Origin of the sequence: Mucilaginibacter psychrotolerans (assembly GCF_004519315.1) — a bacterium.
Classification (GTDB): Bacteria; Bacteroidota; Bacteroidia; order Sphingobacteriales; family Sphingobacteriaceae; genus Mucilaginibacter; species Mucilaginibacter psychrotolerans.
Genome location: NZ_SOZE01000001.1, coordinates 401,073 through 442,019, shown reverse-complemented (window position 1 = coordinate 442,019; position 40,947 = coordinate 401,073). Strand labels below are relative to the sequence as shown.

40 protein-coding genes (1 of these 40 cut by a window edge) are annotated in these 40,947 nt (G+C 45.3%); 17 read left to right on the top strand and 23 right to left on the bottom strand.

Annotated features, from left to right (window positions below):
* Positions 1 to 1,097 precede the first annotated feature (1,097 nt).
* Together E2R66_RS02060 and E2R66_RS02055 are read right to left on the bottom strand one after the other, a co-directional pair.
* Complete coding sequence (locus tag E2R66_RS02060; RefSeq protein WP_133229346.1) at positions 1,098 to 2,081, bottom strand: aldo/keto reductase; 984 nt, start codon at positions 2,079 to 2,081, stop codon at positions 1,098 to 1,100.
* A 68-nt stretch (positions 2,082 to 2,149) separates the two neighbouring features.
* Entirely contained in the window at positions 2,150 to 2,569 is a 420-nt protein-coding gene (locus tag E2R66_RS02055; RefSeq protein ID WP_133229348.1) for a (R)-mandelonitrile lyase, read from the bottom strand.
* A gap of 293 nt (positions 2,570 to 2,862) precedes the next feature.
* Between E2R66_RS02055 and E2R66_RS02050 the strand changes: the two genes are divergently transcribed.
* Positions 2,863 to 4,068, top strand: coding sequence for an alkaline phosphatase family protein (locus E2R66_RS02050; protein WP_133229350.1), 1,206 nt, complete (start codon positions 2,863 to 2,865; stop codon positions 4,066 to 4,068).
* Positions 4,069 to 4,142: 74 nt separating this feature from the next.
* Here the strand turns inward: E2R66_RS02050 and E2R66_RS02045 are convergent, their stop codons facing one another.
* The 4 genes from E2R66_RS02045 to E2R66_RS02030 form a co-directional block, all read right to left on the bottom strand.
* Positions 4,143 to 6,764 carry an alpha-L-arabinofuranosidase C-terminal domain-containing protein gene (locus tag E2R66_RS02045; RefSeq protein WP_133229352.1) on the bottom strand — a complete coding sequence of 874 codons (2,622 nt, stop codon included), beginning with the start codon at positions 6,762 to 6,764 and terminating at the stop codon, positions 4,143 to 4,145.
* Between the two features lie 518 nt (positions 6,765 to 7,282).
* Entirely contained in the window at positions 7,283 to 7,819 is a 537-nt protein-coding gene (locus tag E2R66_RS02040) for an RNA polymerase sigma factor (protein WP_133229354.1), read from the bottom strand.
* A gap of 270 nt (positions 7,820 to 8,089) precedes the next feature.
* Positions 8,090 to 9,109 carry a UDP-N-acetylmuramate dehydrogenase gene (gene murB, locus E2R66_RS02035; RefSeq protein WP_133229356.1) on the bottom strand — a complete coding sequence of 340 codons (1,020 nt, stop codon included), beginning with the start codon at positions 9,107 to 9,109 and terminating at the stop codon, positions 8,090 to 8,092.
* A 77-nt stretch (positions 9,110 to 9,186) separates the two neighbouring features.
* Positions 9,187 to 10,860, bottom strand: coding sequence for a glycosyltransferase family 39 protein (locus E2R66_RS02030; RefSeq protein ID WP_133229358.1), 1,674 nt, complete (start codon positions 10,858 to 10,860; stop codon positions 9,187 to 9,189).
* 127 nt (positions 10,861 to 10,987) lie between these two features.
* Here E2R66_RS02030 and E2R66_RS02025 point away from each other — a divergent pair, with 127 nt between their 5' ends.
* Together E2R66_RS02025 and E2R66_RS02020 are read left to right on the top strand one after the other, a co-directional pair.
* Complete coding sequence (locus E2R66_RS02025) at positions 10,988 to 11,578, top strand: hypothetical protein (RefSeq protein ID WP_133229360.1); 591 nt, start codon at positions 10,988 to 10,990, stop codon at positions 11,576 to 11,578.
* Positions 11,575 to 12,339, top strand: coding sequence for a hypothetical protein (locus tag E2R66_RS02020; RefSeq protein WP_133229362.1), 765 nt, complete (start codon positions 11,575 to 11,577; stop codon positions 12,337 to 12,339). The genes E2R66_RS02025 and E2R66_RS02020 overlap by 4 nt, the downstream gene beginning before the upstream one ends.
* A gap of 88 nt (positions 12,340 to 12,427) precedes the next feature.
* Here the strand turns inward: E2R66_RS02020 and E2R66_RS02015 are convergent, their stop codons facing one another.
* Positions 12,428 to 12,910, bottom strand: a complete 483-nt coding sequence (locus E2R66_RS02015; RefSeq protein ID WP_133229364.1) for a hypothetical protein — start codon at positions 12,908 to 12,910, stop codon at positions 12,428 to 12,430.
* A gap of 11 nt (positions 12,911 to 12,921) precedes the next feature.
* Positions 12,922 to 13,902 carry a glycosyltransferase family 4 protein gene (locus E2R66_RS02010; RefSeq protein WP_133229366.1) on the bottom strand — a complete coding sequence of 327 codons (981 nt, stop codon included), beginning with the start codon at positions 13,900 to 13,902 and terminating at the stop codon, positions 12,922 to 12,924.
* A 113-nt stretch (positions 13,903 to 14,015) separates the two neighbouring features.
* On the opposite strand from E2R66_RS02010, the gene E2R66_RS02005 reads away from it, so the two are divergent.
* From E2R66_RS02005 to E2R66_RS01995, 3 genes are all read left to right on the top strand, one after another.
* Positions 14,016 to 15,329 carry a sugar MFS transporter gene (locus E2R66_RS02005; RefSeq protein WP_133229368.1) on the top strand — a complete coding sequence of 438 codons (1,314 nt, stop codon included), beginning with the start codon at positions 14,016 to 14,018 and terminating at the stop codon, positions 15,327 to 15,329.
* Between the two features lie 169 nt (positions 15,330 to 15,498).
* Entirely contained in the window at positions 15,499 to 15,732 is a 234-nt protein-coding gene (locus tag E2R66_RS02000; RefSeq protein WP_133229370.1) for a hypothetical protein, read from the top strand.
* A 361-nt stretch (positions 15,733 to 16,093) separates the two neighbouring features.
* Positions 16,094 to 17,005: a tetratricopeptide repeat protein gene (locus tag E2R66_RS01995; protein WP_133229372.1), complete on the top strand. Its 912-nt coding sequence runs from the start codon at positions 16,094 to 16,096 to the stop codon at positions 17,003 to 17,005.
* On the opposite strand, the gene E2R66_RS01990 is transcribed toward E2R66_RS01995, so the two are convergent.
* Together E2R66_RS01990 and lpdA are read right to left on the bottom strand one after the other, a co-directional pair.
* On the bottom strand, positions 17,002 to 17,460 hold the full coding sequence (locus E2R66_RS01990; protein WP_133229374.1) for a sterol desaturase family protein: 459 nt from the start codon (positions 17,458 to 17,460) through the stop codon (positions 17,002 to 17,004). The genes E2R66_RS01995 and E2R66_RS01990 overlap by 4 nt on opposite strands.
* Before the next feature lie 84 nt (positions 17,461 to 17,544).
* A complete protein-coding gene (lpdA, locus tag E2R66_RS01985) occupies positions 17,545 to 18,948 on the bottom strand; it encodes a dihydrolipoyl dehydrogenase (protein ID WP_133229768.1) in 1,404 nt (467 codons plus the stop codon).
* Between the two features lie 161 nt (positions 18,949 to 19,109).
* Here lpdA and crtD point away from each other — a divergent pair, with 161 nt between their 5' ends.
* Positions 19,110 to 20,579: a 1-hydroxycarotenoid 3,4-desaturase CrtD gene (gene crtD / locus E2R66_RS01980; protein WP_133229376.1), complete on the top strand. Its 1,470-nt coding sequence runs from the start codon at positions 19,110 to 19,112 to the stop codon at positions 20,577 to 20,579.
* A 208-nt stretch (positions 20,580 to 20,787) separates the two neighbouring features.
* Here crtD and hemH read toward each other — a convergent pair whose 3' ends face one another.
* From hemH to E2R66_RS01940, 8 genes are all read right to left on the bottom strand, one after another.
* Entirely contained in the window at positions 20,788 to 21,807 is a 1,020-nt protein-coding gene (gene hemH, locus E2R66_RS01975) for a ferrochelatase (protein ID WP_133229378.1), read from the bottom strand.
* A 202-nt stretch (positions 21,808 to 22,009) separates the two neighbouring features.
* Positions 22,010 to 22,690, bottom strand: a complete 681-nt coding sequence (locus tag E2R66_RS01970) for a fatty acid desaturase (RefSeq protein ID WP_240049209.1) — start codon at positions 22,688 to 22,690, stop codon at positions 22,010 to 22,012.
* Between the two features lie 29 nt (positions 22,691 to 22,719).
* Positions 22,720 to 23,571, bottom strand: a complete 852-nt coding sequence (locus E2R66_RS01965; protein WP_133229380.1) for a 4-hydroxy-3-methylbut-2-enyl diphosphate reductase — start codon at positions 23,569 to 23,571, stop codon at positions 22,720 to 22,722.
* 427 nt (positions 23,572 to 23,998) lie between these two features.
* A complete protein-coding gene (locus E2R66_RS01960; protein ID WP_133229382.1) occupies positions 23,999 to 24,658 on the bottom strand; it encodes a carotenoid biosynthesis protein in 660 nt (219 codons plus the stop codon).
* Positions 24,631 to 25,725 (bottom strand): glycosyltransferase, encoded by a 1,095-nt coding sequence (locus E2R66_RS01955; protein WP_133229384.1) that lies wholly within the window; start codon positions 25,723 to 25,725, stop codon positions 24,631 to 24,633. The genes E2R66_RS01960 and E2R66_RS01955 overlap by 28 nt, the downstream gene beginning before the upstream one ends.
* Positions 25,722 to 26,324 carry a 1-acyl-sn-glycerol-3-phosphate acyltransferase gene (locus E2R66_RS01950; RefSeq protein ID WP_158288318.1) on the bottom strand — a complete coding sequence of 201 codons (603 nt, stop codon included), beginning with the start codon at positions 26,322 to 26,324 and terminating at the stop codon, positions 25,722 to 25,724. Before E2R66_RS01950 ends, E2R66_RS01955 begins: the two co-directional genes overlap by 4 nt.
* Before the next feature lie 28 nt (positions 26,325 to 26,352).
* Complete coding sequence (locus E2R66_RS01945; RefSeq protein ID WP_133229388.1) at positions 26,353 to 26,979, bottom strand: 1-acyl-sn-glycerol-3-phosphate acyltransferase; 627 nt, start codon at positions 26,977 to 26,979, stop codon at positions 26,353 to 26,355.
* Positions 26,979 to 27,794 carry an alpha/beta fold hydrolase gene (locus E2R66_RS01940; RefSeq protein WP_133229390.1) on the bottom strand — a complete coding sequence of 272 codons (816 nt, stop codon included), beginning with the start codon at positions 27,792 to 27,794 and terminating at the stop codon, positions 26,979 to 26,981. Before E2R66_RS01940 ends, E2R66_RS01945 begins: the two co-directional genes overlap by 1 nt.
* Positions 27,795 to 28,059: 265 nt before the next feature.
* Here E2R66_RS01940 and E2R66_RS01935 point away from each other — a divergent pair, with 265 nt between their 5' ends.
* Entirely contained in the window at positions 28,060 to 28,596 is a 537-nt protein-coding gene (locus E2R66_RS01935; RefSeq protein WP_133229392.1) for a hypothetical protein, read from the top strand.
* 1 nt (position 28,597) lies between these two features.
* On the top strand, positions 28,598 to 29,107 hold the full coding sequence (locus E2R66_RS01930) for a hypothetical protein (protein ID WP_133229394.1): 510 nt from the start codon (positions 28,598 to 28,600) through the stop codon (positions 29,105 to 29,107).
* Here the strand turns inward: E2R66_RS01930 and E2R66_RS01925 are convergent.
* Complete coding sequence (locus tag E2R66_RS01925; protein WP_317130757.1) at positions 29,104 to 30,237, bottom strand: 3-deoxy-D-manno-octulosonic acid transferase; 1,134 nt, start codon at positions 30,235 to 30,237, stop codon at positions 29,104 to 29,106. The genes E2R66_RS01930 and E2R66_RS01925 overlap by 4 nt on opposite strands.
* Positions 30,238 to 30,457: 220 nt before the next feature.
* Between E2R66_RS01925 and E2R66_RS01920 the strand changes: the two genes are divergently transcribed.
* The 4 genes from E2R66_RS01920 to E2R66_RS01905 all read left to right on the top strand — a co-directional run bounded on the left by E2R66_RS01920 (position 30,458) and on the right by E2R66_RS01905 (position 34,406).
* The gene (locus tag E2R66_RS01920) at positions 30,458 to 31,450 is read left to right on the top strand and encodes a UDP-glucuronic acid decarboxylase family protein (protein WP_133229398.1); all 993 of its coding nucleotides are present in this window, start codon (positions 30,458 to 30,460) and stop codon (positions 31,448 to 31,450) included.
* Between the two features lie 66 nt (positions 31,451 to 31,516).
* Positions 31,517 to 32,536, top strand: coding sequence for a UDP-glucose 4-epimerase GalE (gene galE / locus E2R66_RS01915; RefSeq protein ID WP_133229400.1), 1,020 nt, complete (start codon positions 31,517 to 31,519; stop codon positions 32,534 to 32,536).
* 70 nt (positions 32,537 to 32,606) lie between these two features.
* Complete coding sequence (rfbB, locus tag E2R66_RS01910) at positions 32,607 to 33,659, top strand: dTDP-glucose 4,6-dehydratase (protein ID WP_133229402.1); 1,053 nt, start codon at positions 32,607 to 32,609, stop codon at positions 33,657 to 33,659.
* A 3-nt stretch (positions 33,660 to 33,662) separates the two neighbouring features.
* Positions 33,663 to 34,406 carry a tyrosine-protein phosphatase gene (locus E2R66_RS01905; RefSeq protein WP_133229404.1) on the top strand — a complete coding sequence of 248 codons (744 nt, stop codon included), beginning with the start codon at positions 33,663 to 33,665 and terminating at the stop codon, positions 34,404 to 34,406.
* A 169-nt stretch (positions 34,407 to 34,575) separates the two neighbouring features.
* Here the strand turns inward: E2R66_RS01905 and E2R66_RS01900 are convergent, their stop codons facing one another.
* Positions 34,576 to 35,814 carry an ABC transporter permease gene (locus E2R66_RS01900; RefSeq protein ID WP_133229406.1) on the bottom strand — a complete coding sequence of 413 codons (1,239 nt, stop codon included), beginning with the start codon at positions 35,812 to 35,814 and terminating at the stop codon, positions 34,576 to 34,578.
* 146 nt (positions 35,815 to 35,960) lie between these two features.
* Between E2R66_RS01900 and E2R66_RS01895 the strand changes: the two genes are divergently transcribed.
* A complete protein-coding gene (locus E2R66_RS01895; RefSeq protein WP_133229408.1) occupies positions 35,961 to 36,680 on the top strand; it encodes a TlpA family protein disulfide reductase in 720 nt (239 codons plus the stop codon).
* Between the two features lie 59 nt (positions 36,681 to 36,739).
* Positions 36,740 to 37,480 carry a TlpA family protein disulfide reductase gene (locus E2R66_RS01890; protein ID WP_133229410.1) on the top strand — a complete coding sequence of 247 codons (741 nt, stop codon included), beginning with the start codon at positions 36,740 to 36,742 and terminating at the stop codon, positions 37,478 to 37,480.
* Between the two features lie 3 nt (positions 37,481 to 37,483).
* Here the strand turns inward: E2R66_RS01890 and E2R66_RS01885 are convergent, their stop codons facing one another.
* The 3 genes from E2R66_RS01885 to E2R66_RS01875 all read right to left on the bottom strand — a co-directional run bounded on the left by E2R66_RS01885 (position 37,484) and on the right by E2R66_RS01875 (position 39,376).
* Complete coding sequence (locus E2R66_RS01885) at positions 37,484 to 37,861, bottom strand: ASCH domain-containing protein (RefSeq protein ID WP_133229412.1); 378 nt, start codon at positions 37,859 to 37,861, stop codon at positions 37,484 to 37,486.
* Entirely contained in the window at positions 37,839 to 38,885 is a 1,047-nt protein-coding gene (locus tag E2R66_RS01880) for a GNAT family N-acetyltransferase (RefSeq protein WP_133229414.1), read from the bottom strand. The genes E2R66_RS01885 and E2R66_RS01880 overlap by 23 nt, the downstream gene beginning before the upstream one ends.
* Before the next feature lie 137 nt (positions 38,886 to 39,022).
* Positions 39,023 to 39,376: a HesB/IscA family protein gene (locus E2R66_RS01875; protein WP_133229416.1), complete on the bottom strand. Its 354-nt coding sequence runs from the start codon at positions 39,374 to 39,376 to the stop codon at positions 39,023 to 39,025.
* A 94-nt stretch (positions 39,377 to 39,470) separates the two neighbouring features.
* Here E2R66_RS01875 and E2R66_RS01870 point away from each other — a divergent pair, with 94 nt between their 5' ends.
* Positions 39,471 to 40,001, top strand: coding sequence for a DUF7935 family protein (locus E2R66_RS01870; protein ID WP_133229772.1), 531 nt, complete (start codon positions 39,471 to 39,473; stop codon positions 39,999 to 40,001).
* 4 nt (positions 40,002 to 40,005) lie between these two features.
* Positions 40,006 to 40,947, top strand: partial view of an acyl-CoA mutase large subunit family protein gene (locus tag E2R66_RS01865; RefSeq protein ID WP_133229418.1) — the 5' portion only. The gene runs 609 nt beyond the window's last position; the window shows 942 of its 1,551 coding nt (coding positions 1-942); its start codon is at positions 40,006 to 40,008; its stop codon lies beyond the right edge, outside the window.

Below are 40,947 nucleotides of genomic sequence, written 5' to 3'. Positions count from 1 at the left end.
CCGCTAGCGTTCATCCTGAGCCAGGATCAAACTCTCCATTGTATAATGTGTTGTTATAATCCAAGCCCTATTAAACTCAATCAATAGAAACTTGTAAAAAAAAATATTCTCTTACATTATCCCTCTATCAATCTCAAGCTTCTTTTCCTCAGCTTTAACAACCCTCCGGTCGTTACGCTGCATAATTTCATTTTCTATCTCTTTTAAGAACTTATTCGGAATGTCTGTCGCAGACATCCTATATGCTTTACTCATCTTGCGATGATATTGCCTTCATTATTTTGTTTCGCCTCGATTCGCTCTCGGCTTCTTTTTCTACTTTCTTTTCAGATTTCGCTTCCCCGTTTTGGGACTGCAAAGGTAGAAAACTTTTTGTTACTTGCAAACTTTATTTTATAAAAGTTATGCTTTGTTTTTCGTTTTTCAACTCGCTGATTGTTACCAATTTGGCGGGCTGCAAAGGTACTTACTTTTCTTTAATTCGCAAACTTTATTTTTTAATTTTTCAAGCTTGCTTTTCAATGTACAACCGCAATTTTGTTACCTCTTTTGCGGGCTGCAAAGGTATTAACCTTTGTTGAATTTGCAAACTTTATTTTTTAATTTTTAGCTGCTTATTTTTTCAGAGAACAACCCGCTATTTCGTTTGCGGGCTGCAAAGGTACGTAGCTTTTTTGCTTTTGCAAATGCTTTACGTATAATTTGCTTAGTGTAGTTTTAACACGCTGTAGATGAGCCATAAAATTTCATCTTATTTGCCCGTAAAGGCCATATTGAGTAGTTATTACCGGGTGTTACTGCTGCATGCGTGCAAAAGGCGCCTATTTACGGGTAGCGTTATTACAACATCTATATGGCTAGTATAGCACGAATAGATTAATATGATTCCCCAAAAACGACATTGATTACCTATAACGGCCCAAGATGGCTAAAAAAAGCCCCCTCGCACTCGCTGCCTGGGGGCTTTAACCTAAACCTTATCACAATAGTAAGCGACGCTTACGAATGAAGCACAAAGGTGAAAAACTATCTGATACTATCCGCCTCAAAAGTGCAGAGCGGGCGTTTGTCCCAATTTTGTCCTACACTGCAAATGCCTATTTACCTACGGTGGCTTGCATTTGCTGGGGGTAACGCGCGCCCTCTATCGTAATCTTAGCCGCCGCAACTTCTATTTGACTAAGATCATCAGCCGTTAGTACCAATCCTGCTGCGCCGAGATTCTCCTCCAGCCTGTGCAATTTGGTTGTCCCCGGGATAGGTACTATCCATGGTTTTTTCGCCAACAGCCAGGCCAGCGCCACCTGTGCCGGGCTTGCGTTCTTTTGGGCGGCTATTTGGCCCAACAAATCTACCAGGGACTGGTTGGCTTTGCGCGCATCAGTACCAAACCGAGGTAGGTTGTTGCGGAAATCGTTTTTATCGAATATGGTATTTTCGTTGATAGCACCGGTAAGGAAGCCCCTGCCCAGCGGACTAAACGGTACAAAGCCGATACCTAATTCCTGCAAGGTGGGGAGGATTTCGTTCTCAGGTTCGCGCCACCAAAGCGAATACTCGCTTTGCAGCGCAGCTAATGGCTGCACGGCATGTGCCTTACGAATGGTTTGCGCACCAGCTTCTGACATGCCGAAGCATTTCACTTTGCCCTCGGCTATCAACTCCTTCACGGTGCCGGCAACCTCTTCTATTGGCACGTTGGGGTCTACGCGGTGCTGGTATAAAAGGTCTATACGGTCGGTTCGAAGTCGTTTAAGCGCACCCTCGGTAACGGCCCGGATGTTTTCGGGGCGGCTATCCAGGCCGTTGGCAGGAAAGCCATCCTTAAAACCGAACTTGGTAGCTATTACTACCTCATTGCGGAAGGGTTGCAGTGCCTCACCCAACAATTCTTCATTGGCGTAGGGGCCGTAAGCTTCGGCAGAATCAAAAAAAGTCACCCCGCGCTCAAAAGCAGCACGTAGTAGTTTTACAGCATCTTTAGTGCCGGTAGCCTGGCCGTACGCAAAGCTCAAGCCCATACAGCCGAGCCCTATCGCCGATACCTCCAGACCACCGGTACCTAGTTTCCTTTTCTCCATAATGTTAGTTTATTCTTAAGGTTTATCTATATATATTACTACGTCGCGTCAGTATGTTGCCGCCGACCTTATTTTATAAGACCGTAGTACTCTTCGTCGGTAACCCTATCCAGCCAATCCACTACCCCCTTTTGTGTATTGGTACTGACAGCAATGTGCGTAAACCAGCTATCGGGCGATGCGCCATGCCAATGCACCAAATCGGGTGTTATCGTAACCACATCGCCTTTGTGCAATACCTGAATAGTTTTGCCTTTTTCCTGATAATAGCCAATGCCTTCGGTACAAAGCAAAATTTGCCCGCAGGGATGGGTGTGCCAGTTATTGCGTGTACCCGGCTCAAATACTACATTGCCTATTACGCTGTTAAAAGTGGTATCGTTAGGTACCAAAACTTTTACCCAGGCCTGCCCTGTAAAATAATCAGCCGGGGCACTATCACCCTGCGGAAAAATGGAATCTGTTTGTTGATGATCTGCTGTGCTCATTATTTAATGTTCTTACTTTAAGTACAATGATAGATAAATATAAAGTTAGACAAACACGAGGGTAGTCGTTATCACTAATCAAACAAAAACTTACAACATTCAAACAGCTTTATACCTATCCGTGCTAAAAACCAATACTGGATATTCGTCATGTTCCTGATATCAAATACTGAGCTTATTTTTAAAGTTTCGCCGCTTGCGAGTTCGTTGTATTAAGGTAATGTTATCTTTTCAATTTTTTGAATACACACTGGTATGGCTACCTTATTTTTAACGCGCACTCAACCCATAACATGAAAAAAATCTTCCTCGCTTCCCTTTGCACGGCCATTGTCCTTTTGTGTTTCCATTCGGCAAGCGCGCAAACAGCAGCAAAACCCCAGCGGACCATCATCATTATGATGGACGGCTTCGGCAATGACTATTACCGAAATAGCGACATGCCCAACCTTAACCAACTGGAAAAAGCAGGCATTTACAACGTAGTAACATCCCTGATGCCTGCCGTAACCAACGTAAACAATATTGCCATTGCCACCGGCGACCAGCCCTCAAAGAATGGCATCACCGGCAACGTATTCTTTAATCCCAAAACCCAAAAGGAGGAATACATAGAAGACCCGGCGCTCATACTCACGCCTACCATTTTCCAGCGGGCAAAAAACATGGGGGTTAAATCGGCCCTGTTTTCCTGCAAAAAGAAAACGATAGACCTGATGGGCGGTTTTGCTGATATCAGCCTTTGCCCTGAATGCGATGGCGCGGGCAGCAGCATATGGGCAAAAGAATTTGGCACACCGCCGGATGTTTACTCCAAAGAGATCTCCTATTGGATTTTTAAATCGGCTATATACACTATCAAAAACAACTCTGATCTGGGCCTCATCTTCATCCATACCACCGATTACCCCATGCATATGTGGCCGCCCGAAAGTGCCGACGCCAAAGATTTCCTGCACCATGTAGACGAATATATTGGCGAACTGAGGAAAATTGCGCCTGATGCCGCCATCCTGATTACTGCCGACCATGGCTTGAACAGCAAAAGCCTGTGCTGGGATTTGGAAAAAGCCCTGCAGGCCCGCAACACCCCGGTGAAAATTGTGATATCGCCGGAAAAGGATAAATACGTAAAGCACCACCGAGGGATGGGTGGCGCGGCTTACGTTTACCTGAACGATAATAAAGATCTCGAAAATGTAAAGAAAACTATCCTCTCTTTAAAAGGTGTGGAAGCCGTATTGACACGTACGCAGGCAGCAAAGCGGTTCGGCCTGATGCCGGAGCGCATTGGCGACCTGATGGTGCTTGCCGATAAGACTACCGTATTCGGCTACCTGGAAAACACCGAATCGGAACAGCTGGATACACACTACCGCAGCCATGGCTCGGGATATGAAGCGCATGTACCCTTATTCGTTTACAACGCTAAGAGTGCCCCCAACGCAGCTTATTTCAAATACAATTACCTGCTGGCCGCCTGGCTGTACCGCAATTAGCACACCGGCCCATTTGTTTAGCCTGCCCTGCTGTTTCAATTTTCGCAAGGCAGGCCAAAGGTTAATAGCAATAGCTATTTTAACGGTTTTGCGGGTATCCTTATAACAGTAAAAGAATAGGCTGGCAGCGTTTGGGTTAATTGCTTCGGTGCTTTTATCTGCGTAGTGCCTGGTTTCAGGAATTTATCGGCCAGATTGCCTGTAAGCACGCTTTTAGTGGCCGTTGCCGATAAAGCCGGGAAACTGCTAAGGTCAATACCCGCGTTCACTTCAACGGGCAGCAGGTTGGCCATCTTGATGATGACATCGCCGGTTTGCTTATCTTTTACAACCGAGATACCGATGCGCTTTTTCACGGAAGTAGCGGTATCGCTCAGGGTAACTGCCGATGGCATATAAATATCGCCTGCATTTTTACCGAACATGGTTTGCACATAATAGCCCGTAGTAGGCTTAACTTCCGTATTGTTGAAGTAAATCATATCCGGGTTCCATTGTGTGTGGTTTTCTTTGGCCAACAAGGGTGCGTAAGATGCCATTTTTACCACATCGCCATTCCGTTCCAGCGAGGTTAGATAAAGTGCCTCGGCCAGCGCTGTTTCTAAATTGGTTTGGCCACCGGGCGCATGAGCCGCATATTCGCCCAGGTAAACTTTAGATTTTGTACGGTCGTAACTATCGTAACGGCTTTGGTTATTGATAAACCACCCCGGGCTCTCGTAATAATGCTCGTCAACAACGGGCACTTTGAGTTTGCCCGCTACGTCCCAGCCCTCCACAAAATCGGTACCCGAGTGGAAGGGACCAACCGTACCGATCACAGTTATCTCGGGGTGGCTTTTGGCCAGTGCATTAAATATCATCTTAAACCGGACCTCGAAAATATCCGAAATTAAATCCTCGTTACCGATGCCGACGTACTTAAGGTTGAATGGTTTGGGGTGCCCTGCCTGTGCCCGCTTTTTACCCCAGGTGGTAGTTACGGCGCCATTGGCGTATTCAACCAGGTCGTTGATATCCTGTATGTAGGCCTGCATATCTGCCATAGGGATGCCGCCTTGCTGGCCATCGCCACCGGTTGATGAGTTTTGGCAGGGCACGCCTGCGGCTATAACCGGCACAGGCGCGGCGCCAATATCCTCGCAAAACTGAAAATATTCGTGAAAGCCCAACCCTGCGCTTTGATGGTAGCCCCAAAGGTTGCGCTGCGGTATCCTGGTCTCCACCGGGCCGATGGTATTTTTCCAGCGGTAGATGTTATCGAGGCCATCGCCGTGGGCAACACAGCCGCCGGGGAAGCGCACGAAGCGTGGATGGATATCGGCTATGGCATCGGCCAGGTCGGTGCGCATGCCGTTTGGCCGGTTCTTGTAGGTATTCGCCGGGAACAGCGATACCATATCGAGTGCAAGCTTCCCTGACGAAAGCGGTTCGATATACAGCGCGGCATCCGTCACCGTTGCTGCTGGTACCAGTGTAGTACCCCACTTCTTCCACCCTGTTGATGTTAGCTTGATCACTGCTTCCGCCACTACGCCCTGCTTTGCGCTAACCAGTTTAACTTTTATTTTTCGGGGCGAAGCGCCATCGGCTTTGCCGAAGAAGGTGAAGTTATACTTGCCGTCCTTTTTCAGCGCAATGCCATCGTAACCGGTGTTGTACAGCACGCCGCCGGGTTTGTTCACGCTCAGCTGAGCGTAATGCTGGTTATAGGCGTTTATTGGCGCAACCGAGTCAATTTTTAAACTGATGCCATCGCCTTGCACTTTCCAGGCATAGGTGCTGTTCCAATTGGCATCGCGGCCGGATTTGTCCGCTGGTGCGTATTCGAAATCGCGGTTCTGTATCATTTCGGCATACAGCCCACCATCGGCAGCATAGTTAATATCCTCAAAAAATATCCCGATGAGCATATCGCTTATGGGTTTCGCGGTAGCAGGCAGCGGCTTTATCGAAATACTCAAGGGCTTAAGACCGGAATATGTTGCGCTATCCTTGCGCAAGGTTTCGCTATTTAACGCACCGGCCCGCTGGCGTTGTTTAAAGGTATTTACCAGCTTATCCAGTACCGGCCTGGCAACCAAAGCGATATTGCCTGTTTCGGCCCCTTCTGCAAGGTTAAGGGTTTGAGGCTGATTTACAGCTGCCGCATCCGGAACCTCCTGCGAAGCGGAATATGCTTTAAAATCTACAGTGTTGATCCGATAGTGCTTACCTTTTTTATCTGAGTAGTTTATATGGTAGGTATTTTGCGCTGCATCGTACGTAACCGATGTGTTCAGGAATGCATCACCTTTAGTAATTGCGGGATAGCTTTGCCTTTTCCAATTGATTAAATCTACAGATGCAGCGTGGGCGAAAGCACGTATATCGCTGCCGAGGCCCCATACGCAGTGCCACAACCCTGCCCTATCGCGGAAAAGGAAGGGGTTGAACATTTTTTTACCCCTGCCCCATGGGCCGTAGTCGCTTTTTACGAAACCGTAGTTAGTGCCTATGCTTTCCCACTTTGTTTTATCCACGCTCCAGGCTAGCTGCAAGCCTGCATCGTGATTATTTTTGGCCGACGCGTAAGCAAAAAGATATGCCGAATCGGGTTGCGCCGGCCGTTCGGTAGCCTTTGCGGTCACCGGCAAAACAGAAACGGCAAAAAGCACCAGGAAAATTGCATGATATTTTATTTTTTTAATATGCATTAGGTCAATATTTGGTAGTTCAATAATCGTCACGGGTTTCTTCCGGCTGCCCTACAGCACGGAAGCTAATTTATAATTGGTGCAAATAAATTGATATCAAATATGCGCATATTTTATTAATTGTAAAATAAACACTTAAAATATTGAAAAAAGGGCGACTCAACTCCTGGAACTTTCCGAGTCTTAAAGCACGCTCAGATTATTGCCCGTGCTAATTAACTCCATTATTTAACAAAATCCACTCTATGCGATTTACGGCCCCGGCATATATTTCCAACGATGCCTAGATTAAGTGTCAATAACACACTCATACTAATGTGAGTGAAAAGACCCGCATTACGGACGAGCTCGCTGAAACCGTTAGGACCCCTACATCAGATTCATGCAACGCAGGGTTTTGAAAATAACCGATACCACCCGGATAGTTTAAGTGGATAAACTAGTGCATAATTTCTATAAACGAAGAAACCCGCTATTTGAGCGGGCTTCTTTCTTTATATATGGTTGAGTTTATATGCTTAGTTTTCTGCGTAGATAGGTTTCGCAACACCGTTATCGTAAGCTTTCAGGTTTTTCTTAAGCAGTTTGCGAGCTACGTGTATGCGGGTTTTCACGGTACCAATAGGGATAGTGAGGTGGTCGGCAATCTCGTGGTATTTATGGCCTTCAAAATACATGGTGAAGGGAACATAATAATCGGCTGGCAGACGATCCAAAGCGCGTTTAATATCATCCATCACAAATTTGGCTTCGCCTTGATTTTTGGTTGAACTGAATACCAGATTCGGTGAAGAAATCTCATCGCTCTTGGTAACAAATGTGCTCATTTTAACAAAACGGCGGTAGTTGTTGATGAAGGTATTTTTCATGATGGTGTATAACCAACCTTTCAAATTCGTACCTTCTTTAAACTTATTGTAGTAAGTTATGGCTTTCAACATTGTATCCTGAACAAGGTCGTTAGCATCGTCTGCATCGTGTGTGAAGTGTAAGGCGTATGACCTTAATGAACTTGCTTGACGTAATACCAGGGTGTTAAACTCAATCTTTGTCATTCTGTTAATGTTTTGTACAGAACAGTATTCAAACATGATACCACTAATAAAAAGTGTAGCGAATTTTAGAATGCCGCAAAAACACCCACACAAATGGTAGCTACGTTCGTTTTAGCGTATAAAAAACACAAATAGCTAGAAATCAGTGTCATTAAATAGTCATTGGCTAAGAAAAGCAGCGCTGGGGAATCAAAAAAGAATTTAAAACAATTAGGTTTTTAAGCGCTTAGCGTAGAGCCGATTGCGAAAATATCTTTATAGTTAAAGATGTTACTTTACTATATTCACCTCACGGTGTAGGGTAACGCCAAATTTAGTGTACACACTGTCTATGATTTGCGACGAAAGGCCGTACACTTCTTCGCCCGTTGCCCCGCCATGGTTCACCAGCACCAATGCCTGGTTCTTCCAGGTGCCGGTATTACCAACAGTTTTACCTTTCCAGCCGCATTGCTCTATTAACCAGCCGGCGGCCAGTTTTACCAGTCCATCGCCTGCAGGGTAATGAACAACATCCGGGTGATTTTGTTGGATAGGGCCAAATTCTTCTGCAGTAATAACGGGGTTTTTAAAGAAACTACCTGCATTGCCGATGGTAGATGGGTCGGGCAGTTTGGATACCCGGATATGCGATACCACCTGCGATACGTCTTTCAGCGTAGGCTCGCTGATGCCGCGGGCAGCTAGCTCCTGCTCTATTGCGCCATATTTTAAATTAAAGTTGGGAACAAGCGATAAATGAAATTTAACCGATACAATGATATACTGCCCGGCAAGTTCACCTTTGAATACGCTTTCGCGGTAACCGAATCTGCAATCTTCCTTAGTAAACGTTTTAAGACTACCTGATGCAATCTCAAATGCCTGGCAGCTTTCGAAAACATCTTTCAATTCCACGCCGTATGCGCCGATATTCTGGATAGGCGATGCACCTACCGAGCCTGGGATGAGACTCAGGTTCTCCATGCCTGCGTAGCCGTGATCTACACAGTAGTTCACCAAATCGTTCCAAACCTCACCAGCGCCGGCCTCTACAAAAACATCATTGTGGCTGATGCGATGCTCAATGCCACGGATATTGAGGCGGATAACCAAGCCGTTGAAATCGGCTACCATCAGCATATTGCTACCGCCACCTAATATCAAACGAGGCATGCTGAGCCAAATTGGGTCGGCAAATAATTCTGTTAATTCATCGGCATGGCTTATTTCTGCAAAATAGCGGGCATTGGCATCTATGCCGAAAGTGTTGAAGTTTTTAAGGGATACGTTTTCCTGTATTTGCAGCATGATGGCGAATTTCGGAAAATTATCTAAGATTGGCTTTTTAGATTTGACAACTTTCGAAAAGTTGTCAAATCTTTTTATCAATCAATCCTAATCAAATAAAAATGACTCAGGGTGCTTCCCCGCGTGGCTTTATTGATAAAGGCTAACTTTAAATTCTCGCCAAAGTAATTATCGAATACTTTAACTACGTGTATACGCAGCGGGCTGCTTTTAAGCTTGTCCATAGCCTCATCATTGGCAAACACCAATTGGCCCTTGGCAATGCCCTTGTTAATGACATCTTCGGGCCGGAGGTAAACCACGGGCTGTTTCATATAAAAATCGAACCTATCGGCCATAGGGGCCAGAGATATTACCGGCCTGCCGGGAAAATTGACGTTTACATACTCCGCCGCTACCGTATCGCCTTTATAACTTACCAGCATTGGGTAAAACACCAGCACAAACCACGCATTGATGATTATCATCAGCACACAGCTTAATAGAAATACGGGCTGGTAGCTGCTACTACGCTGCCGGTAAATAAAGTATGCGCCAAGGATACCCACCAAAAGCAAAACAATCGCAATCCATAACTTTTCGGGTGCAAACAAAAAGCTGATAGCCGCAAATGCCGCCAGCAACAAGCCGCATATCACATACTGACTTATCTTGAAAAACCGCAATTCGGCACCGGCGATTAAAGGGTGGATAAACCCGGCGGTAATCACCGCGAAAAACGGAAACAGGATATTGGTATAAAATGGCAGTTGGAATTTAGAAATGGAGAAAATGAGCAGCATCACCACGGATGCGGTGAGGCAGAGGTATTCGGGCTGCGCAATCTTTTTAATGATGTCTCTTAGCTCTTTACCAAGCGCGTAAAAGAAAACGATAGCCCATGGTGCAAAGGCCCAAAGCAAAGTATGCAGAAAGAAAAAAGGGTCGCCATGCGAGTTTTTGATAAAGCCATCATTATTGAAACGACCGAACTGGCTACCCCACAAAAACCACCAAATGCCGGATACGCCTGTGCGGCCGAACACCGTTTTTTCGGGATGCAGATCGAACTGCCGGTAAACCGTATAAATCTCGGGGAGTATAAACACGCATACCAACAGTACCGAGAATAGCCAGCGCCATTGCAGCATTCCTTTGTAATCTTTCTTAAACACATAATCGCCGATGATGGCGCTGCCAATGGGGATAAGCAGGTAAATGCCTTTAGTCATTACCGCACACGCTGCAAACAGGCTGGCCAGTAGCAACTGCACAATGCTGAATTTCTCCTTCAGCCGATAAAAGTGATAAACGCTTCCTACCAACAGGCCCATTATATAAGGCTCGGCACGTACGTCGGTGTTCGACATGATAGCGTGCTGGGCCGTAAGCAATATCAGCACCGCCAGTAGCGCGGTTTGCTCATCGTAAAATTTGCGCGCCAATTTATAGGTATAAAACACCGACAAGAAATAAAACAGCAAGCCCGGCAGCTTATAAGCAACGGTATTTACGCCGAATATTTTAAAGCTGATGGCCACCACCCAAAACGGAAAGTGGGGCTTATCCAGCCAATCGCGCCCGTGGTAAATAAGGTCGGTAAAGTTGTTGCTGCGGGCCATGTTGCGGGCAAGCATGGCATATAGCGCGGGGTCATCGGTAAAAAAAGGGATGGCTATGCCGGCGATGTTTATCAATATGGCAGCGGCTACAACGTAATAATATACGCTATGATGTAATTGCCCGCCGGGAGAGGTGATTGCTTTTTCCACTAAACTTGTTTAGTTTCTACGAAACGCAGGGTTTAAGTTCCCTTTATGCAAATTTAACCTGCTGGTATTGGCAACCTGTTAAGCCATTATTATTATATTGCAACGTAAACCTTATCAAAAAATCACTATGACCCCACGTTCGTTTTGGATTATCCTGTTAAAGTTAGTTGGCGTTTGGGTACTCATTCACGCTATCGATGTAGTTGCGCAATTCTTCAACGTTCTTTATCATGCCTCGCCTTCGGGTATGAGGTTCGAAAACTGGGAAGTGGTGCTTATTTCGTTGATTCTCCTTTTAGTGTACATAGCACTGGTGCGGCTACTGGTGTTCAGGCCAGATATCATAATAGAGAAACTGAAGCTGGATAAGCGTTTTGAGGAGGAACAATTCAGCCTCAATATCCACCGCTCTACTGTTGTAGCAATCGCCATTATTATTGTAGGGTCGCTAATGATTATGGAAACGCTGCCTGTATTCTTCAGGGAGGTGTACTTTTATTACCGGTCGCAATCGTTTGACCAAATGGGGCCCCACATGGACCTGACAACAATGCTTTTCGATCTCGGTAAAATACTGATAGGCTATTTGCTTGTGGTAAATAACCGGATGGTTGTAAATTTTATCGAAAAGACAAGGAGGGAGCCGGCGCAACCCGAAGAAGACGAGCATCAGGCAACCGAAGAAACCGCTTCAAAAGAAGGAAACGAACAGCTATGAAAAAAATACTGATACCTGCCATATGCCTTTTATTGGCCGCCTGCGATTCGGGCTCGGGAGATAAGCCCCAAATAAACCTCGCTGATACTACCGTTGTACCCGGAAAACCATTGCCTGAACTTGTTTCTGCCGACCTCGTGAAGATTGACAGCTCGGCCTATGTGATGTACCCGCTGCTGCATAATCGCGATCAAAACGACGAGGATAGCGGTTCGTTCGTGAGTAGTGATGGCGGCAGGAGCCGTATGTTTTGGAATATCATCTTTTATAATACGGCCACAAAAAAATACCACTTGCTTGATGATAAGAGAAAAATGATCATCAACGCGTATAATATCGCCGATTCCAATTCCGAATACTATGGAGATGTGTCGGTACCCGACCAGTTTAACCCCAATACCATCCAGGAAGGAAACTTCATTTTTTATTCGATAATTACTGAGGATTATAATAAGGACCGAAAACTTGATAGCGACGACCCCACTTATTTATTTATGAGCGACAAAGAAGGCAACAATTTAAGGCAGATTTCGCCAAGCGGCACCAATGTAGTCAGTTGGGACCTAATCAAAAAATCGGCGGTTATACTCATGCAAACGCAACGGGACAGCACCCGTAACGGCGAGAAATTCGAAGCGCCCCGGGTACCCTACATTTACGATTTAAAAAAAGGTGGCATTCCAGAGCGGGTATTCGATGCGAAACTCAACGGAGAGTTAAACGCACTTCATCAAAAACAGTGGCCTGTTAAAAAGAAGTAATGATTCTCAAATGAGCAAATAGAGTTTCCTTTTACCTATTTACACGATATGGCAGTTATTAATACCGCCCCTCGGCTTGCTCTCTTTGCTATTTCAGCAGATCATTAAGCGGGTTAGCGAACGTGTAGTTGTCCCTATGCGCTAGTATGGTTGTATTCCCATTCCTCAATTGCAGGAATTGCTCCGTTACGTTAATCTCGTATTTCCCATTAAAAACGTTTTTGATAGAATCTGCATCCATTAATAAATTGCCATCTTCATCCATTTTCCAGGTTCCATTGATGGCGTAACTGTTAATTCCGGGTAGTTCGAGCCTCCCATCCGTTCTAAACCCGGTCATATCCATACAGGGCGCGTTGTCGTTAACATCCTGCATGTAAGCAACCACCTTCGTACTTGGTCCTATTAAAACGTTTTGATAATAAATGCGGTCGACACACCAGGTACCTTTTGAGAGGAGTTCTGAAGATGTTGGCCTGATCAAAAAATAAATGATGGAGGTTAACACGGTTATAAATATTACAACCACCAAAACAATGCGATACCCTAAGCTTATGTTAAAATTCCTCATACGCTGCCAAATTAATCATTCCAAGCCAAGTACTTCGGCTGGTTAGGCGCTAACAGCGTCGGAGCAACAGCATTCAATGTCCTTCCGTTCAACACCAGCTCATACAGCTTCAAATAATCCGCAGCCATTTTGGCGATGTTGAAGTTGTCGACAGCGTATTCGTGGCAAAGTTGCCTGCTATAACTATCTACATTCTTTAAGCCTTCTACCAAAACGGTTTTACTGTTTGATAACAGCCCCACCTCTTTCGGCACCAACTCCGGCAAGGAGCCGTATGGCGTACCGAACACCGGGCAGCCGAAGTAAAGGCTTTCGGTAATGGCTATACCGAAAGGTTCGTTCCATAGCACGGGGAACAGCAGGGCCTTGGAGCCGTTCATCACTTCAGATTTCTGGTCATTGTTGACCATCCCCTTAAAACGCACGTTCAAATTCGGTGTAAAACGCAGGCCCATCTTCAGGTTGAAGCGCGTGCCGCCCATTACCACCAGCTTGTTGCCGCTTTTGGTGGCCACATCAATAGCACCCTGCACGTTCTTAACCCGCCAGGCGGCTTTGGCTAAAAAGTGGGTATAGTTACGTTTGTTATTAAGGTTGGGTCGGCGGTAGTCGGCGGTATCCAGTCCGTTATAAACGTAAGTTGTTGAGCCATTGCGTGCCGCGTGGTTGGCTGATACGAATACCGAGTTGATATCCATAGCCCCCCTGCCCGAGTTATTGTGAACCGTACACAAGTAGGGCTTTTTAGTAAAACCCTGCACCTGGAACTGGAAATGCACCACATCGATATCATCGGGTATTTGCTGATTCAAATCCATCGCAGCATCGTATACCACCACACGTGCAAATGGGCAATTAGAGCCTGCACCTACCAAATAGGTAACCTTATGCCCCTGCCGTACCAGTTCCTTGCCGAGCCACCAAATTACCCGCTCGGTGCCGCCATAGGTGGTGGCCGGTATGGGCGTATCATTTACGATGAGGATGTTCATTACCGGCAAAGTTAGCTTTCGGCACAAAATAAAATGGCGAAATTATAAAACATCAGCTTTTTTAATTATTTTAGTAACTCCATTAACTTATTAACAAATTTTAAAATCCCCACATGGCAGCCATTACAAAATCCGCAACACCACCAATTAAAAAATCAGGACTAAACCCCATCATCATTATTGGCTCTTTATTTTTTATCCTGGGTTTTGTGGCCTGGCTAAATTCTGTACTTATCCCCTACTTAAAAATAGCCTGCCAGTTAACCAACCTCGAGTCGTACCTGGTGGCAAGTTCTTTTTACATCGCCTGCCTGCTCATGGCCAAGCCATCGGCATGGCTATTGAAGTTACTGGGCTTTAAAAATGGGATGGTGGCAGGCCTGGTACTGATGGGCGTTGGCGCTTTGATTTTTATTCCGGCTGCCTTAACCCGCGTTTACGCTGTGTTTTTGATAGGTCTTTTTGTTCAGGGTTGTGGCTCGGCGGTATTGCAATCGGCATCTAACCCTTATATCACCATCGTTGGCCCGCCCGAGAGTGCCGCCAAACGCATCAGTATTATGGGTATTTGCAACAAATTTGCCGGTGTACTGGCCCCATTGGCCCTTGGCGCAGTCATTTTAAATAACCTCGACGGTTTTGAAGCCAATCTTGCCAAGCTTAGCCCAACCGAAAAACTCATCCAGTTGAACGAACTGGCCTCGAGGGTAATCGTACCCTACCTCCTCATCGTAGTAATACTGGTGATATTGGCGGTACTCATCTACTTCTCAGGCCTGCCCGAAATAGATACCGACCACGAGGACGAAACCGTTGCAGCGGCCAACTCGGGCAAAACCAGTATCACGCAATTCCCGCACCTGGTGTTGGGCGTTATCGCTTTGTTCTTTTATGTAGGCGCGGAAGTTATCGCCGGCGATTCTATTATCGGTTATGGCACATCGCACCATATCGCGCTTTCTACCGCCAAGTATTTCGCCTCAGGTACTTTAGCGTGTATGGTGATCGGTTATGTGGTGGGCATATTGTTTATCCCCAAGTATCTTTCTCAGCAAAAAGCATTGGTTGCCTGCGCCATATTGGGTGTTGTACTAACCACCATTGCGCTGTTTACGCCAAAATATGTTTCTATCAGCTGCATCGCGCTTTTAGGTTTGGCTAACTCGCTGATGTGGCCCGCCATTTGGCCGCTCGCTTTATCGGGCCTGGGCAGGTTTACTAAACTAGCATCCTCACTGTTGGTAATGGGCATTGCAGGTGCGGCAGTTTTCCCGCCTATATACGGTGCGCTGGTAGACCATTTCAAGAAAACGCAGGGCATTGAGGCAGCGTCGCAATCTTCTTATTGGATATTGATCCCTATTTATTTGTTCATACTTTATTATGCCGCAGCGGGGTATAAGGCTGGAAAGAAGGTAGTAGCTTAAATATTTTGTCTGAACTCGAATTTATCGAATTAGGGGATTTTTTAGCATTTAGGAATATTCTATTCTGTTAAATTCAATAAATTCCTTAAAATTCGAGTTCAGACAATTAATCACCAAAATAATTCAAAATCAAACCACTCATTTTGAATAAATAAGTAGTTTTGAGGGAATGAAACCAAACCTAAACTACTGGCAAACTGCCTTATTGTATCTTCCATCTCTGGCTGCGTTTGTACTCATGCAAACCCACCACGCAGCCAACGGAAAGATGGTTAGCCTGCATACCGAAAACGTGCTGTTCAATTTCAATACTTGGTTGGTAATTACCTACCAGGCTTGGTTGTGCATAAAATTCAACAGCCGGGCGGCGGGCAAAATAACCTGGTTTAGTATTAATGTTTAAATACCCGCTATATTTTTCACAGCATATTTTCTATACGTACTTTATTTAACCTATTTTAGGCCTGCACCTGCTCATTTATCCATAGCGCCAGCGACACCTGTGCATCACTTTAATTTCTCCGGTTGGATTTTCATTTTGTTTCTATTGCATGCAGCCATTACCTTTTTTGCAATAAATACCCCTTACGTATCCGCCAGAATAAAAAAGGTAAAAGATATATCAGAACAGGATGAATTGAGAATAAATTTCCTGGACCCGATGCGGCGGCTTATCAGGGTGTCGTTAATTTTGATGATAAGCCTTTTTGTAATAACCTTTATTGCTGATATAGTTTCTTTAATTTAATGCCGCAAACTAACAAATGAAGCGTAAACCAATCTTATCAAAACTCCGCAGTATTTACACTAATAAGACTAACGCTTCTGCCAAACAGCTTTTACAACAAGCTATCGAGTTAGAAGACCAGGGTAATACCGATGAGGCTATCATTATTTATACTGAAGTTATAAAAGCAGCTCCCAATTGGGCAACGCCTTATTATAATTTAGGATTGATTTATAAATACAGGAACGAATGGCATCTGTCGTATACCAACAACGTTAAAGCTTTAGCTATCGATCCGGATGATGAAGCAGCGAGATGGAATTTAGGAATTGCAGCAACCGCATTACGCAACTGGAGAACAGCCCGCGAATCCTGGAATCGCTTTGGGCTAAAGCTCGAGGTAAATGATGATGAACCAAATCTTAATTTAAGCAGGGCACCGGTAAGGCTAAACCCAGATGAAGGCGGAGAAGTGGTTTGGTGCATGCGGATAGATCCGGCAAGGGCCGTTATAGAAAACATCCCATTTGCATCGTCTGGACACCGGTATGGCGATATAGTTCTTAACGATGGCGCTCCCGTTGGTTCGCGAGTAAGTGGGGGAAAAGAATACCCTGTATTTAACGAATTGCAATTGTTAATCAAATCGAACTATAACACTTATTCAACAACGGTTTATACCAACGAACAGCGGCATATAGATAAGCTTTTAGTTCTATGCGAAAACGAAAACGTACAAATTGAAGATTGGTCGACGGTTAGGCTGCTCTGCAGGCAATGCAGCGAAGGCAAGCCCCATGAGCATCATGACGAGGAGTTAAAAGAAGCCCATAAAAGTGAACACTATATTGGTTTTGCATCAGAGAATAAACAGGCGATATTAAATGCGCTAGAAAATTGGCGCGTAATATCGTTGTGCGAACATTCTGAATTGGTTTTGGAACTTTAATAATTCTCTCTTTGTGTTTTTCCAAACCACTTCTTCCCCACCACCAATAAGCCAAACTCTTCCGAAGGATTCTTCTCCGTGGTTTTATGGTGGATTTTATGCGCCCGGCGGATAGCCATTAGGTAACGATTGCTGCTTTTGAAAGCTTTGAAGCGGTTATGGATAAACCAATCGTGAAAGATGAAGTAGATGGTACCATAGGTACTGATGCCCGTACCAATCCAAAAACGGTAATCTAAAGTGAGATGCCCCAGCCACATCAGCCAAAGAGCCAATGCTGCAAAGCCAATGCTGAACAAATCGTTCAGTTCGAACCAGCCGTGGCGTTGCTGATGGTGCGTTTTATGTATAAACCACAGCGGCCCATGGAACAGGTATTTATGCATAGCCCAGGAAGCGAGCTCCATGCCGGCAATTGTCGCCAATACAATCCCTACGTTTATCAATACTTGCATAAAGCTCCAAATCAAAAAGAGCAGAATCAACGTGAATTGTTCTGCTCCTTGATAAATCTAAAATCGTAATTCTACAATCGTAAATTAAATATGAATAGCCCTGTTCTCAGTAGCGGCCAAGCAGGCTTCCCTCATGGCTTCTGTATAAGTTGGGTGTGCGTGGCTGGCACGGGTTACGTCTTCTGCAGAGGCGCGGAACTCCATGGCAATTACCGCTTCGGCAATCATATCTGCAACACGGGGACCAATCATGTGTACGCCTAAAATCTCGTCGGTGGTTTTATCGGCGAGCACTTTTACAAAACCGTCTAAATCGCCACTGGCACGGGCACGACCGCTTGCTTTGAAAGGGAACGAACCTACTTTGTAAGCAGTGCCTTTTTCTTTCAGTTGCTCCTCGGTATAACCAACGGCAGCAACTTCCGGCCAGGTGTACACTACGCCAGGTATTAGGTTATAGTTGATGTGCGGTTTTTGACCGGCAATCAGCTCGGCAACAAAGGTGCCTTCGTCTTCGGCTTTGTGGGCAAGCATAGCGCCTTTTACCACGTCGCCAATGGCGTAAACGCCCTTAACGCTGGTCTCCAGGTGCTCATCAACGGTAATTTTACGACCACGTTCTTCAACGGTGATGCCGATTTTATCCAAACCTAAACCATCGGTGTAAGCAACACGACCAACGGCTACCATGCAGTAGTCGCCTTTCAATTCTATTTTCTCGCCTTTAGGGCTATCGGCAGTAACGGTTACCACATCGCCTTCGGCAGTAGCGCCGGTTACTTTATGGCCGAGGTAAAACTCCATGCCCAGCTTCTTCAACACCTTCTGCAATTCGCGGCCAAGGCCCTTATCCATGGTTGGGATAATACCATCCATAAATTCTACCACCGATACTTTGGCACCCAAACGTGCGTAAACCGAACCCAGTTCCAAACCGATAACACCGCCACCGATCAATATGAGGTGTTTGGGCACTTCGGTAAGCTTTAGGGCCTCGGTAGAAGTTATGATGCGTTTTTTGTCTATCTTCAGGAAAGGCAGGCTGGCTGGTTTTGAGCCGGTAGCAATGATGACCTTTTCGGTAGTCAACTCGGTAGCCGTATCATCTGCCTTGGTCACGATGATGGTGTTTTTATCTTTAAAAGAACCAACGCCCTGGTGAACGTCGATCTTGTTTTTCTTCATTAAATAAGTGATACCGCTGGTGTTGGCATCCACTACCTCCTGTTTGCGTTTGATCATCTGCCCGAAATCGATACCCAGATTATCCAGTTTTATACCGTGGCTAGTAAAAGTGTGGGCGGCGTTATGGTAGTGTTCAGAAGAATCGAGCAGCGCCTTTGAGGGAATACAGCCCACGTTGAGGCAGGTGCCGCCAAGGGTGTTGTATTTTTCGACAATGGCGGTTTTCATGCCTAATTGCGCACAGCGGATTGCGGCAACGTAACCACCCGGACCAGAACCTATAACGATAACATCATATTGCATAGTAGTGTATTTTATGGCTGGCAAAGTTAAGGAATTAGAACCGGGATTTTTCACTACATAATTGTTTTTAATGGCGTTCAAGAGGGCTTCGCCGTTAAACAGATTTATGGGATTTTGGGATTTAATTGCATAGCTGTGAATGTGGTACTACCTTTACCGCCATGCCTCAAAAAAAAGCGATTATAATAGGTGCCGGTATTGCGGGTATAGCTACAGCCATCCGCCTGGCGGTTAAAGGCTATGCGGTAGAGGTGATAGAAGCCAACAGTTATCCCGGCGGCAAGTTATCAGCAATTGACCTGAAAGGTTACCGTTTTGATGCCGGGCCCAGCCTGCTTACCATGCCGCAGTACATCGACGAGCTGTTTGTACTGGCCGGTAAAAACCCTGCTGATTACTTCCGTTACCAAAAGCTGGATACGGTTTGCCATTACTTTTATGAAGATGGCACGCGTATAAAGGCATACGCAGATACGCAGGAATTTGCGGCAGAGCTCAACCGCACCACGGGCGAACCCGCCGAAAACGTATTGAAATACCTGGCCAACAGTGCCGACATCTACAATATTACCAATCATGTTTTTTTAGAACGCTCACTTCACCGGCTGCAAACCTTTGCCCGTTGGGATACCATCCGGTCTATCTTCAGGCTGCCAAGGATCGATGCGATGCGCAGCATGCACAAAGCAAACGCAGGATATTTTAAAGATGAGCGCGTGATACAGTTTTTCGACCGCTATGCCACCTACAATGGTTCTAACCCCTACCAGGCACCAGCCACGCTGAACGTTATACCGCATCTGGAGCATCACTTCGGCGCTTACTTCCCGGAGGGTGGCATGTACAGCATCACGCAATCCCTGGTAAAACTGGCGAAAGAGTTGGGCGTGAATTTCCGTTATCATACCAGGGTTAATGAGATAGTGGTCGTCAATAAAATAGTTAAGGGCGTGCGGGTAAACGGTGAGGCTATGGTTGCTGATATCGTAGTATCAAACATGGATATTTGGCCCACCTACAAAAACCTACTGCAAAAGTACCCCAGTCTGCATCCTGAACGGATATTAAGCCAGGAACGAAGCAGCTCGGCATTGATCTACTATTGGGGGATAAAAAAGGCGTTCCCCCAGCTTGATCTGCATAATATTTTTTTCAGTGCCGATTATCAGGCCGAGTTTGCCCACATTTGGCAGCAGCAGGATATCTACCACGACCCTACCGTGTATATTAACATTAGCTCCAAATTTGAAACCAATGATGCGCCAGTTGGCTGCGAAAACTGGTTTGTGATGATCAACGTACCTGCGAATGAGGGGCAGGATTGGGACAGTTTGATAACCGATGTACGGCAAAATATCCTACGCAAATTATCCAAAATTTTAGGCGAAGATATTGGCGGGCTTATCGCCTGCGAATCCATTTTAGATCCGCGCAGCATCGAAAGCAAAACATCATCTTATAAAGGTTCTGTTTATGGCACCAGCAGCAATAGCCAGTTCGCGGCCTTTTTAAGGCATGCCAATAAATCATCAAAAGTTAGTGGTTTATATTTCTGCGGCGGAAGCGTGCATCCCGGCGGGGGCATACCGCTGTGTTTGTTATCCGCGAAGATATTATCAGAGACTATATAAAACTTCGTCATTATAAGGCACGAAGACAACCGACCAAAGGGAGCTCATTAATTCCTTTAAAAGATAACAAACACATTAATAATCATCGGCAAGCAGAGTCGTTTTGTAAGTCCGACTCGCTCGCCAATGGTTGCGGCACTATCGCTCGTAATGCCGCGGGGGCTATTAGCTTCTGTCTTGTCTCTTGATTCTCTGCTCTTGATTCTATCTACCCTTCCAGTACCATTTTCTCCAGCGCATCAATCCACTTGGGCGAGTCGTTCAGGCTTTCTACCAGTTGCACATGTTCGCCGCCGAGCTCCTTAAATTCGTCGCCGTACTCGGTGGTAACCTCAAAAACAGTTTCCAGGCAATCGGCTACAAAAGCAGGGCATAATACCAGCAGGCGTTTTTTGCCTTCCTCTGCCATCTGTTTGATAATGTCGCTGGTGTATGGCTTCACCCAGGGATCGTTGCCTAACCTCGACTGGAAGCAAACGGTATATTTTTCCTTTGGTAAATTCATTTTTTCGGCTATCAGGCGCGCCGTATCAAAAGATTGTGCGGAATAGCAGAACTTGTTGGTATCGTTAAGCGTGTTGCAGCAGCCATCTACCTTTAAGCAATAGTTGCCCGTGTGATCGCATTTTCTGAGCTGGCGCTGTGGCAGGCCGTGAAAGCTGAACAGGATATGGTCGTAAGTTTCGGGCTGATGCCTGGCTGCGTTATCCGCAAAGGTTTCTATCATCAGTTCGTTATCATGAAAGGAATTGGTGAAGGTGATGTTGGGCACGGTTTGCCAATCCTTTACAATACGCATCACCTTTTCGTGTACCGAACCTGTACTGGCCGATGCATACTGCGGGAACAAAGCAATTACCTGTATCTCGCTCACCAGGGCCTCTTTCAAACGGGTCAATGCCGATTCGATTGAGGGGCTTTGGTAGCGCATGGCCAGTTCAACCATGTAGTCATCGCCAAGGCGTTGCTGCAGGGCTTGCTGTTGCAATATGCTGTAGTGTTTTAATGGCGAACCTGTTTTATCGTCCCAAATGGCCTTGTACAATTTGGCCGATTTAGGTGCCCTGAACGGCACGATGATGCCCTTCACCAAAAAGGTGCGCAATACGGGGTTAACATCTATCACCCGTCCATCCATCAAAAATTCATCGAGGTATTTGCGTACATCCGCAGTAGAAGGACTATCCGGCGTACCCAGATTTACCAGTAAAATTCCTTTTTTCGCCATAGTTTTAAAGTTCGCAAAAGTAAGATAATTTATAGCTGTGCCTCACTACCCGCAGCCACAAATTACAAATTAATGATGAGGATGAATTTTTGGTGTTTAGAAGTAAGAGGTTAGAATCAAGAGTCAAGAAAAGAACTTACAACGTATGCAGAAGCTTCTTCTTATTTCTTGAATCTTGCATCTTGACTCTAGCTCTCCCCCTTCAGGGGGTTGGGGGGCTGCGCCACAACTTCCACCAGGGTAGCCAGGGCGCATCATGATGCTCATAATGGTAACCAAAAAAATAACAGCTAAAAAATGCCAGGAAATGGTTGCGGCGCTGGCTGCGGCTTTGGTGCTTATTATCATGCTCGCCTTTATGAGGCAGGTAGGTACCGAAGTAAAACAACTGCAAAGTACTCAACAGCGATGGCACCACCCAAAAAAGGATAAGGTTAGGTTGCGGCACCCAGATTTTAAATACGTTGAACAAAATAGCCATCGCCAGAATTTGCCATATGGAAAGGTAATTGCGAATAAACTGCACATACCAGGCAAAGAAGTTGCCGTTGTGGTAATCCGGGTCTTCCGCAGTGTGTACATGGCTGTGATGCTTATGGTGCTTGGTAAACAGCTGCGGGTACAAAAACGCGGCATACAAAAAGGTGCAGATATAACCAATAGAATTATTGATGGCTTTGTTTGGCGCAACCGTACCGTGCATAGCATCGTGCGCAGTGATAAACAAGCCTGTGTATAAGTGCATCTGCACCAAAATAAACAGGTACAGCCAAGGGTTGGCGAAATCTACCCGCCATTGCATTAGCAAAACGGTAGAGGTAAGCCAACTGCCGATAACCAGCAGGGCAACGAATAAACCTAAATAGGAAGGGTTCTTTTGCACGATTTTATTTTACAGCAAATAGCGTGCTGTTAATACGTTTCCAGCTCGGCTTTTACCAATTGCATCAGCCACATAGGGCTCGATGTAGCGCCGGCTATGCCCACTTTATCGCCGGGGGCAAACATATTCTTGTCCAGCTCGCTTACGCTCGATATAAAGTAGGTATTAGGGTTATGCTTGCGGCAAACTTCGTAAAGCACCTTACCGTTGCTCGATTTTTTGCCCGATACGAACACGATCTTATCAAATTTGGCCACAAAGGCGGGCAAATCCTTATCGCGGTTGCTCACCTGGCGGCAAATGGTATCGTTTGCCTTTACTTCGTAACCACGGCTCAGCAACTCATCCTTCACATGGTAAAATTTCTCCATGCTTTTGGTAGTTTGACTGTACAGCGTAAAGTTGGCGGGGAGGTCGGCATTATCCAGTTCGCTAATGTCCTGAAAAACCAACGCATCGCCATTGGTTTGCCCCTGCAGGCCCACTACTTCGGCATGGCCATGCTTGCCGAAGATGAGTATCTTCTCCTTATTATCGTAAGATGTTTTGATGCGGTTTTGCAACTTAAGCACTACCGGGCAGCTAGCATCAATTAGCGTAATATTGTTCTCTAAGGCAATTTTATAAGTCTCCGGCGCCTCGCCATGGGCGCGGATAAGCACCTTTTCGTCGTGCAGGCCTACCAGGTCGGCATGCTCTATGATGCGTAACCCAAGCGCTTTCAGGCGGTCAACCTCTTCGTCGTTATGCACAATATCGCCCAGGCAATACAAATAACCGTCCTCGGCCAATATCTCCTCGGCCATATCTATCGCATACACCACCCCGAAGCAAAAGCCCGAATCCTGATCTATCGTAACCTGTAATTGATAATCACCCATTTGATGACAAAAATACGGTATTTATTTGGGTTGAGAAAAGTTGGAAGGGGTAAAAAAGTTAGAAGGGTTAGAAGGGTTAGAAGGGTTAGAAGGGTTAGAAGGGTTAGAAGGGTTAGAAGGGAATTCGAATTGAAGTGCATTGTTTTATAATTCTGCCAATTATTTTAATTCCATAAAATTCGAGTTCAGACAAATGATAATGGCGCCCCCTTCGGGCCGGCCTGCCGGCAGGTAGGCCGGGCTTTGCAGGGCTACGCTGCGCTCCGGCCCTTCGGGCTAAACCCTTACAATCCCTGGCGCTTTTTTCTGAACCGTTGATTTGAATGATTAAATGATTTCGTTGATGCTGATAGTCTGAACCATGATTTTCTTGATTTAAAGATTACTTGATTTCAACTTGAATCCTTTAATCGTGTAAATCAACGGTTCACACAAAAATCCCGAAAATTCCCAGCACTCCAAAAAATACAAATTCCGTTGCCAGCAGCACTGGCGCAGCAATGCCTTGTTTTTTAAAGCCAAACTTCTCGAACACGAAAAGCATAGCGGCACTTACCAAAAACCAGCAATAATAATTTTTAAAGGGGATGATACCCTCGGCCCAATGCCAGTAATCAAAGTGGATAGCTACAGGTTCTATCAGTAAATCGAGCAATACCAGCAACAATGCGCCGGTAATTACCCTTGCCGTAATGCTCTTTAACCTGCTGCGTTGCATGGTTATCCCGGCAGCATAAATAAGCAAAAACCAATTCACGCCGATAGTGAGCGGGATATCGAAAATTTTAACACCCAATGTTTTACCATAGGCATAATTGCCGAACAGCCAATGTTTATGCACGCCAATCCACTCTACCGCAACACCGGCTACAAACAAAAGAGCCATAAAGCCTATAAACCGATTGTCAAAATGCTGATGCGTGAGTATGGTAACCAGCAGCATCAGCAACAGGTGCCAGGGCACTATCTGCAAAAATAGGGGACGGGACATGGGTAGCAGTAAACCCACCAGGCCCACAACATGAAAAAGGATAATAACAATGATAGCTGTGCGCTGCGTTATACGGAGATTTTTCGGCCTTTCCATTCGGTGGTTTTGGTGAGATGCTTTTGTATTGAAGTGATGCCGATAAGCAGCAAGCTGAACATTTGTACCGGGTGCAAAAATAGGTTCTTAATAGCATTTTGCCCTGCTGATAGTGATATCATCACCCTACCGAGCATTATCAGACCTAGCATAATAGCTATCAAATTCAGGTTCATGGTCATGATGATGATGGCCGGACCGCCCACAATGAGCAGCAGGTATATCAAAAAGCCGATGATATTGTAATTGAAAGCCGCCAAAAAATTCTTGCCGAAGCCATTGATGGCTTCGCTATACCCCTTATACATGCGGCAGCTGATCATTCCATTGGCCAGCAGGGCTTCGCCCGCTAACCTGGTCGACTTTACCATTTTCATGATCTCCACGTCTTCTACCACTTTGTTTTTTACCAGCTGGTGCCATTGATGTTTTTTGTAACCCGTAGCATCAAAAAGCATAAACTGCCCGCTGGCAGCCGATAGGGCTTCGCTCTTTACCAGGTAAACCAATCGCAATGGCAGTAAGTTAAGTAATATATAATGCATCAGCGGCACTACCATTTCTTCGCCTGCACTGCGCATGGTTTGGTTGGTAAACAAACTCAACAACGCCAGGCCGCGCAATTTCATGCGGTGCACCGCGCTGGTGATAAGTCCGTTTTGAACCTGCTCGTCGGCATCCAGAAACAGGTAATAATCTCCGTTAGCCTGTTTGGCTAATTGGTGGCAGGCGTAGTTTTTACCTAACCAGCCGGCAGCCAGCGGTTCACCTTTTATTACACTGAAACGAGGGTGCTTTACGCAAAAGGCAGCGCATACGCTATAAGTATTATCGGTAGAGTTATCGTCCAAAATCAGCACCTCGTAGTTCTCATAATCCTGTTGATGGATAGACTGGAGCAGCGGGATAATGTCTTCAGCCTCATTGCGGGCAGGTATCAAAATGCTCACCTTATCGGCATGATGCTTGCCTATGCGCGGCAGTTTCGGGTTCGACAGGAAATTGAACAGGGTTACCGTAAAGCGCAGTATCAGGAAAACAAAAACAATCAGCAGGACTATAATCACTTTATATCAATTTCGGTTTGGAGCAATTTGCCAGCCTCGTAGTGTTGCTGGTAAGCACTTTGCAGCGCATCGATGGATTTATCGGCATAGTTATCATTATCGGTTTTTAAGTAAACGGTTACCGATGGTTTTTTATGTTTAAAGTACTGAATAAAAGTTGCAGCAAACAACAGCTGGTATTTCCCTTCGGCTTTTTTGACAATTTTGAGCAGGCCCTGCTCAAAATTCACCTTCTCTACAAAGTTAGAATACAGTTTCCCCTGCGGAAACATCAGCACCAGGTTGCCGGGGTTGTTCAATAATTGCGCTGCATAGTCCAAAGATTGCAGTATATCCCGGGAGTTCTTACTTACAGAGAACGCCCCGGCGTAACGCAGCATGCCCTCGCGCTTTGCGGTATCTTCCAGTATCATTACATGGAATTTCTTGTGCAGCAGCTTGTCGTTCAATACATATAGTATCAGCCCGTCCCAAAAACTGAAGTGATTGGCAACCAGTAGTATCGATTTATTGCTGTCTACCTCTATTTCATTATACAGAAACTCATGGAAAGTTTTGCCCACCAGCCGTCTTACATAGGTGTCGAAAATCCATTTCATGAAAGGGTTCTTTTTAGGATAGATCATTTTAGTGCGCTACGTTTACCTGCTCCTTCAAGGCCTGCTTATGAAAGGTGTTTATCTTATCCGTTAGCTCGTCAAAACTCAACTCGCCGGCCACACCCAGATCAAGCAAGTGGAAGTACACAGATGGCTTCAGGCTCTCGAAGTACTCTATCAACGCGCAACTGTAGATAATATGGCAAGGCCCTTTGATGTTTTTGATGAGCCGCTCAATGCCTTTCTCTACCTTAATTTCGGTGGTGTGGTTGGATATCAGTTCGCCCTGCGGAAAAACGATCACCAGGTTTTCGGCATCATCTAAAACCCCCGCCGCGTACTGCAACGATTTAACCATCTCGCGCGAACTGCGGCTGATGGAAAACCCGCCGCAATAGCTTAACCACATGCGTGCCTGCAGGTGGTCTTCCTGCATCATCACATACACTTTTCGTTTCAAATGCCGGTAACCGAGGTAATTGGCCCAAAAACCGTCCCACCAGCCAACGTGGTTGCAAAGCAGCAATACCGAGTGCCCTGGTTTTGGCTCCACTTTATTCAGCACCACCAGCCGGTTAAAGGCCTTACGTATGCGGTAATACATGTACCGGGCAAACAAGTCTGACAGAAATTTACTACGACGGGAGGCTATCATTACGGCAAATTTACTAAATACTCGTCCAATTGCTTCACCACCAACCAATGGCCCAGCGCAACTTCGTGTACCTCTGGTTGGTTAAGCATCTGTATGAAAGGCACAGCCGCTTTCATAGGGAACAAGTTATCGCTTTTGCCAAATATAAGCCGGCATTTGATGTGATGCTGATTAATCAGCTTCGCAACTTTGGCGGTATCGGGTTTTAGCAACCGGATGAGGTTTAGCGTATAATATACGTCCTGCCGTTTTTGTTCGGTATCAATCTCATTGTAGGCGATATGGAACAGGCTTTCGTCTATAAAACCCACTTTTTTGAGTGCTTTGATCAGCCGGGGTGCCAGCCATTTGCTTTTGGTTACGGTTTTGAAAAACAGCCTGCCAACCGGTTTATTTGTGAGAAAATCAAAACCTTTGTAAACTGATAACCCATCCGGTGCCATCAGGATAACTTCGTCGACTAAGTCCGGGTATTCTTCGAGCAATATCAGCGCGATATTGGCACCAATGGAATAACCCATTACCGAGAAACGCTGCCGCCCGTGCACCTTAAACCATGCTTCTATATAGGCTTTTACCATAGCTTTGGGCATACCGGCTATAATCTGTGCTTCGGTCCACCCGCTTAACTTACTTTCGCCATGAAAAAAATGGTCGAAGCCATAAACGTGGTATTCTTTCAGGATGGATTCCTCCAGCACATGAAACTGTTTGCCCGTCATCCCGTACCCGTGGAAAGCCAACAATGGTTTAGCGCCGCTGCCGTATTCATGATAATGTGCCTTGCCCAGTCCCGGGATATCTAAAAAACCCATGGCGGCAATATTAAGCAAAATTGTATAGACGCAATATTTTGCGTCTATAGTTTGCCAATCGATTATGCAAAATCATACATCCTATTATCCGTAGAGACGCAATATTTTGCGTCTCCAATATTTTGCGTCTCCTGCTTGCAAATCGCCATTTCAAATTCCACACCTACCGTACAGGACGCAAAATATGGCGTATATACGGGAAGAAAGAACAGATTTAAGAAATTCTGAATTTATCAGATCTCTCCCTATCTTTACCTCAGGCAAAATGGAAAACGTAAAATTTTATCAGGGACGGAGATTCGAATTCAACCACATATTTGGACTTTTTGTTTACCCTATACTATTAACTTTAAACTTGTTGCGGGATTTGGATAAGCCTGGAGACCACCACGTAGCTTTGGCGCTTGATATTGGGCTTATAATCTTTTATTTAGTGGCTACTATCTACTTTTTAGTAGACATGTACCGCAAAAACAAATCAACAAAAGTTAAACTGGAGCTTACCCAAAAGGAGATTAACTATAACGCCGGCGAGCGAATAATTCCTTGGAAGGATATAGATAGCCTGAAATATAAGAGTGAAGCTATTGCCATTATATTAAACGATAATGAATCATTCAAAGCAAAAACCACCTGGGGGCGTATAGGCCAATGGCTCAATAAATTATTTTATGGTACGCCTGTGATTATTAATCTGGCATATTTAAGGGGCGATGCTTTCGAAAACTATAACATTATCTACGATTACATGGGAGAGGTTAAAAAGCTTCGTAACAATGAGCATCTCTCTATAATGATTTAATATGATTGCAAAAGTCGAAATACCCTACAGTAAAGTGTACCCTTGTTTCATTACCGGTATTTTATTACTGTTCACTTTCACAGTGATTTATAAATTAATATCCGATGCCGAATCCCTTGCCCCAATATATTGGTATGTGATTTTGGTGCTGTTGGTTGTCAGCATATGGCGGATTACAAAAGAACTGACGATTCCCGCGTTCAATAAAAAACCGGGGCTGGAACTAACTGAAGATTTTTTAATCGACCACTCAAACAATGAGGAGATAGGATGGAGTAACATTCACCATTTCGAGCTGCAAATCAGGAATAGAATATCTGTCCATTTAATTGACAAGGAACAACACCCCGTAAAATATATAGGCTTTTGGAAACAAAAACTATTTTATGGCAGCCCAATTGTTATTAACACACACATGTTAAAAGTCACCGGACAGGGACTTTACCGCCTATTGTCGACGTATTTGAAAGAGGTTCAAAAGCAACATACTACTGCCGTAATTGACGCTTAATGCTTTTCTCTAATATATTTCACAATTGCATCCGTTGCCCCAATATGCTGCTCTACATAACGCTGCCCCATTTTCGATGTGCGGTAACGAAATATCTCATCGTCCATCAAACTGCCCGCTGTACTCAACAACTCTTCCTCGCTGTTGATGCTGAAAGCCGCTTCCATTGCTATCATATCCTTTGCCTCTTTAAACTTATCGTACTTTGGGCCAATTATTACTGGCATACCGAATGCCGCAGCCTCCAGCGTGTTATGTATCCCCGCACCAAAGCCGCCGCCGATGTAAGCAATATCTGCATACTGATAAAGCGACGACAGCATGCCGATGTTATCTATGATTAGATTGGAGATTTGAGATGTGAGATTTGAGATTTGGGAGTAACAGGTGGTGGCCTCTCCCGGCAACAGGCTCAGCACGTGGCCAATTTTATCTACCCCAATTTCGTGCGGGGCTATGATGAATTTCCAGTCGGGGTGTTTGGCAATTAAAGCCGCCAGCAGTTTTTCATCGGCCGGCCAGGTGCTGCCTGCTATGAATAATTTGCTATCGCCTTTAAAAGATGCAATCTCCGGCAATGGCTTTGGTGCTTGTGCGTTGGCCCAAACCCTATCAAACCGCGTATCGCCGCTAATGGTGATGTTTGATTTGCCCAAGCCCTGTAGCAAATGCTTGCTATCTGCGTCCTGCACAAAAAACCAGGTAACCAGTTTCAGCATTTTGCGGTGCAGACCGCCATACCATTTAAAAAATACCTGTCCGGGCCTGAAAATTCCTGATATGATATAAAGCGGCACATGTTGTTGATGCAATTGGTCAAAATAATGGTACCAATACTCATATTTGGTAAAAATGGCCATGTCGGGTTTTATGGCTTCCACAAATTTGCGGGCTTTGCGGCGGGTATCCAACGGCAAATAGTAAACGGCATCGGCAAGCGGGGTGTTCCTGCGTACCTCATACCCCGATGGAGAAAAAAAAGTAATCACAAAGGGTTTACCAGGGTAGAGCTGCCGCATTCGCTCCAATACAGGCCTGCCCTGCTCAAACTCGCCCAGCGACGCAAAATGAAACCAGATGCTCGATTCCAGGGGCTGCACCTGCTGGCGCTGCCGTCCTTTTATCCACAATTTGGCTTTATTATTAAAAATGGAAACAATATATAGCAAGCAATAGTATAAAGTGATTCCAAAGTTATATAGTAGCAACATTTTTAGGATGGTAATTATTATCTTCGTCGGGCAGTAAAAGTAATAACATTAATTGCAAGTTCGTGCTATATTGCCCGTATCATCCCCGATAACACTTTGGCAACAGGGTTTTTAAAACAGTATAAATAAAATAATATTGATGGCAAAGCGTAAACGTATCTTAATTACCGGTGCCGCCGGCTTCCTGGGTTCGCATTTGTGCGACAGGTTTATCAGCGAAGATTTTCATGTAATTGCAATGGATAACCTTATCACGGGCGATCTGCGCAACATCGAACACCTTTTTAAGCTGGAGAACTTCGAGTTTTACAACCACGATGTTTCTACATTTGTGTATGTAGCCGGAGAACTGGATTATATCCTGCACTTCGCCTCGCCGGCGAGCCCTATTGATTACCTTAAGATACCTATCCAAACCCTGAAGGTAGGCTCGCTGGGAACGCATAACCTGCTGGGTTTGGCCAGAAATAAAAATGCCAGGATGCTTATTGCCTCTACCTCTGAAATTTACGGCGACCCAAGCGTAAACCCACAGCCGGAAGAATATTGGGGCAACGTAAACACCGTTGGCCCGCGCGGCGTTTATGACGAAGCCAAGCGTTTTCAGGAATCCATCACCATGGCTTACCATACCTTCCACGGTTTGGAAACCCGTATTGTACGCATCTTTAACACCTACGGCCCACGCATGCGCCTTAACGATGGCCGCGTGCTGCCTGCATTCATAGGCCAGGCTATCCGCGGCGAGGATTTAACGGTTTTTGGAGATGGCTCGCAAACACGTTCGTTTTGCTATGTAAGCGATTTGATCGAAGGCATCTACCGTTTGCTGTTCAGTGATTACGCGCAGCCCATGAACATTGGCAACCCAAGCGAAATCACCATCAAAGAGTTTGGCGAAGAAATCATCAAGCTTACCGGCACCTCGCAAAAAATGGTTTATAAAGAGCTGCCTATGGATGACCCTAAGCAGCGCCGCCCGGATATTACCAAGGCCCGCGCAATTTTAGGTTGGGAGCCCAAGGTATCGCGCGAGGAAGGCCTCAAAATTACCTATGAGTACTTTAAATCGCTCCCGCAGGATGTGTTGGAGAAAGTAGAGCATAAAGATTTTACAACCTATAATAAATAATAAAGACAAGGCCCGTATTGTTTTGGCAGTGCGGGCTTTGCTCAATACATACAAACAGCCCTATACATGAAAATATTAGTTACAGGAGGTTTAGGTTTCATAGGCTCGCACACCGTTGTAGAGTTGGTAAACGCAGGCTACGAACCGGTAATCATAGACGACCTTTCTAACTCCAACATCAAGATATTAGATCAACTGGCCAAAATCATCGGCTACAAACCTGCATTTTACAAACTGGACCTTTGCGACGACGCTGCCGTAAAAGATTTTGCCCAACAAGAGCCGGAGATTGGCGGCATCATCCACTTCGCGGCCTTCAAAGCCGTTGGCGAATCGGTAAGGGAACCGCTGAAATACTACCGAAACAATTTCTTCTCGCTCATCAACGTACTTAATGCCTATGAGGGCAAGGCGTTGAATTTCGTTTTCTCATCAAGCTGTACCGTGTATGGCCAACCCGATGTGCTTCCGGTTACCGAAGACGCACCCGTAAAAGCAGCGCAATCACCTTATGGCAACACCAAACAGATAGCCGAAGAGATACTGCAGGATGTAATTGCTGCAGGCAGCACCTACAAAATAATATCGCTAAGGTATTTTAATCCGGTTGGCGCACACGACAGCGCACTGATAGGCGAATTGCCCATCGGCGTACCGCAAAACCTGGTACCGTTCATCACGCAAACGGCAATAGGTAAACGCGAAAAACTTACTGTTTTCGGCGATCAGTACAACACGCCCGATGGTAGCAACATACGCGATTATATCCACGTTGTAGATTTGGGCAAGGCCCATGTTGCCGCCCTTAAGCTGGCCGAAAAGGAGAGCTTTAAAGGCTACGATATGTTCAATATCGGCACGGGTACAGGCACGTCGGTACTGGAAGTAATCAAAGCTTTCGAAAGCACTACGGGCGTAAAACTTAACTACCAGATTGGCCCTGCGCGCGCCGGCGATGTGGAGCAGGTTTGGGGCGATGTTACCAAATCTACCAACAAGCTTAACTGGAAAACAGAATTGGATGTTAACACCATGATGTCGTCTGCCTGGGCCTGGGAAAAGTACCTTGCAGAAAACCCATTATAGTACAAATTTAATAAAACAGAATATTTTTGCCGCATATTGGGCTAATGCCCTCAATTGAAACAACTTTCAGATGAAAAAAATTATCATTACCGGTGGTGCCGGGTTTATAGGATCGCACGTGGTGCGCCGGTTCGTAAAAACTTATCCGCAATACCAAATCGTAAACCTGGATAAGCTTACTTATGCAGGAAACCTGGCTAACCTTAAGGATATCGAAAACGAGCCTAACTACCGTTTTGTGAAAGGCGATATTGTGGATCTGGCTTATATCAGCAACCTATTCGAAATAGAGCAACCCGACGCGGTGATACATTTGGCCGCAGAATCGCACGTGGATCGTTCCATTACCAACCCGCTGGAATTTGTGATGACCAATGTAGTTGGCACCGTAAACCTGCTGAATGCCGCAAAAAACATTTGGAAGGATGATTATGCTTCGAAACGTTTTTACCATGTATCTACCGATGAGGTTTACGGCACCCTGGGCGATACCGATATGTTTACCGAAAATACCGCTTATGACCCACATTCCCCATATTCGGCGTCAAAGGCAAGCTCGGATCATTTTGTGCGGGCCTACTACGATACTTACGGCCTGCCTACTGTAATATCTAATTGTAGTAACAACTATGGCTCGTTCCACTTCCCCGAGAAACTTATACCACTGGCTATAAATAACATAAAGCAACAAAAACCAGTTCCGGTTTATGGCAAAGGCGAGAACATACGCGATTGGCTCTGGGTAGAAGATCATGCCCGCGCTATAGATGTCATATTCCACACCGCCGCCACGGGCACAACTTATAATATAGGCGGCCACAACGAATGGAAAAATATCGACCTGATTCAATTACTTTGTGCTATATTAGATAAAAAACTGGGCCGCGAGGCGGGCGAATCGGCTAAACTTATCACCTATGTTACCGACCGCGCCGGACACGATTTGCGTTACGCCATAGACGCTACCAAATTAAAAAACGAACTTGGCTGGGAGCCGTCTATTACCTTTGAGGAAGGATTAGAAAAAACTGTTGACTGGTACCTGGCCAACGAGGCATGGCTGAGCGATGTAACATCGGGCCATTACCAGGAGTATTACAGCGAGCAATATAATAACCGTTAAAGGATGTTTGGATTATTCAAGAAAAAGGAAGTAAAGAAAGTAAGAACGCTGGATTATGCGCCAATTGTTGTAGATATGCACTCGCACGTGCTGCCGGGCATAGACGATGGCGCGCAAACGCCCGAGGAGTCTATCGTACTCATCAGAAAAATGATGGAGTTAGGCATCAGTAAAATCATTGCCACCCCGCATGTTATGGTTGATTATTACCGTAACGATCGCGAAAGCATCATGAACGCCCTTACCGTTTTGAAAGCCGAATTGGTAAACCAACACATCGATATCACTGTTGAGGCCGCTGCGGAGCATTACTTCGACGAAACCTTCGAAAAGCGGATTGAAGAGCGCAATTTAATGACCATGGGCGCAGATAATTACGTACTGTTCGAGCTATCGTTCATCAACGAGCCGCCAAACGTGATACAAATGGTGCAAAAAATGCGTGATGCGGGCTATAAGCCTATTTTGGCCCACCCCGAACGTTACGCCTATATGGATATCGACCGCATGCGTGCCATACGTAGCTGGGGTTGCGGCTTGCAAATAAATACCATATCGCTTACGGGATACTACGGCAAACCGACAAAAAAAATGGCCGAAGATATGGTGGATGAACAAATTGTAGACTTCATATCCAGCGATATGCACCACCCACGCCACGCCCAGGCGTTTGAAGATGCCCTCACAACCGATTACGTAGAGAAACTACTGAAAGATTACCCGCTGAAGAATAAGTTGCTTTTTTAGGAGAGAATCAAGAGTTAAGAATCAAGAGACAAGAAAATAAAACGGGAATAGAGCAAGGCTTTATTCCCGTTTTTGTTTTAAGTGTTGTGCGAGGTGATGTTTGTCGGCCTTCCCCGTTTTAGTTCTTGATTCTTTTCTCTTGATTCTAACCGTCTTGCCTCTCTAACCCCTACTCATACCTCAGCGCCTCAACCGGATCTAACCGGGCTGCTTTTTTTGCAGGGTAATAGCCCGATGATAAACCGATAATCGTACAAATAAAAATAGCTACAAAGAGCCACAGCCATGGTACTATGAATGTACCGCTGATGGATACGGCGATAAGGTTACCGCCCAAAATACCCAGTATAATACCGCCTACACCACCAAGCAGGCATATTACGATAGCTTCTATCAAAAACTGCTTACGTATTACCGATGGCGTTGCGCCGATGGCCTTGCGCAGGCCAATTTCGCGGGTACGTTCGGTTACCGATACCAGCATAATGTTCATCAAACCTATAGCAGCACCTATCAGCGTAATAAACGCTATAGCAAAACCCGCTATGGTTACATAGCCAAGATTATTCATCAGTTCGGCCTGTATAGAGTCGGCGCGAAATATCTCAAAGTTATCGTCCTGCCCCAGGTGCAGGCTGCGCACATTCCTAAAAAGGGATGTAGCCTCGCCTATTGTAGCATCCAGCGCTTCGGGGCCGGCAACATTTACGGTAACAGCAAACGATGGTTTGCTGGTTTGCGCTATCTGCCGGGCCTTTTGCACCGGTATAACGCAGAACCTGTCGCCGCCGAAACTGTTGGCACCTTTAGGGGCAATAACACCTATGATCCGGAATTTGCTGCTGCCCAGTAATATGGTTTTGTTGATAGGGTCGGTTTTGGGGAAAAGCTTGTTCTTAAGCTCGTCGCCTATGATGACCACGTTGGTACCGTGATCTATTTCCGAGCCCGAAAAGTTGCGGCCCAACGCCAGCTTATGCCCTTTTATAGCCAGGTAGTTCTCGTTGCTGCCAATAACCTGCAGGTTGGGGTTGGTTTTTATGCTTTCGTATTTGGCTATGGCAGTACCGGTTACGGTAAAATCTATACTGATGCGCACCGGCAACTTAAACAGCTTTTCAAACCGTTCGGCTTCCTGGTAGCTGATGGCCGGGTAACGCTTACGGTGCCCCCCATTACCAAAACTGATGCCCGAACCGCGATTTTGTATAGTGAAGGAATTGGCACCCAGCCCTGCAAATGCATCGTTGGTTACCTGTTTTATACCCTCTATAGATGTCAATATCCCCACAAGCGCAGTAATGCCAATGGCAATAATCAAAGCCGTAAGCGATGTACGCAACCTGTTGCCTGCAATGGCTTGTAAGGCAATAGCTATATTTTCTCTGTAGGTAGTTTTTACCGGCATGGGATAGTTTTAAAAAGACTCGTTTGCTTTTGACTACAGTACGGCGCAATTTGTTACAAACCTGCAAATTAATAAAACAGATAATTGCTGCGAATTGCTTGGCTGCAATACAAGCTGTACTTTCGTTATCATCAATATCCGCCATCGTGAAAAAATACTTACTGCTTTTAACAATCATTGCCTTATTTGTGCTAAGCGCTACTGCGCAGCAAACCACAACCGTTACCCGCTTAACTACTACTACCACCAGCCTGGCCAACAGGGTAGTTAAAGATTCTACCGGTGCTATCATCCCAGGCAGCCAATGGCAAAAGCTGATGCTATCGGGCGGGTATCAATTGCGGAGCAAAAGCATAGATGCAGATACGCTAATCCTTGTAAAAATGACACCCCAGGAAATAGAACTACGCAATAGTTTTATGCCGCCATTACCGCCCAGTCCCGCTTTCCCCATCGGCGAGAAAAAGGAACTGTTCAACGCACGCGACATAAACGGCCAAAAAGTTGATTTTAAAATCCTTCAAGGAAAAGTTGTGGTATTGAATTTTTGGTTTATTGGCTGTGCACCTTGTCAGCAGGAAATACCCGAGCTTAACCAACTGGTAGCAGATAACCCCGACGTGGTGTTTATCGGCTTCAGTACCGACCTGAAATACGAGGTAAAAGACTTCCTGAAAGCAACGCCATTCAACTACCGCCAAATTTACGATGCCCGCGAGGATTGCAACCGCTATGGCATTGCCAGCTACCCCACCAACGTAGTGATAGATAAAAATGGCATCACCCGTTTCAGTTCCAGCGGATACGGCCCCGGGAGCATTACTTACCTCAAAAAAACTATCGCTGAAGCAAAAGCACAAAATTAAACCATAGCCCGGGCGCAAAACCGCATATATTTGCTTTATAACCCAACAAAGATTTTTTGATGAAACGATTTATATTACTGCCATGCCTCGCGTTGCTGCTGCATCTTTCCGCACATGCGCAAACCAAACTTACCAAGCCGGCAGAGGAATACGGTTTTAACCAGAACACGGTAGTAACCAGTGCTAAAGGCCTGAAATATAAATATGCCGACTGGAGCAGGTTGGTAGCCACAGGAAAATATCAATTAAAGCCTGTTGATGCCGAAAGCGACAGCACCGTTTTCATACTCACGCCCAGGGATACGGCGAAAGGCCTGGTAGTTATTGGTGTGCCAAAATCTACTTTGTTTTTTAAGAAAGGGAATCATATGCTATTCCTGAACATGACAGACGTGAACGGCAAGCTGATTGCCAGCGAAGATTTGAAAGGAAAAATTGTGGTGGTAAGCTTTTGGTTTATAGCCTGCCCGCCTTGCCGGTACGAAATGCCCGAACTGAATATCCTTGCAGATAAATATAAAAACGACAAGAACGTAGTTTTTTTGGCGCTAAGCGTCGATAAAAAAGAAGACCTGCAACACTTTTTCAAAGTGTCGCCATTTAAATACAATGTAATAGGTGATGCAGAAGCCTACTTCAGCTTTTACGGCGTAAAGGAATGCCCCATAAACCTGGTAATTAACCCCAAAGGGCTTATCGCTTTTCAAAGCCAGGGTTACAACAACGGCATGGTGCCTTACTGGTTAAACCGCACCATAAAACAAATAAAAGAAGAAGAATTAAAAGCTTTGCTCAAATAATTTTTACGAATCCAAATAGCAAAATGATTGGGGTGCATAGTTGCTCGCAATAACGTCGCTGAGTTTTTTTGACTTGTTATACACTACAATATTTCTAATTTGAATAGCGTGGCCTAAATCTCTGTCCTTAAAATATTGATTATAAAATCCCTCGTTCACTCCAGAAAACTCTTTTGTTTTCCCCCAAATTTCTGATGGATGAGCCGATAGTATACCACCTATTTCAAATTCACCAACTACTCGCCCTACTGGCATTGTGGAATAAATGACTACAGTTTTTATATTTTTTTTTGAAAAAATTGCTTTCCTGTATTCAAACTTCTTTTCTCCTGTAAAGATTTTCTCTACATACTCCGGTTTAATCGACAATAATACTTTCACTAATTTTCCCCAATTTTAGAATCTCATTAAATTCACCGTCCGACAATTTCATAAACCCCCAATAGCTATCCGGGTTCAGCCCTATTTTCTCTATGAGGTTGCCTCTTGTAACCCTCTTAGAGAAAGCTGCATTATAGGTCATTTTAATAACGTAGAAGTACTTATTGTTTTGATTATAAAATGCCTCCAATTCTCCCTCGTCAAAAATGCTATAATCTTTGCAATATTTAAGGTAATTCTCAATATTAGCGAAATTTCGTTTTGACTTCAACTCTTCTACCACACAAACAGAAGTAGCTACTGAACGGTAATGCGCTGGGCCAGCCCCATCAGATGTTCTATAAATAATGATGTTATCTCCCGTCTTTAAAGCTGAAACATCCATATAGCATATATATATCTTATGAATACTATTGGTATGCGATACATCTTTTATCAAGCTATAGGTTTCAGAATTCAATAGAGAATCCGGAAATAGCCGCGAGTGGTACAACGGATATATTGACAACAAGTATTTAGAGGTATTAACGATTTTAATTAAAGGATAATCAAGGGTAATTTCTCCCGTCTGCGAAGACATATCTTTAATCAAGACTTCTTCCACACCGTTTGGGGTAGTTTTCTTGGCCCTTGGTTGAAACCCATACTTCTGGAATAAGTTTAACAAGGCTGCATGTTTGCTAAATATCGTCACATAAATCGAATCGACTTTTTTATTTATAGCAAAATCAAACATCTTTTTAATAAATCGCTCACCTAGACGAGTACCATGGGGATTAATTTTAAAAGTCCCAACTTTTACTCGTTTTGCTTCCGCTAATATAGGAATGACATCGGTGATAGCATCCACCTCAATTTTCAAATACAGAAACCCTTGAATAAGGTTATCGTCGTACATTACGAAAGCACCTTCGCCGGCGGCGGCCTTTTTATTAAACCACACTTGAAATTCGGCATAGTCTAATTTTAAAGAATCAAAGAATGGGTCGTTTAAATCAATCGAAGATATTCTGACATATTTCATAACAAGGCTAATAGGTTCCTAAATGTATTATTTAAATTTTGCTTTTGCAAACACCTACGTTGCGCCAATTTTTGCTCAAATAAAAAACCCCATCTCTTTTGAAGATGGGGCCAAGTACAGTATATAAAAGGGCTCAATTACACCGAGAAAGATGTGCCGCAACCGCAGGTACTGGCAGCATTAGGGTTGTTGAAAGTAAACCCGCGGGCGTTTAGGCCGTTCTGGAAATCTATCTGCATGCCTGCTAAATACAACCCATGCGCTTTGTGCATAAACACAACCAAGCCATCAATAATGTATTCCTGGTCGCCGTCTTTTTTCTGGTCGAAACCGAGCACGTAGCTCATACCCGAGCAACCGCCGCCTTCAACACCAATACGTAAGCCAAAATCGTCGTTCAGCTCTTGCTGATCCCTCAGCTTAAAAAGTTCTTTTACGGCACCCGGCGTAAAGGTTACGGGGGCAATCATGGTTTCAGCAATGGCACTCATCTTATTTTTATGATTAACTACACAAATATAAGGTAAAATGCGGATTTTTGCAGCCGTCGTATTATTTATGACCTCTGCCAAACATTTAAAAACCATGGATCTTTACAGCACTTTAATGGCCATATTAAAATACACCGTAGCCGGCATCGGCGTAGTGTATGTAGCCTTTTACCTGTTTAAACCCTACCTGGAAAAAAGCCAAATTCTGCAAACGCTCGAGCTAAAAAAAGGCCTAAGCGCGCAAACGCTGCCCCTGCGGCTGCAAGCCTACGAGCGGTTGGTGCTATTTGTAGAGCGGGTTAACCCGGCCAATATGCTCATCCGCCTTGGCGCAAACCAAATGCCGGCGGCCGAATTGCACATCATTATCATCAACGAGATACGCAACGAATACCAGCACAACGTAACCCAACAAATTTATGTTACCGAGCGGGCCTGGGCGGTTATCAAACGCGTAAAAGAAGATACCCTTGCAGTAGTAAACAGTGCCGTAAAAGCCCTGCCCGAGGGCGCAAACGGACTGGATCTGGGTCGTATTACCCTCAACCATTTAAGCAAGCTGGAAGATAACCCTTATGATATCGCCATCACCTTGTTAAGGAAAGATTTGGAGGACTTATTTTAACCCAATGGCCGGTAAAAAGATAACCACTAGCTCGGGCATCGAGGTAAAGGAGGTTTATACCGAACCCTCGGGAATGACCGAACTACCCGGCGAGTTCCCATTCACACGTGGCATTCAGAAAGATATGTACCGCGGCAAACCCTGGACCATGCGCCAGTATGCCGGTTTCTCCACTGCCGAAGAAAGCAACAAGCGTTACCACTACTTATTAAGCCAGGGCACCATGGGCCTCTCTGTAGCGTTCGACCTGCCTACGCAGATTGGGTACGACAGCGACCACGAACTTGCCGAAGGAGAGGTAGGCAAAGTAGGTGTAGCTATAGATTCTTTAAAAGATATGGAGGCATTGTTTGAAGGCATACCGTTGGAGAGCATCACCACCAGCATGACAATTAATGCCACGGCAGCTATACTGCTGGCCATGTACATCGCGTTAGCCAAAAAACAAGGGGCCAATCTGAAGCAGATCTCAGGCACCATACAAAACGATATATTAAAGGAGTACGCGGCAAGGGGTACCTATATCTATCCGCCCACGCCGTCCATGCGCCTCATTACTGATATTTTTGAATATTGCAGCCGCGAGGTGCCTAAATGGAACACCATCTCTATATCAGGCTACCACATCCGTGAGGCCGGCTCAACAGCCGTGCAGGAACTGGCTTTTACCCTTGCCAATGGCAAAACCTATTTAAAGGCCGCATTGGATAAAGGGCTTGATATAAACGTTTTCGCCAAAAGGCTTTCGTTCTTCTTCAATTGCCATAATAACTTCTTCGAGGAGATAGCCAAATTCCGGGCGGCACGGCGCATGTGGGCACACATCACCAAAGAGCTTGGCGCAACCGATGCCGGGGCGCAAAAGCTGCGTTTCCATACGCAAACGGGTGGCTCTACCTTAACGGCACAGCAGCCCATGAACAACATTGTGCGGGTGGGCATGCAA

Coding starts and splice junctions, on each gene's coding strand:
- E2R66_RS02060 (WP_133229346.1), bottom strand. CDS start 2,081: ATGGAGAAAAGGAAACTAGGTACCGGTGGTCTGGAGGTATCGGCGATA.
- E2R66_RS02055 (WP_133229348.1), bottom strand. CDS start 2,569: ATGAGCACAGCAGATCATCAACAAACAGATTCCATTTTTCCGCAGGGT.
- E2R66_RS02050 (WP_133229350.1), top strand. CDS start 2,863: ATGAAAAAAATCTTCCTCGCTTCCCTTTGCACGGCCATTGTCCTTTTG.
- E2R66_RS02045 (WP_133229352.1), bottom strand. CDS start 6,764: ATGCATATTAAAAAAATAAAATATCATGCAATTTTCCTGGTGCTTTTT.
- E2R66_RS02040 (WP_133229354.1), bottom strand. CDS start 7,819: ATGACAAAGATTGAGTTTAACACCCTGGTATTACGTCAAGCAAGTTCA.
- murB (WP_133229356.1), bottom strand. CDS start 9,109: ATGCTGCAAATACAGGAAAACGTATCCCTTAAAAACTTCAACACTTTC.
- E2R66_RS02025 (WP_133229360.1), top strand. CDS start 10,988: ATGACCCCACGTTCGTTTTGGATTATCCTGTTAAAGTTAGTTGGCGTT.
- E2R66_RS02020 (WP_133229362.1), top strand. CDS start 11,575: ATGAAAAAAATACTGATACCTGCCATATGCCTTTTATTGGCCGCCTGC.
- E2R66_RS02015 (WP_133229364.1), bottom strand. CDS start 12,910: ATGAGGAATTTTAACATAAGCTTAGGGTATCGCATTGTTTTGGTGGTT.
- E2R66_RS02010 (WP_133229366.1), bottom strand. CDS start 13,902: ATGAACATCCTCATCGTAAATGATACGCCCATACCGGCCACCACCTAT.
- E2R66_RS02005 (WP_133229368.1), top strand. CDS start 14,016: ATGGCAGCCATTACAAAATCCGCAACACCACCAATTAAAAAATCAGGA.
- E2R66_RS02000 (WP_133229370.1), top strand. CDS start 15,499: ATGAAACCAAACCTAAACTACTGGCAAACTGCCTTATTGTATCTTCCA.
- E2R66_RS01995 (WP_133229372.1), top strand. CDS start 16,094: ATGAAGCGTAAACCAATCTTATCAAAACTCCGCAGTATTTACACTAAT.
- E2R66_RS01990 (WP_133229374.1), bottom strand. CDS start 17,460: ATGCAAGTATTGATAAACGTAGGGATTGTATTGGCGACAATTGCCGGC.
- lpdA (WP_133229768.1), bottom strand. CDS start 18,948: ATGCAATATGATGTTATCGTTATAGGTTCTGGTCCGGGTGGTTACGTT.
- crtD (WP_133229376.1), top strand. CDS start 19,110: ATGCCTCAAAAAAAAGCGATTATAATAGGTGCCGGTATTGCGGGTATA.
- hemH (WP_133229378.1), bottom strand. CDS start 21,807: ATGGCGAAAAAAGGAATTTTACTGGTAAATCTGGGTACGCCGGATAGT.
- E2R66_RS01965 (WP_133229380.1), bottom strand. CDS start 23,571: ATGGGTGATTATCAATTACAGGTTACGATAGATCAGGATTCGGGCTTT.
- E2R66_RS01960 (WP_133229382.1), bottom strand. CDS start 24,658: ATGGAAAGGCCGAAAAATCTCCGTATAACGCAGCGCACAGCTATCATT.
- E2R66_RS01950 (WP_158288318.1), bottom strand. CDS start 26,324: ATGAAATGGATTTTCGACACCTATGTAAGACGGCTGGTGGGCAAAACT.
- E2R66_RS01945 (WP_133229388.1), bottom strand. CDS start 26,979: ATGATAGCCTCCCGTCGTAGTAAATTTCTGTCAGACTTGTTTGCCCGG.
- E2R66_RS01940 (WP_133229390.1), bottom strand. CDS start 27,794: ATGGGTTTTTTAGATATCCCGGGACTGGGCAAGGCACATTATCATGAA.
- E2R66_RS01935 (WP_133229392.1), top strand. CDS start 28,060: ATGGAAAACGTAAAATTTTATCAGGGACGGAGATTCGAATTCAACCAC.
- E2R66_RS01930 (WP_133229394.1), top strand. CDS start 28,598: ATGATTGCAAAAGTCGAAATACCCTACAGTAAAGTGTACCCTTGTTTC.
- E2R66_RS01920 (WP_133229398.1), top strand. CDS start 30,458: ATGGCAAAGCGTAAACGTATCTTAATTACCGGTGCCGCCGGCTTCCTG.
- galE (WP_133229400.1), top strand. CDS start 31,517: ATGAAAATATTAGTTACAGGAGGTTTAGGTTTCATAGGCTCGCACACC.
- rfbB (WP_133229402.1), top strand. CDS start 32,607: ATGAAAAAAATTATCATTACCGGTGGTGCCGGGTTTATAGGATCGCAC.
- E2R66_RS01905 (WP_133229404.1), top strand. CDS start 33,663: ATGTTTGGATTATTCAAGAAAAAGGAAGTAAAGAAAGTAAGAACGCTG.
- E2R66_RS01900 (WP_133229406.1), bottom strand. CDS start 35,814: ATGCCGGTAAAAACTACCTACAGAGAAAATATAGCTATTGCCTTACAA.
- E2R66_RS01890 (WP_133229410.1), top strand. CDS start 36,740: ATGAAACGATTTATATTACTGCCATGCCTCGCGTTGCTGCTGCATCTT.
- E2R66_RS01880 (WP_133229414.1), bottom strand. CDS start 38,885: ATGAAATATGTCAGAATATCTTCGATTGATTTAAACGACCCATTCTTT.
- E2R66_RS01875 (WP_133229416.1), bottom strand. CDS start 39,376: ATGAGTGCCATTGCTGAAACCATGATTGCCCCCGTAACCTTTACGCCG.
- E2R66_RS01870 (WP_133229772.1), top strand. CDS start 39,471: ATGGATCTTTACAGCACTTTAATGGCCATATTAAAATACACCGTAGCC.